The sequence below is a fragment of the Streptomyces sp. NPDC056160 genome, assembly GCF_042268205.1.
GTDB lineage: Bacteria > Actinomycetota > Actinomycetes > Streptomycetales > Streptomycetaceae > Streptomyces.
The window spans coordinates 1-49,374 of record NZ_JBHJUW010000033.1; the positions used below are offsets into that span (position 1 = coordinate 1).

Annotated in this window: 45 protein-coding genes; 26 read left to right on the forward strand and 19 right to left on the reverse strand. The window is 72.5% G+C overall.

The features are described 5' to 3' along the window. The first annotated feature begins 233 nt into the window (after positions 1-233). A complete protein-coding gene (locus tag ACFC02_RS14905; RefSeq protein ID WP_376356535.1) occupies positions 234-1,139 on the forward strand; it encodes a biotin--[acetyl-CoA-carboxylase] ligase in 906 nt (301 codons plus the stop codon). A gap of 481 nt (positions 1,140-1,620) precedes the next feature. Beyond that, complete coding sequence (locus tag ACFC02_RS14910; RefSeq protein WP_376356537.1) at positions 1,621-2,760, forward strand: adenylate/guanylate cyclase domain-containing protein; 1,140 nt, start codon at positions 1,621-1,623, stop codon at positions 2,758-2,760. A gap of 141 nt (positions 2,761-2,901) precedes the next feature. Here ACFC02_RS14910 and ACFC02_RS14915 read toward each other — a convergent pair whose 3' ends face one another. Continuing rightward, positions 2,902-3,672, reverse strand: a complete 771-nt coding sequence (locus ACFC02_RS14915) for a hypothetical protein (RefSeq protein WP_376356539.1) — start codon at positions 3,670-3,672, stop codon at positions 2,902-2,904. A gap of 203 nt (positions 3,673-3,875) precedes the next feature. Between ACFC02_RS14915 and ACFC02_RS14920 the strand changes: the two genes are divergently transcribed. The 3 genes from ACFC02_RS14920 to hutH all read left to right on the forward strand — a co-directional run bounded on the left by ACFC02_RS14920 (position 3,876) and on the right by hutH (position 7,651). Beyond that, positions 3,876-4,670: an enoyl-CoA hydratase/isomerase family protein gene (locus ACFC02_RS14920; RefSeq protein WP_376356541.1), complete on the forward strand. Its 795-nt coding sequence runs from the start codon at positions 3,876-3,878 to the stop codon at positions 4,668-4,670. 124 nt (positions 4,671-4,794) lie between these two features. Then, positions 4,795-5,946 carry a diguanylate cyclase domain-containing protein gene (locus ACFC02_RS14925; protein ID WP_376356543.1) on the forward strand — a complete coding sequence of 384 codons (1,152 nt, stop codon included), beginning with the start codon at positions 4,795-4,797 and terminating at the stop codon, positions 5,944-5,946. Positions 5,947-6,112: 166 nt separating this feature from the next. Next, complete coding sequence (gene hutH, locus ACFC02_RS14930) at positions 6,113-7,651, forward strand: histidine ammonia-lyase (protein ID WP_376356652.1); 1,539 nt, start codon at positions 6,113-6,115, stop codon at positions 7,649-7,651. Positions 7,652-7,718: 67 nt separating this feature from the next. Here the strand turns inward: hutH and ACFC02_RS14935 are convergent, their stop codons facing one another. After that, on the reverse strand, positions 7,719-8,117 hold the full coding sequence (locus tag ACFC02_RS14935; RefSeq protein ID WP_376356546.1) for an LAETG motif-containing sortase-dependent surface protein: 399 nt from the start codon (positions 8,115-8,117) through the stop codon (positions 7,719-7,721). Between the two features lie 533 nt (positions 8,118-8,650). Between ACFC02_RS14935 and ACFC02_RS14940 the strand changes: the two genes are divergently transcribed. Continuing rightward, the gene (locus tag ACFC02_RS14940) at positions 8,651-9,898 is read left to right on the forward strand and encodes an Ig-like domain-containing protein (RefSeq protein WP_376356548.1); all 1,248 of its coding nucleotides are present in this window, start codon (positions 8,651-8,653) and stop codon (positions 9,896-9,898) included. Between the two features lie 73 nt (positions 9,899-9,971). Here the strand turns inward: ACFC02_RS14940 and ACFC02_RS14945 are convergent, their stop codons facing one another. After that, complete coding sequence (locus tag ACFC02_RS14945) at positions 9,972-10,982, reverse strand: helix-turn-helix domain-containing protein (RefSeq protein WP_376356550.1); 1,011 nt, start codon at positions 10,980-10,982, stop codon at positions 9,972-9,974. 169 nt (positions 10,983-11,151) lie between these two features. On the opposite strand from ACFC02_RS14945, the gene ACFC02_RS14950 reads away from it, so the two are divergent. Further along, entirely contained in the window at positions 11,152-12,192 is a 1,041-nt protein-coding gene (locus tag ACFC02_RS14950) for an NAD(P)-dependent alcohol dehydrogenase (protein WP_376356552.1), read from the forward strand. A gap of 195 nt (positions 12,193-12,387) precedes the next feature. Here the strand turns inward: ACFC02_RS14950 and ACFC02_RS14955 are convergent, their stop codons facing one another. Continuing rightward, a complete protein-coding gene (locus tag ACFC02_RS14955) occupies positions 12,388-13,506 on the reverse strand; it encodes a hypothetical protein (RefSeq protein ID WP_376356553.1) in 1,119 nt (372 codons plus the stop codon). Positions 13,507-13,701: 195 nt separating this feature from the next. Here ACFC02_RS14955 and ACFC02_RS14960 point away from each other — a divergent pair, with 195 nt between their 5' ends. Further along, complete coding sequence (locus ACFC02_RS14960) at positions 13,702-14,856, forward strand: cystathionine gamma-synthase (RefSeq protein WP_376356555.1); 1,155 nt, start codon at positions 13,702-13,704, stop codon at positions 14,854-14,856. 38 nt (positions 14,857-14,894) lie between these two features. Here ACFC02_RS14960 and ACFC02_RS14965 read toward each other — a convergent pair whose 3' ends face one another. From ACFC02_RS14965 to ACFC02_RS14975, 3 genes are all read right to left on the reverse strand, one after another. Further along, entirely contained in the window at positions 14,895-15,143 is a 249-nt protein-coding gene (locus tag ACFC02_RS14965) for a hypothetical protein (RefSeq protein WP_376356557.1), read from the reverse strand. A gap of 54 nt (positions 15,144-15,197) precedes the next feature. Then, the gene (locus ACFC02_RS14970; RefSeq protein WP_376356559.1) at positions 15,198-15,701 is read right to left on the reverse strand and encodes a sigma factor-like helix-turn-helix DNA-binding protein; all 504 of its coding nucleotides are present in this window, start codon (positions 15,699-15,701) and stop codon (positions 15,198-15,200) included. A gap of 234 nt (positions 15,702-15,935) precedes the next feature. Then, on the reverse strand, positions 15,936-16,460 hold the full coding sequence (locus tag ACFC02_RS14975) for a MarR family winged helix-turn-helix transcriptional regulator (protein WP_376356561.1): 525 nt from the start codon (positions 16,458-16,460) through the stop codon (positions 15,936-15,938). Positions 16,461-16,603: 143 nt separating this feature from the next. On the opposite strand from ACFC02_RS14975, the gene ilvA reads away from it, so the two are divergent. The 3 genes from ilvA to ACFC02_RS14990 all read left to right on the forward strand — a co-directional run bounded on the left by ilvA (position 16,604) and on the right by ACFC02_RS14990 (position 19,866). After that, on the forward strand, positions 16,604-17,851 hold the full coding sequence (gene ilvA, locus ACFC02_RS14980) for a threonine ammonia-lyase (protein WP_376356563.1): 1,248 nt from the start codon (positions 16,604-16,606) through the stop codon (positions 17,849-17,851). A gap of 138 nt (positions 17,852-17,989) precedes the next feature. Further along, positions 17,990-19,012, forward strand: a complete 1,023-nt coding sequence (locus tag ACFC02_RS14985; protein WP_376356565.1) for an ATP-binding cassette domain-containing protein — start codon at positions 17,990-17,992, stop codon at positions 19,010-19,012. Beyond that, on the forward strand, positions 19,009-19,866 hold the full coding sequence (locus ACFC02_RS14990; protein WP_376356567.1) for an ABC transporter permease: 858 nt from the start codon (positions 19,009-19,011) through the stop codon (positions 19,864-19,866). The genes ACFC02_RS14985 and ACFC02_RS14990 overlap by 4 nt, the downstream gene beginning before the upstream one ends. An 88-nt stretch (positions 19,867-19,954) precedes the next feature. Here ACFC02_RS14990 and greA read toward each other — a convergent pair whose 3' ends face one another. Both greA and ACFC02_RS15000 read right to left on the reverse strand, forming a co-directional pair. Continuing rightward, entirely contained in the window at positions 19,955-20,455 is a 501-nt protein-coding gene (gene greA, locus ACFC02_RS14995) for a transcription elongation factor GreA (RefSeq protein ID WP_360976167.1), read from the reverse strand. 247 nt (positions 20,456-20,702) lie between these two features. Then, entirely contained in the window at positions 20,703-21,101 is a 399-nt protein-coding gene (locus ACFC02_RS15000) for a DUF4307 domain-containing protein (protein WP_376356569.1), read from the reverse strand. Positions 21,102-21,325: 224 nt separating this feature from the next. On the opposite strand from ACFC02_RS15000, the gene mca reads away from it, so the two are divergent. Together mca and ACFC02_RS15010 are read left to right on the forward strand one after the other, a co-directional pair. Then, complete coding sequence (gene mca / locus ACFC02_RS15005) at positions 21,326-22,177, forward strand: mycothiol conjugate amidase Mca (RefSeq protein WP_360976209.1); 852 nt, start codon at positions 21,326-21,328, stop codon at positions 22,175-22,177. 12 nt (positions 22,178-22,189) lie between these two features. Continuing rightward, complete coding sequence (locus tag ACFC02_RS15010; protein WP_376356571.1) at positions 22,190-22,447, forward strand: hypothetical protein; 258 nt, start codon at positions 22,190-22,192, stop codon at positions 22,445-22,447. Between the two features lie 114 nt (positions 22,448-22,561). Here ACFC02_RS15010 and ACFC02_RS15015 read toward each other — a convergent pair whose 3' ends face one another. Continuing rightward, entirely contained in the window at positions 22,562-25,765 is a 3,204-nt protein-coding gene (locus ACFC02_RS15015; protein ID WP_376356573.1) for a tetratricopeptide repeat protein, read from the reverse strand. Between the two features lie 157 nt (positions 25,766-25,922). Between ACFC02_RS15015 and ACFC02_RS15020 the strand changes: the two genes are divergently transcribed. From ACFC02_RS15020 to ACFC02_RS15030, 3 genes are all read left to right on the forward strand, one after another. Next, a complete protein-coding gene (locus ACFC02_RS15020; RefSeq protein ID WP_376356575.1) occupies positions 25,923-26,546 on the forward strand; it encodes a recombinase family protein in 624 nt (207 codons plus the stop codon). Beyond that, complete coding sequence (locus ACFC02_RS15025) at positions 26,543-26,695, forward strand: hypothetical protein (RefSeq protein WP_376356577.1); 153 nt, start codon at positions 26,543-26,545, stop codon at positions 26,693-26,695. The genes ACFC02_RS15020 and ACFC02_RS15025 overlap by 4 nt, the downstream gene beginning before the upstream one ends. 84 nt (positions 26,696-26,779) lie before the next feature. Further along, positions 26,780-28,813: a thioredoxin domain-containing protein gene (locus tag ACFC02_RS15030; protein ID WP_376356579.1), complete on the forward strand. Its 2,034-nt coding sequence runs from the start codon at positions 26,780-26,782 to the stop codon at positions 28,811-28,813. Positions 28,814-28,823: 10 nt separating this feature from the next. Here the strand turns inward: ACFC02_RS15030 and ACFC02_RS15035 are convergent, their stop codons facing one another. Genes ACFC02_RS15035 through ACFC02_RS15050 form a run of 4 tightly spaced genes read right to left on the reverse strand, consistent with a single transcriptional unit; the run spans position 28,824 to position 31,401 of the window. Beyond that, positions 28,824-29,168, reverse strand: a complete 345-nt coding sequence (locus ACFC02_RS15035; RefSeq protein ID WP_376356581.1) for a hypothetical protein — start codon at positions 29,166-29,168, stop codon at positions 28,824-28,826. Between the two features lie 47 nt (positions 29,169-29,215). Continuing rightward, on the reverse strand, positions 29,216-29,947 hold the full coding sequence (locus ACFC02_RS15040) for a Mut7-C RNAse domain-containing protein (RefSeq protein ID WP_376356583.1): 732 nt from the start codon (positions 29,945-29,947) through the stop codon (positions 29,216-29,218). A 33-nt stretch (positions 29,948-29,980) separates the two neighbouring features. Then, a complete protein-coding gene (locus ACFC02_RS15045; RefSeq protein WP_376356585.1) occupies positions 29,981-30,628 on the reverse strand; it encodes a TetR/AcrR family transcriptional regulator in 648 nt (215 codons plus the stop codon). 59 nt (positions 30,629-30,687) lie between these two features. Then, positions 30,688-31,401 carry a hemolysin III family protein gene (locus ACFC02_RS15050; protein ID WP_376356587.1) on the reverse strand — a complete coding sequence of 238 codons (714 nt, stop codon included), beginning with the start codon at positions 31,399-31,401 and terminating at the stop codon, positions 30,688-30,690. A gap of 298 nt (positions 31,402-31,699) precedes the next feature. Here ACFC02_RS15050 and ACFC02_RS15055 point away from each other — a divergent pair, with 298 nt between their 5' ends. From ACFC02_RS15055 to ACFC02_RS15065, 3 genes are all read left to right on the forward strand, one after another. Next, on the forward strand, positions 31,700-33,547 hold the full coding sequence (locus ACFC02_RS15055) for a phosphoenolpyruvate carboxykinase (GTP) (RefSeq protein ID WP_376356589.1): 1,848 nt from the start codon (positions 31,700-31,702) through the stop codon (positions 33,545-33,547). Positions 33,548-33,795: 248 nt separating this feature from the next. Then, complete coding sequence (locus ACFC02_RS15060) at positions 33,796-33,972, forward strand: hypothetical protein (protein WP_376356591.1); 177 nt, start codon at positions 33,796-33,798, stop codon at positions 33,970-33,972. A 1,536-nt stretch (positions 33,973-35,508) separates the two neighbouring features. Then, on the forward strand, positions 35,509-35,700 hold the full coding sequence (locus tag ACFC02_RS15065) for a hypothetical protein (RefSeq protein ID WP_376356593.1): 192 nt from the start codon (positions 35,509-35,511) through the stop codon (positions 35,698-35,700). Between the two features lie 181 nt (positions 35,701-35,881). Here the strand turns inward: ACFC02_RS15065 and ACFC02_RS15070 are convergent, their stop codons facing one another. Then, positions 35,882-36,406, reverse strand: coding sequence for a tetratricopeptide repeat protein (locus tag ACFC02_RS15070; RefSeq protein WP_376356595.1), 525 nt, complete (start codon positions 36,404-36,406; stop codon positions 35,882-35,884). Positions 36,407-36,671: 265 nt separating this feature from the next. On the opposite strand from ACFC02_RS15070, the gene ACFC02_RS15075 reads away from it, so the two are divergent. Continuing rightward, complete coding sequence (locus ACFC02_RS15075) at positions 36,672-37,763, forward strand: glycosyltransferase (protein WP_376356597.1); 1,092 nt, start codon at positions 36,672-36,674, stop codon at positions 37,761-37,763. A gap of 303 nt (positions 37,764-38,066) precedes the next feature. Here the strand turns inward: ACFC02_RS15075 and ACFC02_RS15080 are convergent, their stop codons facing one another. After that, the gene (locus ACFC02_RS15080) at positions 38,067-38,525 is read right to left on the reverse strand and encodes a hypothetical protein (protein WP_376356599.1); all 459 of its coding nucleotides are present in this window, start codon (positions 38,523-38,525) and stop codon (positions 38,067-38,069) included. A gap of 102 nt (positions 38,526-38,627) precedes the next feature. Further along, complete coding sequence (locus tag ACFC02_RS15085) at positions 38,628-39,839, reverse strand: pyridoxal phosphate-dependent aminotransferase (RefSeq protein WP_376356600.1); 1,212 nt, start codon at positions 39,837-39,839, stop codon at positions 38,628-38,630. Between the two features lie 296 nt (positions 39,840-40,135). Between ACFC02_RS15085 and ACFC02_RS15090 the strand changes: the two genes are divergently transcribed. Continuing rightward, positions 40,136-40,993: a serine protease gene (locus tag ACFC02_RS15090; RefSeq protein WP_376356602.1), complete on the forward strand. Its 858-nt coding sequence runs from the start codon at positions 40,136-40,138 to the stop codon at positions 40,991-40,993. 30 nt (positions 40,994-41,023) lie between these two features. On the opposite strand, the gene ACFC02_RS15095 is transcribed toward ACFC02_RS15090, so the two are convergent. Both ACFC02_RS15095 and ACFC02_RS15100 read right to left on the reverse strand, forming a co-directional pair. Beyond that, on the reverse strand, positions 41,024-42,673 hold the full coding sequence (locus tag ACFC02_RS15095; RefSeq protein ID WP_376356604.1) for an amidohydrolase family protein: 1,650 nt from the start codon (positions 42,671-42,673) through the stop codon (positions 41,024-41,026). 52 nt (positions 42,674-42,725) lie between these two features. Beyond that, complete coding sequence (locus ACFC02_RS15100) at positions 42,726-43,997, reverse strand: amino acid deaminase (RefSeq protein WP_376356606.1); 1,272 nt, start codon at positions 43,995-43,997, stop codon at positions 42,726-42,728. Positions 43,998-44,136: 139 nt separating this feature from the next. On the opposite strand from ACFC02_RS15100, the gene ACFC02_RS15105 reads away from it, so the two are divergent. The 5 genes from ACFC02_RS15105 (at position 44,137) to ACFC02_RS15125 (ending at position 48,941) form a co-directional block, all read left to right on the forward strand. Further along, the gene (locus tag ACFC02_RS15105; protein WP_376356608.1) at positions 44,137-45,246 is read left to right on the forward strand and encodes a sugar kinase; all 1,110 of its coding nucleotides are present in this window, start codon (positions 44,137-44,139) and stop codon (positions 45,244-45,246) included. Continuing rightward, positions 45,243-46,028: an IclR family transcriptional regulator gene (locus ACFC02_RS15110; RefSeq protein ID WP_360976109.1), complete on the forward strand. Its 786-nt coding sequence runs from the start codon at positions 45,243-45,245 to the stop codon at positions 46,026-46,028. The genes ACFC02_RS15105 and ACFC02_RS15110 overlap by 4 nt, the downstream gene beginning before the upstream one ends. Further along, a complete protein-coding gene (locus ACFC02_RS15115; protein ID WP_360976107.1) occupies positions 46,025-46,435 on the forward strand; it encodes a RidA family protein in 411 nt (136 codons plus the stop codon). The genes ACFC02_RS15110 and ACFC02_RS15115 overlap by 4 nt, the downstream gene beginning before the upstream one ends. A 124-nt stretch (positions 46,436-46,559) precedes the next feature. Then, positions 46,560-48,035: a GntP family permease gene (locus ACFC02_RS15120; protein ID WP_376356611.1), complete on the forward strand. Its 1,476-nt coding sequence runs from the start codon at positions 46,560-46,562 to the stop codon at positions 48,033-48,035. 213 nt (positions 48,036-48,248) lie between these two features. Further along, positions 48,249-48,941 carry a hypothetical protein gene (locus ACFC02_RS15125; RefSeq protein ID WP_376356613.1) on the forward strand — a complete coding sequence of 231 codons (693 nt, stop codon included), beginning with the start codon at positions 48,249-48,251 and terminating at the stop codon, positions 48,939-48,941. Positions 48,942-49,374 lie beyond the last annotated feature (433 nt).

The following is a 49,374-nucleotide window of genomic DNA, read 5'->3' on the forward strand; positions in this document are numbered from 1 at the left end:
TGCTTGGCGACCGCGCGGTCCGAGCCGGCGTGCGTGGCTTCCTCGATACGCCGTCGCAGATCCGCGAGCTTGCCCGCGGTCGTGTGGATGTCGATCTCTTGGCGCTCTTCCGGCTCGGACATCGGGATCGCGGCTCCCTGCCTGCTCAAAAGGGGGGACGGTTACTGATCCGTAGAGTAGTGGGGGCCCCACTGTTCGGCAGTGCGGCGTTTCCCACACCTAGGGTGGGTTGCATGACGCCGCGAGATGCAGCAGACGACGACAGCCACGGCAGGCCCGGCCGGGGCGCCGGCTCCGAGGGGGCCGGCCGCTGGTCCGACCTCGACCGCCCGCCCCTGAACGCCACGGCGCTGCGGCGCGGACTGGTCCGGGAAGGCGGCCTGTGGTCCGAGCTGGAGGTGGTGCAGTGCACCGGCTCCACCAACGCCGACCTGGTGGCCCGCGCCGAGGCCGGCAAGGCCGCCGAGGGCGCCGTCCTCGTCGCCGAGGAACAGACCGCCGCGCGAGGGCGCCTGGACCGCCGGTGGACCGCCCCGGCCCGCTCCGGGCTCTTCTTCTCGGTGCTGCTGCGGCCGAGCGAGGTGCCCGTGGCCCGCTGGGGCTGGCTGCCCCTGCTCACCGGGGTCGCCGTCGCCACCGGGCTGTCCCGGTCGGCCGGGGTCGACACGGCCCTGAAGTGGCCCAACGACCTGCTGGTCACCGTCGGCGGCGAGGAACGCAAGGCCGGCGGCATCCTGGCGGAGCGGGCCGGGGACGGCGGTGTGGTCCTGGGCGTCGGCATCAACGTCACCCTGCGCCAGGACGAACTCCCGGTGCCGCAGGCGGGCTCCCTGGGCCTGGCCGGGGCGGTGAGCACGGACCGTGACCCGCTGCTGCGCGCGGTGCTGCGCTCGCTGGAGGAGTGGTACGGGCGGTGGCGCGAGGCGGCGGGCGACCCGCTCGCCGCGGGTCTCCAGGAGACGTACGCGGCCGGCTGCGCGACCCTGGGACGTAGGGTGCGCGCCGAGCTGCCGGGCGACCGTTCGGTGGTCGGCGAGGCGGTCGCGGTCGACGGCGACGGCAGGCTCGTCCTCGCCACGGAGAACGGCGTGCAGGAGCCGGTGGGCGCCGGCGACATCGTGCACTTGCGGCCGGCCTGAGCACGGGGCGGCCGGGAGACCGGGGTCCGGGCTTCCGGGAGGCAAGGGTGCGAGCCTTCCGGGAGGCAGGGGTCCGAGGCTTTCGGGGAGCCCCGCGGATTCCGGGGGCGCGTGTCGCCTCCGGGGTGCGTGCCGCTCCCGGGGCGCGTGCCGCCTCCGGGCGTGCGTGCGGTCCCGGGGCGCGTGCCGCCTCCGGGCGTGCGTGCGGTCCCGGGGCGCGTGCCGCCTCCGGGCGTGCGTGCGGTCCCGGGCGTGCGTGCCTCCTCGGGTGCGGGTGCGCGCCGCTTCCGGGTGCGGTGGCGGACTTCGCGCGGCGAGGGGCGTACGGCTTCCGCGGGGCCGTGCGGTTCGGCCGCGCGGCGGGCGACGGCCCAGCTCAGCTCGCTCTGCGGACCGGTCTGACGGAGTGAGCTGGCGCACACCTGCCGTAGAGTTGAGGCCGGTCGATACCTGACCGTGACAGATCGGAAGGGCAGCAGGCGTGACCGTCGACGACACGGGCTCCGGCACGGAGGACGCGGACGGCCGGGTGGACCCCGACGCCGCCGACTCCGGCGAGGACGGCGAGGACCCGCTCGCGCTCCGTCTCGAACAGCTCATCCTGGGCGCCGAGCGGCGCTACACCCCCTTCCAGGCGGCCCGCAGCGCCGGTGTCTCCATGGAGCTGGCCTCCCGCTTCTGGCGCGCCATGGGCTTCGCCGACATCGGCCAGGCCAAGGCGCTGACCGAGGCCGACGTGCTGGCGCTGCGCCGGCTCGCCGGTCTGGTCGAGGCGGGGCTGCTCAGCGAGGCGATGGCGGTGCAGGTGGCCCGCTCCACCGGGCAGACCACCGCCCGCCTGGCCGAGTGGCAGATCGACTCCTTCCTGGAGGGACTGACCGAGCCGCCCGAGCCGGGCATGACGCGCACCGAGGTGACGTACCCGATCGTCGAGCTGCTCCTGCCCGAGCTGGAGGAGTTCCTGGTCTACGTCTGGCGGCGGCAGCTCGCCGCCTCCGCCGGGCGGGTCGTGCAGGTCGCCGACGACGAGGAGATGGTCGACCGGCGCCTGGCCGTCGGTTTCGCCGACCTCGTCGGCTTCACCCGGCTGACCCGCCGGATGGAGGAGGAGGAGCTGGGCGAGCTGGTCGAGGCCTTCGAGACGACCGCCGCCGACCTGGTGGCCGCGCGCGGCGGACGGCTGATCAAGACGCTCGGGGACGAGGTGCTGTACGCCGCCGACGACGCGGGTACGGCGGCGGACATCGCGCTGCGGCTGGTCGAGACCATGGAGAACGACGAGACGATGCCGGAGCTGCGCGTCGGGATGGCGTTCGGCACGGTGACCACCCGGATGGGCGATGTGTTCGGCACGACCGTCAATCTCGCCTCGCGGCTGACGTCCATAGCCCCGCGCGATGCCGTGCTCGTCGACAGCGCCTTCGCCGAGGAGCTGATCCGGACGGGCGACTCCCCGGCCTCCGAGGCGGAGGCGGCCGAGGCCGCCGCCGCGGCGGAGAAGGAGGGCGAGGAACCGCCGGCGTACCGCTTCGCTCTGCAGCCCACCTGGCAGCGGCCGGTGCGCGGGCTCGGCGTGGTCGAACCCTGGCTGCTCACACGGCGGGCCGACCCGGCGCAGTGACCGGGGACGGGCCCGGGGTCTCGTCCGGGTCCGGCGTCTGCTCCAGGGCCCGGCGTGGGGGTGCCGGGCACCGACGTGGGCCGATCGGGCACCGGCGCGGACCGATCGGGTCCGGCGTGGGTCGGCGGGCGCCGAAGCGGATCACTGCGCGCCGACGCAGAGGCCGATGACCGGGACGCACACGTCGCCGTCGCCCCCGCTTCCCCTTCCCTTCCCACCGCCGCCGGACGACGGGGGCGAAGTTGTCGGCGGTGCCTGGGGTGCCGGGGTGTGGGTGCCCGGGGCCGGTGCGTGAGAGGGCGCGTGCGGGGGGCGCGTGGTGGTGGGCGTGCGGGGTGTACCGGCGTGATCGCCGGGCTGGTCCGGGGTCCCGGGGCGGGGTGCCGGGGCTGTGGTGGGGACGCTCTCGGGGCCCGGCGGGCCGGCGGGCGGGAGCAGCCCCGTGCCGTACGGGGACCGGCCGGGCAGTGCCGGCTCGGTGCCCGGCGCCGCCACCGAGCCGGCGCCGCCCATGGGGAGGGGGGAGGAAGGGAGCGCGGAGGGCCCGTTCCCACCGGTCCCGGCCGTCGCGGTGCCGGGGGCGGTGCCGGCGCCGGTGAGGGCGGCACCGTGCGACGCGCCGGCCGCGCCGCCGTCCGGACCGCCGTGCCGGTAGGGCTCCGCCTCCGCGGCCCCGGGGCCGCCGTGCCCGTACTCCGGAGCCAGCCGTACGAGGCTCAGCACACCGGCCGCGAGAGCGAGGCCGCCCGCGGTGAGCAGAGCTTTGCGGGGCCGGGGCCGGGGCCGACGGTGCCGCCCGCGGACGCGCGGGTGCGAGGGGGTGCGGCCACCGGGGCCGCCCGTGCCGCACGGGCTGCCGTCGTCCGTGGCTATCGCGTCCTGCGGCGTCGTGCCGGTCGTGTCCGTCCCCATCGCGCTCCTCCCCGCTGCGCTCGCGCCCCCTGCTGCGCCGTGGCGAACGCACGTTATGCGGCGGCGTAGGGGTTTCGCCGGGGTTGGCCGGGATGTCACTCGAACGGGGTGCCGCTCCTCGACAAGGAACCCCTTTCCCCCCGCGGGCGCGGCTGAGATGATCGGGGCAGGTGTTGTTAACCCGCGTTAACCGGGAGGGTGTCATGAGTGAGGAGCGGTTCGGGGAGTTCGTGCTGGTGCGGCGCCACGACCATGTCGCGGAACTCGTCCTCGACCGGCCCAAGGCCATGAACGCCGTGTCCACGGACATGGCCCGGTCGATCGCCGGGGCGTGCGCCGCGCTCGCCGCCGACCCGGACGTACGCGTGGTCGTCCTGACCTCGTCGCACGAGCGGGCGTTCTGCGTCGGCGCCGATCTGAAGGAGCGCAACTCCTTCAGTGACGCGGACCTGTTGAAGCAGCGGCCGGTCGCGCGCGCGGCGTACACCGGCGTACTGGAGCTGCCGATGCCGACCGTCGCCGCCGTGCACGGGTTCGCGCTCGGCGGGGGGTTCGAGCTGGCACTCTCCTGCGATGTGATCGTGGCCGACCGTACGGCCGTGGTCGGGCTGCCGGAGGTGTCCGTGGGTGTGATCCCCGGCGGCGGCGGTACGCAGCTGCTGCCCCGGCGGGTCGGTGCGGCGCGCGCCGCGGAGCTGATCTTCACCGCACGGCGCCTCGACGCGGCCGAGGCGCGTGAGATCGGGCTGGTGGACCTGCTGGTGGAGGAGGGCCGGGACCGCGCCCAGGCGCTGGAGCTGGGCGGCCGGATGGCGGCGAACTCCCCGGTCGGCCTGCGGGCGGCCAAGCGGGCGCTCCGCTTGGGGCACGGGCTGGACCTGCGGGCCGGCCTGGAGGTCGAGGACGCGGCGTGGCGCTCGACGGCGTTCTCGGCGGACCGCGCGGAGGGCGTCGCGGCCTTCAACGAGAAGCGCGCTCCCCGCTGGCCGGGGGAGTGAGCGTGCCAGGCGGCCGGCGCTCGGCCCGCACCGGCCGTCCCTGTCCCGCTCCGGGACCGTGATCATGGCCACTGACAGCCCCACCAATGTCCCGAAACAGGTAAAACCTCCCTAGCCTGGAGTGATGGGCGAGAACAGGCGGCTGGCCGCCGTCGTGGCGTTGGCGCAGGGGATGGCCGCGGCGCACACCCCGCGGGAGTCGTGGCGGGCGGCGGCGCTCGGTGCGTGCCGGGCGCTGGAGGGGAGCTTCGCCGCGCTGTCGGTGTGGGAGCGCGAGCGCGGGCGGCTGCGGGTGCTGGTGAACGTGGGGGACCGGGCGCCCGAGGAGGAGGAGTTCCCGCAGGGCGAGACGTACCCCGTGCACCAGTTCCCGGAGATCGCCGAGTTCCTGCACGAGCGGTGGGCCTCCGGCGGCGAGCCGGACGCGTGGGTGGAGACGGCCGGGGGCCCGGCCGCGGGCGAGCCCGGCTACTGCCACCAGCGGGTCGCGGCGCTGCGCAGGCGCGGGCGGGGCTGCTGCGTGGTCGCCCCGATCGTGCTGCACGGCCGCGCCTGGGGCGAGCTGTACGTCGCCCGCTCGACCGGGGCCCCCTTGTTCGACCGGGGCGACGCCGACTTCGCCACGGTCCTCGCCGCCGTGGTGGCGGCGGGCCTCGCGCAGACGGAACGCCTGGAGGAGGCCCACCGCCTGGCGTTCACCGATGCGCTCACCGGGCTCGCCAACCGCCGCGCCGTCGACGTACGGCTGGAGGAGGCCATCGAGCGGCACCGGGCGGACGGTGTCGTCGTCAGCCTCGTCGTCTGCGACCTCAACGGCCTCAAGCGGGTCAACGACACCCTCGGTCACGCGGTGGGGGACCGGCTGCTGGAACGGTTCGGCTCGGTGCTGTCCCTGTGCGGCGCGACGGTGCCGGGGGCGCTCGTGGCGCGGCTCGGCGGTGACGAGTTCTGCCTGCTCGCGGTCGGGCCGGCCGCCGACGACGTGGTCAAGGCGGCCGACGAACTGTGCGGGCGCGCGGCCGAGCTGGAGTTGGGGGAGGGCGTCGCCTGCGGGGTGGCGTCGACCGGGGACGCGATCGGGCCGGTGCCCTCGGCCCGCCGGCTCTTCCGGCTCGCCGACGCCGCGCAGTACCGGGCGAAGGCGCTGCGCGCGGACCACCCGGTCGTCGCCGGGCGGGAGGGTCCCCGGGACCCGGTGGTCCGCCTGGCCGACGAGCCCTCGCCCGCCCCCGAGGCACCGGCCGAGCGGCGCCGCTTCCGGGGCCGCCGCCCGTGAGGCGCGCACTGCCGGACGTGAGGTACGAGGGCCACTGTCCGGGACCGGCACGTGGCCCCGCCGTCCATGAGGTACGTGGGCCGCAGGCCAGGGACAGCGTAAGGGGCACCCCCGGCACCCACTAGTGACATCGTCGCATTCACTGCGTACGCTCCTGAATATGGATATGCACACTGTGGTGGTGGGGACGTCCGGTGTCACCGCGTCCGACGTTCTCGCCGTGGCGCGCGACGGCGCCCGCGTCGAACTTTCCGGGGAGGCGGTGGCGGCCCTCGCGGCGGCCCGGGGGATCGTGGACGCGCTCGCGGCCAAGCCCGAACCCGTCTACGGCGTCAGCACCGGCTTCGGCGCCCTGGCGACCCGGCACATCAGCCCGGAACTCCGCGCCCAGCTGCAGCGCAACATCGTCCGCTCGCACGCCGCGGGCATGGGCCCGAGGGTCGAGCGCGAGGTCGTGCGCGCCCTGATGTTCCTGCGCCTGAAGACCGTCTGCTCAGGACACACCGGGGTCCGCCCCGAGGTCGCGCAGACCATGGCCGACGTCCTCAACGCGGGCATCACCCCGGTCGTGCACGAGTACGGCTCCCTCGGCTGCTCCGGCGACCTCGCGCCCCTCTCCCACTGCGCCCTCACCCTCATGGGCGAAGGCGACGCCGAGGGACCCGACGGCGTCGTGCGCCCCGCGGGCGAACTGCTCGCCGAGCACGGCATCCAGCCCGTCGAACTGCGCGAGAAGGAGGGCCTGGCCCTCCTCAACGGCACCGACGGCATGCTCGGCATGCTGGTCATGGCCCTCGCCGACCTCGACACCCTCTACAAGTCCGCCGACATCACCGCCGCCCTGTCGCTGGAGGCGCTGCTCGGCACGGACAAGGTCCTCGCGCCCGAGCTGCACGCCATCCGCCCCCACCCGGGCCAGGGCGCCTCCGCCGCCAACATGCTCGCCGTGCTCAAGGGCTCCCAGCTCACCGGCCACCACCAGGACGACGCGCCGCGCGTGCAGGACGCGTACTCGGTGCGCTGCGCCCCGCAGGTCGCCGGCGCCGGCCGGGACACCCTCGCGCACGCCCGCCTCGTCGCCGAGCGCGAGCTGGCCTCGGCCGTCGACAACCCCGTCGTCCTGCCGGACGGCCGCGTGGAGTCCAACGGCAACTTCCACGGCGCCCCGGTCGCCTACGTCCTGGACTTCCTGGCCATCGCCGCCGCCGACCTCGGCTCCATCGCCGAGCGCCGCACCGACCGGCTGCTCGACAAGAACCGCAGCCACGGCCTGCCGCCGTTCCTCGCCGACGACGCGGGCGTCGACTCCGGCCTGATGATCGCCCAGTACACGCAGGCCGCGCTGGTCAGCGAGATGAAGCGGCTGGCCGTGCCCGCCTCCGCCGACTCCATCCCCTCCTCCGCGATGCAGGAGGACCACGTCTCCATGGGCTGGTCGGCCGCGCGCAAGCTGCGCACGGCCATCGGCAACCTGACCCGGATCATCGCGATCGAGCTGTACGCCGCCGCGCGCGCCGTCGAGTTGCGTGAGGGCCTGGCCCCCGCCCCGGCCAGCCGGGCGGTCATCGACGCCGCGCGCGAGGCGGGGGTCGGCGGTCCCGGCCCGGACCGCTTCCTCGCGCCCGACCTGGCCGCCGCCGACGCCTTCGTGCGCGACGGCCGCCTCCTCGCCGCGGCCGAGACGGTCACCGGCCCGCTGAGCTGAGCCCGGGCGGCCCGCTCTGGTGAGCCGGGCCCTCCGGTGAACCGGGGCGGGCCGGCTCGCGGGCGGATCAGACGCCGAGGCGTTCCCGGCGTACCGAATACACCACGAAGCCCGCGCCCGCGGCGAGGAACAGCGATCCGCCGACGACGTAGGGAGTGGTGTCGACGCTTCCGGTGTCGGCCAGCTCCGTGCCGCCCGTGTCGCCGGCGTCCTCGGTACCCGTGCCCGTACCCGTGTCGGTGCGCGTCGCCGCCGGCCCGTTCGCGGCCCTGTTCGCCGTCGTGTCCGCGGAGCGTCCCTGCTGCGCGGCGCGTCCCTGGTCCGTGGTGTGCGCCGTCGGTACCGCGTCGGCCACCGCTCTCGCCGGCGTGTCCCCCGTCGCGCTCGCGGAGGGGACGAACCACAGGGCGCCCAGCAGGGTGCCCGCGGCGGTGGCGGTCAGGAGCGTACGGCGAGCGGTTGACACGGAATATCGATCCCCTTGTGGCACTGGCGAATTGGCCGTGTGGGGCGATGTTAGTGAACGCCATGGGTCACGGGAAAGTCACGGGAGGTTTGAAGTACGGACTCCTGGAAGGGGTCGCCTGTTCCATGACGTTTTGTGTAGATTCGCGCGCACCCTGTGGGCGAGTGGCGTGCCTGTGACGGAAGACACGGATCCGCTGCCGAAGGGCGGGAGGGTCCGGCGGGTGCCGGTCGGCGGGGTGCCCGGCGGACGCCGGCGCGCGCGGCCGCTTCCGCCCCCCGTCGGGCGCCACCCCGCCCCCACCGGGCCTGACTCCGCCCGACCGGGGCAGGGCCCCGGCGAGGATGGCGGCGAAAGGTCCGGGCGAACCGCTCCGCGCACCCGCCGCGCGCGTCCGCCCGCGGCCACGCCGACGTGGCGAGGCACACACTTGGGCGCCCTGGGGAACGGGACGAAACGGTCGTAGCGTTGATGATTCGGGACGGGGGACACAAGGGGTCTTGGGGAATACGGCAACGATGGAGAAGCGTGTGATGACGAACAGCAAGCGGCACAAGGCCCTGATGGCCTCGTCCGCTCTGCTCGGCGGTGTTCTGGTGCTCTCGGCCTGTTCCGGCAGCAGCAGCGCGGCCGGCGGGACCGGCGACGGCGCCTCGCAGGCCACGACGGACAAGGCCGCGGCCCAGCAGACGTCCGAGGCCCAGATCAAGATCACACCAGGGGACGGCTCCGACAACGCGTCCATCAACAACTCCGCCGCCGTCACCGTGGCCAAGGGCACGCTGACGGACGTCACCATGACCACCGCCGACGGCAAGGCCGTCAAGGGGCAGATATCGGCGGACAGGACGAGCTGGAAGCCGAGCGCCCAGCTCGCCCGCTCCACCACCTACAAGGTCGCCGCCACCGCCACGGACGCCAAGGGCCGGGCCGCCCACGAGAACGCCTCGTTCACCACGGTCGCCCCGGCGCACAGCTTCATCGGTACCTACACGCCGGACAACGGCACCACCGTCGGCGTGGGCATGCCCGTCTCGGTCAACTTCGACAAGGCGATCACCAACAAGGCGGCCGTCCAGAAGGGGATCACCGTCTCCTCCTCCAGCGGCCAGGAGATCGTCGGCCACTGGTTCGGCGCCAACCGCCTCGACTTCCGCCCCGAGCAGTACTGGAAGGAGGGCTCCACCGTCACGCTGAAGCTCGACCTCGACGGCGTGCAGGGCGCCCAGGGCGTCTACGGCGTCCAGCAGAAGACGGTCACCTTCCACATCGGCCGCAACCAGGTCTCCTACGTCGACGCCAAGACCAAGCAGATGAAGGTCAAGCAGGACGGCAAGACCGTCAAGACCATCCCGATCTCCGCCGGCTCCCCCGAGCACACCACCTACGAGGGCGCGATGGTGATCTCGGAGAAGTTCACCCAGACCCGGATGAACGGCGCGTCGGTCGGCTTCAAGGACTCCGACGGCAAGGGCGAGTACGACATCAAGGACGTACCGCACGCCATGCGCCTGACCAACTCCGGCACCTTCATCCACGGCAACTACTGGGGTGGACCGTCCCTCTTCGGCAACGCCAACACCAGCCACGGCTGCGTCGGCCTGCAGGACAAGAAGGGCGCGAACGACCCGAGCATGCCGGCCGCGTGGTTCTACAACCACTCGCTGATCGGTGACGTCGTCGTCGTGCAGCACACCGGCGACAAGACCGTCGCCCCGGACAACGGCCTCAACGGCTGGAACATGAGCTGGTCCCAGTGGAAGGCCGGCTCCGCCGCCTGATCCGCGCGGCCGCCCCTGCCGATGCCGCCCCTTCCCGGGGCGGCATCGGCTTTTTCGCTTCAGGCCCGCGGCGTCACGCCGACGGCGCCGGGCTGCCGCTTGCCGACCGCGCCGCGTCCGCACCCCAACTGGCCAGCAGGCGCAGCGACTGCGCCGACGGGGAGTCGGGTTCGGCGTGGTAGACGACCATGGTCTGCTCGGCGTCGTCGGCGAGTTTGAAGGACTCGTAGCGCAGGGCCAGCTCGCCCACCAGGGGGTGGCGCAGCCGCTTGACGCCGTGGCTCTTCTCCTTGACGTCGTGGGTGGCCCACAGGCGGCGGAAGTCCTCGCTCTTGACGGACAGCTCACCGACGAGCGCCGACAGCCGTGGGTCGTCCGGATAGCAGCCGGCCTCCATGTGCAGCGCGCACACGATGTCGATCGCCTTCTGCTCCCAGTCGACGAACAGGTCCCGGTGGACCGGGTTCAGGAAGGTCATGCGCGCCCAGTTCCGCTCCGCCGCGGGCAGTTCGGACCAGTCGCCGAAGACCGCCGCCGCCATCCGGTTCCACGCCAGCAGCTCGGAGCGCCGCCCCACGACGTACGCCGGGACGCCCTCCATCGTGTCGAGCAGCTGCCGCAGCGAGGGCCGCACGTGCTGGGTCGGTGCCGTCTGCTTCTTCTTGTGCTTGGGCTTGGCCAGATGGGTCAGGTGGGCGTGCTCGGCGTCGGTGAGGCGCAGCGCGCGGGCGATTGAGTCCAGTACCTCGGCGGAGACGTTGCGGCCGTTGCCCTGTTCCAGGCGGGTGTAGTACGCCACCGAGACCCCGGCCAGCTGGGCCAGCTCCTCGCGGCGCAGACCGGGCACCCTGCGGTGGCGTCCGAAGTGCGGCAGGCCCACGTCCTCCGGCTGGAGCCGGGCCCGGCGAGTGCGCAGGAACTCGCTCAGCTCGGCCCGGCGCTCCAGCCCGGCACCGGCGCCCGCACCGGCCTCTGCGCCGGCCCGGGCCCCGGCCTCCACGCCGGGGCCGGCCTCCACGCCGCCGGTCCGGGCACCGGCCTCCGCTCCGTCTCCCGCCGCGACCGTTTCGGGCTTTTCGTCCATACGTCCAGTATCCCTGGTCCTACGCACCGCATCCTGCCCCCGCCAGTAGTAGGCACAGTGGTCGTAGGCAGAGCCGTGACCTGGGCGAACGGGACGCGATGCGGCACGCTGGAAAACGTGCCCGGCCGGAAGGCAGCCGGGCACGGCAACCGCTAGGAGACCCCTCGGCATGACCACTGTCGCCGCATACGCCGCCCCCGCAGCGAAGGCGCCGCTGGAGCGCACCACCATCGAGCGCCGGGCAGTCGGCGAGTTCGATGTGCTGATCGACATCAAGTTCGCCGGCATCTGCCACTCGGACATCCACCAGGCCCGTGAGGGCTGGGGCCAGGCCATCTTCCCGATGGTCCCCGGCCACGAGATCGCGGGCATCGTCTCCGAGGTCGGCCCCGGCGTCACCCGGTACGCCGTCGGCGACCGCGTGGGCGTCGGCTGCATGGTCGACTCCTGCCGTGAGTGCGAGAACTGCGCGGCGGGCCTGGAGCAGTACTGCACCCGCCGCCCCACCTGGACGTACAACGCCGTCGGCCGGGACGGCGAGCCGACCCACGGCGGCTACTCCCAGAAGATCGTGGTCGACGAGAACTACGTCGTCCGCATCCCCGACGGCCTGGCCCTGGACGTGGCCGCACCGCTGCTGTGCGCCGGCATCACCACGTACTCCCCGCTGAAGCACTGGAACACCGGCCCCGGCAAGAAGGTCGCCGTGGTGGGCTTCGGCGGCCTCGGGCACATGGGCGTCAAGATCGCCCACGCGCTCGGCGCGGAGGTCACCGTCCTCTCCCAGTCCCTGCGCAAGCAGGACGACGGCCTGCGCCTGGGCGCCGACCACTACTACGCCACCAGCGACCCGGCGACGTTCGAGAAGCTCGCGGGCACCTTCGACCTGATCCTGAACACGGTCTCGGCCCCGCTCGACTTCCCCGCGTTCCTGTCCCTGCTGCGCACGAACGGCGCGATGGTGAACGTCGGCCTGCCCGAGGAGCCGGTCGAGATCCCGCTCTCCGCGCTCTTCGGCAACCGGCGCAACCTCACCAGCTCCAACATCGGCGGCATCGCCGAGACCCAGGAGATGCTGGACTTCTGCGCCGCTCACGGCCTGGGCGCCGAGATCGAGCTGATCGACGCGGACCGGATCAACGAGGCCTACGAGCGGGTCCAGGCCAGCGACGTGCGCTACCGCTTCGTGATCGACACGGCGACGATCTGACCCGGCCGGGTCCCCGCCCGCGCCCTTGTGGCCCCGCCCCGGCCGCTCGCCGACGTCCTCCCGGACGGGGCGGGCAGCCGGGGCACGGCCGTACCCGCCGGGGCTGGTGGGCGGCCGGGGAGCCGTGGACCCGTTGACGGCGGTGACCGCGGGGCGGGCCGCGGCGGTGCGCCGGTTCACCTGTCAGATGCCAGGTCAGTGGGGCAGTGTGGCCGGGCTGCCGCCGTTGGCCTCGTAGCCCGCCACCGCCAGGGCCCGGTAGACGGCGAACTCCGCCGCCGGATCCTCGGACAGGGTCCAGGGGAGGGCGCCCACATGGCCGTCGACGTGTATGAGCTGGTCCATGGCCTCCGCCCAGCGTTCGGAGCGGACCAGGAAGAACACCAGCAGGTGGCGGACGTGCGCGGCCATCGGGTCACCGGGGCGGGCGGCGTGGATCGCGTGCAGGGCGCCGTGGACGGCCTTGGTGACGACCTCGCTCTGGTAGAAGCCGCGGACGAGGTTCACCTCGGGAAGGTGCTCGAAGACCGCGAACAGCGGCATGGCGGCGAGCAGTGAGCCCTGCGGGGCGCGGGCGGCCGCGGCCTCGGCGAACTCCATCGCCAGCCGGCGCGAGCCGTGCCACTTCTCGCACCAGTAGTGCAGGGCGGCCAGGTGCGCGCCCATGTGGGCCGGGGCACGGTCGAGGATCTTCAGCCACAGCTGCTCGAACTCCGGCTGTGCGTAGGACAGTCCGCGCGCGATCGCCAGCTCGACGATGTACGGGACCGGGTCGCCCGGTGCCAGCAGCGCGGCCTCGCCGCACGACACCCTGGCCTCCTCCATGATGATCCGGAACTCGTCCGTCCCCGGCGTCGACGTCCGCCACGCCTGCTGGACCAGGAACTCGGCGTGCACGGCCGCGCCGCCCGCGTCCTTGGGAGCCTCGGCCCGCCACACCCGCAGCCACTGCCCGCCCGGCGTCTGGCTGACCCCGCCCGGACGCTGCTGGAGCTCCAGCGCGGCGGCGCCGGCGAAGGCCTGCACGCGCTGCCAGCGCAGCTCGCCCTCCGCCTCGGTGCCCGCCAGCAGCTGGGAGGCCGCGCGGTAGTCCTGGGTGCGCTGCACGAGGTCCAGCACGTCCAGCAGGTCCTGGTCGGGGCCGGGCATGCGGACGTCCAGCTCCTCCTGCCGCACGAATCCGTAGTTCGCCGGGTCCGCGGCGTCCGGGTGTCCCGGCGGCACCTGCTCGATGACGCCCCGCCTGCGCCGCAGGAACGGGAGCAGCACGAAGCTCAGCAGCACCAGCGCCGTCAGGGCCCAGAGAATTTCCATGCCTCAAGCGAACCAGACCGCGCCGACAATTGGCCAACCTGCGGCCTGAGCCTGTGGAAAACCGACGACCGGACCGGTGGAGTGCCCGGTGGCGAGCCTGGTGCCGGGCCCGGTGACCGTCCCGGTGGCCCGGCCCCCGGCGGCGGCGCGCCCTGCCTCCCGCGCCGACGCCGTGGGAGCACTACGCTCGGGCCCATGAGCGACGAGCACATCAGTCAGCACTTCGAGACCCTCGCGATCCACGCGGGCAACACCGCCGATCCCCTCACCGGCGCGGTCGTCCCGCCGATCTACCAGGTCTCGACCTACAAGCAGGACGGCGTCGGCGGTCTGCGCGGCGGTTACGAGTACAGCCGCAGCGCCAACCCGACCAGGACCGCCCTGGAGGAGAACCTCGCCGCCCTGGAGGGCGGCCGGCGGGGGCTCGCGTTCGCGTCCGGACTGGCGGCCGAGGACTGCCTGCTGCGCACGCTGCTCGTCCCCGGTGACCACGTCGTGATCCCCGATGACGCCTACGGCGGCACGTTCCGCCTGTTCGCCAAGGTCGTCTCCCGCTGGGGCGTGGAGTGGTCGGTCGCCGACACCAGCGACCCGGCCGCCGTACGGGCCGCCCTCACCCCGAGGACGAAGGTCGTGTGGGTGGAGACCCCCTCCAACCCGCTGCTCGGCATCACCGACATCGCCGCCGTCGCCCAGGTCGCCCGGGACGCCGGGGCCAGGCTCGTCGTGGACAACACCTTCGCCACGCCGTACCTGCAGCAGCCGCTCGCGCTCGGCGCCGACGTCGTCGTGCACTCCCTGACCAAGTACATGGGCGGCCACTCGGACGTCGTCGGCGGTGCGCTGATCGTGAGCGACGCCGGGCTCGGTGACGAGCTGGCGTACCACCAGAACGCCATGGGCGCGGTCGCCGGCCCCTTCGACTCCTGGCTGGTGCTGCGCGGCACCAAGACGCTCGCGGTGCGCATGGACCGCCACAGCGAGAACGCCACGAAGGTCGCCGACATGCTGTCCCGGCACGCGCGCGTGACACGCGTCCTGTACCCGGGACTGCCCGACCACCCCGGCCACGAGGTCGCCGCGAAGCAGATGAAGGCGTTCGGCGGCATGGTCTCCTTCCGGGTCGAGGGCGGCGAGGAGGCCGCTGTGCAGGTCTGCAACCGGGCCAAGGTGTTCACCCTCGGTGAGTCGCTGGGCGGCGTCGAGTCCCTGATCGAGCACCCGGGACGCATGACCCACGCCTCCGCGGCGGGCTCCGCCCTGGAGGTCCCCGCGGACCTGGTCCGTCTCTCCGTCGGCATCGAGAACGTCGACGACCTGCTGGAGGACCTGCAACAGGCCCTCGGCTAGTCAGGCCGGGCAGCCGGACCGGGCAGCCGGGGCCGGCCTCACCAGCCCGTCACGGGCGGGGTCGTCTGCGACGGCGGCACCGCCCACGGACGTACCGTCAGCGCCCACACCGCGAAGGCCACCGCCGCGGCACACAGCAGCAGCAACAGCGCGCGGCGGGCGAGCGTGCGGCGGCGCAGCATGCGGCCCCCGCGGCGTACGGCATCGTCGTACAGCTCGGCGGGCACCTGGGGCGGCGTCTGCTCCAGGATCCGCCGTACGGCCGACTCACGCTCCACTCTGTTCACTTCAGCCCCCGTTGGTCTCCGTCGTGCCCGTGATGCCGACCGACCCCGCGCCGACTACGAAGGAGCCACCTTCGGGCCGTGTCCGGCAGGGGCGCCGCGCGCGGGTGCGTGGGTGAGCGCGGCGATCGACCGGTCGCAGATGACCCTGACCCGTTCGACGGGCAGGCCCAGCAGAGCGGCCGCCTGCTCCTCGGCGACGCCCTCGTACAGCCTGAGGACGACGACCAGCCGCTCCTGCGGCGTCAGGGCGGCCAGGGCGCCGGGCGGCGCGGGGCGGGCGCGGACCCGCACGCCGTGCTGGTGCCACGCCTCGCGGGCGAACCGGACGGCCAGCGTCTGGCGGGCGCGTTCGTAGGGGTCCTCGCCGCGCAACCGGTCCCAGCGCGCGTACGTGTGCGCGAGGGCCAGCGTCAGCAGCCGCCGCGCGCGCGGGTTGTCGTCCGGGGCCTCCGCGGTGAGCAGAGTGGCGGCATGCAGCAGCCGCCCCGCCGCGCCCGCGACGAACGCCTCGAACTCCCGGACCCGGCGCGCGCCGTGCGACGCCTGCCGTTCTCGCACCGCGCCTCCTGCCAAGGGCGATCGTCGGAAGACGGGGCCCGGTGCCCGCGCGACGGGACGCGAAACCGGTGCGACCGGCCCCCGGGTCTCATATCAGGCCAGGGGCGGCCCGCCGGTCAAGAGCCGCGCAGCGGGCATGTGGCGCCGGGCCGGTCCGGGGGGACGGAAGGGGGCTCGGCCACGGCCCGCGCCGGGCGCGGCGGTCGGCACGCCGTGCCGCCCGTGCGCCTGGGGTCAGGACGCCGGTCCCGCCTCCCGGGCCGCGCCGCCCTGCGGCGACTGGCGGCCGGAAAGTGCGCTGTTGAAGCGGGTCAGCAAGGAGCAGAACGTCGCACGCTCCTCGGGCGTCCAGTCCTCGGTCAGCTCGGCCATCAGCCGGCGCCTGGACGTACGCACCTCCTCCAGCCGCGTCAGCCCGCGCGGGGAGAGCTGCAGCACCACGGCCCGCCCGTCCTCGGGGTGCGAGGTGCGCTTGACCAGCCCGGTGTCGACGAGCGGCGCCACCTGCCGGGTGACGGTGGAGGAGTCGATGCCCATGCTGCCTGCGAGCGCCTTGACGCCCATCGGGCCTTCCTTGTCGAGGCGGTTGAGCAGCAGGTAGGCGGCCCGGTCCATGGAGTTGCGCACCTGCCCGACCCCGCCGAGCCGGGTCTGCTCCGCACGGCGGGCGAACAGCGCCACCTCGTGCTGGAGGGTTTCGAGGAGACCGGTGTCACCGACGGTCGTCATGTCCATCGACATTTCGGGTGTTGTGGGCATGGCCGGAGGCTCACTTCTGACGGGCTGCTGGGTTGGGGGACAGGGTACGCGGCCGGGCGCCGGGGCGTACCGGCGCTGCGCAAACCGGTCTCGCAGGTTGGTCACACCGGCGTGCCGCGGCCGTGAACTGCGAGACTCGAATCATGAGCTACGGCACGGCTGAGTCCTTCCCGCCCGTCACGCTGGACGACGTGCGGGGTGCCCAGAAGATGCTCTCCGGCGTGGCGCGGGTGACCGCGATGGAGAGCAGCAGGCACCTGTCCGAGCTGGCGGGCGCGCCGGTCTTCCTCAAGTGCGAGAACCTCCAGCGCACGGGTTCGTTCAAGCTGCGCGGCGCCTACGTCCGGATCGCCGGCCTGCTTCCGGAGGAGCGTGCCGCGGGGGTGGTGGCCGCGAGCGCGGGCAACCACGCGCAGGGCGTCGCTCTCGCCTCGGCGCTGCTCGGGGTGCACGCCACCGTGTTCATGCCGAAGGGCGCCCCGCTGCCGAAGATCAGTGCGACCGAGGGGTACGGCGCGGAGGTGCGCCTGCACGGCCAGGTGGTCGACGAGACGCTGGCCGCCGCGCAGGAGTACGCGGCCGAGACCGGCGCGGTCTTCATCCACCCCTTCGATCACCCGGACGTGATCGCGGGCCAGGGCACGGTGGGGCTCGAGATCCTGGAGCAGTGCCCGCAGGTGCGCACGATCGTCGTCGGCATCGGCGGCGGCGGGCTCGCGGCCGGGATCGCGGTGGCGGTGAAGGCGCTGCGGCCGGACGTGCGGATCATCGGGGTGCAGGCGGCGGGCTCGGCCGCCTACCCCCCCTCGCTGGCCGCGGGGCGGCCGGTGGCGATCGGGAACCCGACGACGATGGCCGACGGGATCAAGGTCGGGCGGCCGGGTGACGTGCCGTTCGGGATCGTCTCCGAACTGGTGGACGAGGTGCGCACGGTCGGAGAGGACCAGCTCTCGGCCGCGCTGCTGCTGTGCCTGGAGCGGGCCAAGCTGGTGGTGGAGCCGGCCGGCGCGAGCCCGGTGGCGGCGCTGCTCGGCACGCAGGGGGCCAAGGGGGCCGAGGAGGCCTTGGCGGGGCCGGTCGTGGCGGTGCTCTCCGGTGGCAACGTCGATCCGGTGCTGCTCCAGCGCGTCCTGCGGCACGGCATGGCGGCCCAGGGCCGCTACCTGGCCGTCCGGCTGCGCCTGACGGACCGTCCCGGGGCTCTGGCCACGCTGCTCGGGGTGTTGTCAGTGGTGGATGCCAATGTTCTCGATGTGAGTCACGTACGGACCGACCCGCGGCTCGGGCTCACGGAGGCGGAGGTCGAGCTCCACCTGGAGACGAAGGGGCCGGCGCACTGCGCCGAGGTCGGCCAGGCCCTGCGCGAGGCCGGTTACACGGTCATCGCCTGAGCCGTCCCGACGGAACACGCGGCTCCGATTCCTCTCCGCCACTCGTTCGGTGAAATGCGTTGAGGGACGCGATACATCGCGTTATGGTGTGAACGTCTCGGACCACTCCTGACCACCGCTGATGACGTGGAGACTCACATGCCAGGCGCCATCTACGCCGAAGGCCTGGTGAAGACCTTCGGTGACGTAAGGGCTCTGGACGGCGTCGACCTCGACGTCCCCGAGGGCACCGTGCTCGGCCTGCTCGGACCGAACGGCGCGGGCAAGACCACCACCGTCCGCTGTCTGACCACGCTGCTGCGGCCCGACAGCGGCAAGGCCGTCGTCGCGGGTATCGACGTACTCCGGCAGCCCGACGAGGTGCGCCGCTCGATCGGCCTGTCCGGCCAGTTCGCCGCGGTCGACGAGTACCTGACCGGCCGCGAGAACCTCCAGATGGTCGGCCGGCTCTACCAGATGCGGGCCAGGGCCGCGAAGGCCCGCGCCCAGGAGCTGCTGGAGCAGTTCCGCCTCGCCGAGGCGGCCGACCGGCCCGCGAAGACCTACTCCGGCGGCATGCGCCGCAGACTCGACCTCGCGGCGGCGCTCGTGGTCGCCCCGCCGGTGATGTTCATGGACGAGCCGACCACCGGCCTCGACCCCCGCAACCGCCAGCAGCTGTGGGAGGTCATCAAACAACTGGTCTCCGGCGGCACGACCCTGCTGCTGACCACGCAGTACCTGGAGGAGGCCGACCACCTCGCGCACGAGATAGCCGTGGTCGACCACGGCCGGGTCATCGCCCGCGGCACCTCCGACCAGCTCAAGGCCCGCACCGGCGGCGAGCGCGTCGAGGTCGTGGTGCGCGAGCGCGAGCACATCGCCACCGCCGCCGAGGTGCTGGGCGGCTTCGGCAAGGGCGAGACCACCGTCGAGGAACACACACGCAAGCTCACCGTGTCCGTCTCGGGCGGCGCCAGGCTGCTGGCCGAGGTCATCCGCGAACTGGACTCCCGCGGGATCGAGATCGACGACGTCGGTCTGCGCCGCCCCACCCTGGACGACGTCTTCCTCTCCCTGACGGGCCACGCCGCGAAGGAGAAGGAGGGCTCGACGGGAGAGTCCGGGGCGAGCGGCGCCGCGGCGAAGGACAGCAGGCGCAAGAAGGAGGCCGTCAAGTGAGTGCCGTCACCGACCCGGCGCGGACCCTCGCGCCGGGCAACGCCCTGGCCCGGTCCGTCCGCGACTCCCTCGTGGTCGCCCAGCGGAACCTGATCCGGATGTCCAGGATTCCCGAGGTGGTGATCTTCGGGCTCATCCAGCCGATCATGTTCGTGGTGCTGTTCACCTACGTGTTCGGCGGCTCCATGACGATAGGCGGGACCACCGACCCCGGCACCTACAAGAACTTCCTGATGGCCGGCATCTTCGCGCAGACCGTCACGTTCGCCACCGCCAGTTCCGGCGCGGGCATCGCCGACGACATGCACAAGGGCCTCATCGACCGCTTCCGCTCGCTGCCCATGGCGCGGGGTGCGGTGCTGACCGGGCGCACCCTGGCCGACCTGGTGCAGACGGCGCTCACCCTGCTCGTCCTCGCCGTCGTCGCCCTGCTGGTCGGCTGGCGCGTCGGCTCGGAGCACGGCACGAACGCCGGCCGGATGCTCGCCGCCTTCGGTCTGCTGCTCCTGCTCGGGTACGCCTTCACCTGGATAGGTGCCCTGATCGGCCTGTCGGTGCGCACGCCCGAGGCGGCCACCTCCGGTGGACTGGTGTGGCTCTTCCCGGTGACGTTCATCTCGAACGCGTTCGTGGATTCCGGCCGGATGACACCGTGGCTGCGGCACATAGCCGAGTGGAACCCGTTCAGCGCGACCGTCCAGGCGTGCCGCGTGCTCTTCGGCAACCCGGGGCAGTCGCACTCGACGGCCTGGCCCATGGAGCACCCGGTGTGGGCCTCGCTGATCTGCTCGGCCCTGATCATCCTCGTCTTCCGGACCTGGGCGGTGCGCAAGTACCGCTCGGCCACGGCCTGAGTCCGGCCACCCCGGGACGTGACGGAGCCCCCGGCGCCCGGTGAGGGGCGGCGGGGGCTCAGGCCCTGCCCGTGAGGCAGGGCGGGGTTCAGGCGTTGTACGGGTCGGCCTTGAGGATCGTCACCGAAGCCTTCTTGCCGTTCGGCAGCTCGTACTCCGCGTCCTCGCCGACCTTGTGGCCGATCACACCGGAGCCGAGGGGCGACTGGGGCGAGTAGGTCTCGATGTCGGCACTCGCGTATTCGCGGGAGGCCAGCAGGAAGGTCAGCGTGTCGTCCTCGTCCCCGTCGAAGGCGATCGTGACGACCATGCCCGGCGCGACCGCGCCGTCCGCGGAGGCCGGAGCCTCGCCGACCTGGGCGTTCTCAAGGAGCTGGGTCAGCTGGCGCACACGGAGCTCCTGCTTGCCCTGCTCCTCCTTGGCCGCGTGGTACCCACCGTTCTCGCGCAGGTCGCCCTCCTCACGCGCGGCCGCGATCTTGGCGGCGATCTCGGTGCGCGCAGGACCAGTAAGGTACTCAAGCTCGTCCTTGAGCTTGTTGTACGCCTCCTGGGTCAGCCAGGTGACGTTCTCGCTGGTCTGGGTCACAGGTGCTCCTCGTCGGTACTGGGGATACAAAGCATCGCCCTACCCAGAAGAATGGTCCCTCATGGATGGGCGAAACCACGAGCCTAACAATTCAGCGGCGAAAGGGGGAGGACATAAGCCATCTAATGTGCGTCAACGCAGGTCAGCGCCTGCGTATTCCACCTGGCGCGATGGCGTCGCCGGGCGTGGCCCCGCCGACCGGCGTGTCAGACGCCCAGCCGGCCGGCGCACCGCACGCCGCGCGGCGTCAGCCGGCGTGGCAGCCCAGCAGCTCGCCGGTCGTCCCCCGGGCCGTCGTGCGCAGGGTGAGGACCTTGTCGACCTGCTTGGCGTGCTGGTCGAAGCGGAAGTCGGCCCGGCCCACCTCGGTGCCGTCGGCCGCCTGGGAGCGCAGCGTGCAGTAGCCGCGCGCGTCGGCGTCCTTGTGCACCTCCAGGTGGATCTGCACCGCGTCGTCCGACGCCTCGAACGAGACGACCTGCGCGCTGATCTTGTTCTGCCCGACGTAGTGGTAGGCGAAGTAGCCGATCAGGACGAGGAGGAAGGCGCCCAGGACGGCACCGGCGATCTTGAGTTTGTGGTCTGCGCGTTCGTCCGGGGAGCGGCCGTAGCGGCCCTCGGGCAGCCGGGTGCTCGCCGTACTCATGATCGTCCTCTCGGCAGGGGGGCGGGACGGACGTCCCGTGAGGGGCCCCGGAGCGGACTCCGGAATTATTCGCCCCCCGATTCGGTCACTATAGAAGCCCGGGACCGCGGCTCGGCCGCCACCCCGGAACGACGAGGCACCGTGGCGGCGGCCATGGAACGCCCGGCGACACAGGGCACCGACTTGACCTTGAGGATTGAGCCTTGACTGACCAGCTGCGACTGATGGCCGTGCACGCGCACCCCGACGACGAGTCGAGCAAGGGCGCGGCCACCATGGCCAAGTACGTGTCCGAGGGGGTGGACGTGCTGGTGGTGACCTGCACGGGCGGAGAGCGCGGCTCCATCCTCAACCCCAAGCTCCAGGGCGACACGTACATCGAGGAGCACATCCACGAAGTGCGCAAGAAGGAGATGGACGAGGCCCGCGAGATCCTCGGCGTCAAGCAGGAGTGGCTCGGCTTCGTCGACTCCGGCCTGCCCGAGGGCGACCCGCTGCCGCCGCTGCCCGAGGGCTGTTTCGCCCTGGAGGACGTCGACAAGGCGGCCGGCGAGCTGGTGCGCCAGATCCGTTCCTTCCGTCCGCAGGTGATCACCACCTACGACGAGAACGGCGGCTACCCGCACCCCGACCACATCATGACCCACAAGATCTCGATGGTGGCCTTCGAGGGCGCGACGGACACCGAGAAGTACCCGGAGGAGGAGTACGGCCCGGCGTACCGGCCGGTGAAGCTGTACTACAACCAGGGCTTCAACCGCGCGCGCACCGAGGCACTGCACAAGGCCCTGCTCGACCGGGGCCTGGAGTCCCCCTACGGCGAGTGGCTGGAGCGCTGGGAGAAGTCCGGTCACAAGGACCGCACGCTGACCACGCACGTTCCCTGCGCGGACTTCTTCGAGACCCGCGACAAGGCGCTGATCGCCCACGCCACGCAGATCGACCCCGACGGCGGCTGGTTCCGGGTGCCGATGGACATCCAGAAGGAGGTCTGGCCGACCGAGGAGTACGAGCTGGCGAAGTCGCTCGTCGACACCTCGCTGCCCGAGGACGACCTCTTTGCGGGCGTCCGGTAGCCCTGAGGGAGAATGCCTGACATGAGCGCAAGCGCGAGCCTGGCAACGACGCATCTGGTCACCCTGGCCGAGTTCGACAAGAACAAGGTCACCCCCGGCGTCCTCGGTTTCATCGTCTTCGCGGTGATGGCCCTGGCGGTGTGGTTCCTGATGAAGTCCATGAACCGCCACATGGGCAAGGTGGACTTCAAGGAGTCCGCGGAGGCCGACGGCAACCAGCCCGGCAAGGGCACCGGCGGCCCGGGCCGGGCCCACCCCTCCAAGGGCTGAGGACCCGCGCGTCGGCGTCACGGCCGTGCGCCCGTCCCCAGGGTGATCGCACCCACCGCTCCCGGTGGGCGCGATCACCCTGAGGCATGCCCGCGCACCCGCCGCCCGCTTCCCTCACCCCGGCGCCGGGGCCGCCTCCACCCCCATCACCTCGCGGGCATGCCGGTCCGGGACCATGCCCAGGCGCCACGCCTGCCAGCCCGCCTCCAGGCTCACACCGCGTTCCAGGACGAGCCGGTACGCCTCGACGTAGCCCTCCAGCTTCCGGTCCCGCAGCGGGTGCCCGGCGCGGGCCAGGGCGGCCAGGTCCTCCTGGGCGACCGCCGTGCCGACCTCCACGCCGCCGGGCGCCGCGTACGGCAGCAGCGTGCAGCGCAGGAAGCGCGCCCAGTCCTCGCCGCGCCGGTCACCGTAGGAGGCGAACAGGGCCAGCGCCTCGTCGCACAGGGCGAGGGCCTGCGGCGTGCGGGCGTTGCCCGCGTCGACCACGGCCAGCTCCAGGCAGGTCCAGGCCTCGCCGTGCGCCACACCGATGCGCTGGAAGTCGGCGCGGGCGTCGACCAGGAGCTGGCGGGCGAAACCCGAGTTGCGCAGCGAGCCGGTCTGCGCCGCCCGCTGGTCGCGGGTCACCCGGGCCGAGTGGTGGCGGGCGCAGGCCAGGCCGTAGACGTCGCGCATCCGGGAGAACATCGTGCGGGCCCGCTCCAGCTCACGCACCGCATGGTCCAGGCCGCCGGTCTCCTCCAGCGCCTGCCCCAGGTAGTACAGCGTCCACGCCTCGCCGCGGGCGTCCTCGTTGTCGCGGTGCCGGGCGGCCGCCCCGCGCAGCGCCTCCACCGCCTCCGCCCTCTCCCCGGCCAGCAGCCGGGCGCGGGCCAGCTGGGTCAGGGCCCAGGCCTCACCGCGGGCGTCGCGGGTGCGGCCGTAGCGCTCCAGGGCCTCGCGCAGGTTCGTCTCGGCGCGCTCCACGTCGCCCTGGCGCAGCGCGAGCTGGCCCAGCTGGAAGTGGGCCCACGCCTCGCCGTGCACCGAGCCGCCCTCGCGGTGCAGCACCAGGGAACCCGTCAACAGGTCCAGCGCCTCGGCGAGATTGCCCCGGTCGCGCTCCACCGCCGCCAGTGCGTGCATCGTCCACGCCCGGTCGGTGGCCAGCTGCGGCACGTCCTGCAGCGCCATGGCCTCGCGCAGCCGGGCCGCGGCCTCGCCCAGGTTGCCCTGGTGGTGCAGCGTGATGCCGAGCGAGTTCAGCGCGCGGGCCGCACCCGCCTCGTGGTGCGCCTCCCGGTACAGGTCGACGACCGAGGCGAGCGTGGCGCGGGCCTGGTCCAGTTCGCCCAGCTGCCGGGCCGCGATACCGGTGCGCCACTGCACCGAGCGGACGAGCAGCCCCTGGTCGACGGCCTGGGTCAGCTCGCTGATCTCGCCCAGCCGGTACAGGTCGCCGCGCAGCAGGCAGTAGTCGCACAGCGCGCCCAGCAGGTTGAGGACTGCGGCCTGGTTCACGTCCTCGGCGTGCCGCAGCGCCGCCGTGATGAAGCTGGACTCGTCGTCCAGCCAGCGCAGCGCTTCGTCGAGGGAGGTGAAGCCGTGCGGGCTGAAGCGGTCCGAGCGGGTCGAGTTGTTGCCGTCGACCAGGCGCAGCACGGAGTCGGCCAGCTCGGCGTAGTTCCCGATCAGCCGCTCCTGCGCGGCCGTGCGCTCGGCGGGGTCCTCCTCGTCCAGCAACCGTGCGTGGGCGAAGGCCCGTACCAGGTCGTGCAGCCGGTAGCGGCTGCCCCGCACGTGGTCGATCAGACCGGCGCGGGCGAGGGCCGTCAGGTGCCGGGTCGCCTCGGCCTCGTCCGTGGCCAGCAGAGCTGCCGCCGCCGCGGCGCCCAGTGAGGCGCGTCCCGCCAGGGCGAGCCGGCGCAGCAGCCGGCGGGCGGGTTCCGCCTGGTCGGTGTAGCGCAGCCACAGGGCCCGCTCGACCGGGTCGACCGGGCCGTACGCCGCGAGGTCGGTGGCCAGCCGGCGCGGCGAGCGCGGGCCGAGGGCGGAGCCCGCGATCCGCAGCGCCAGCGGCAGCCCGCCGCACAGCGCGTGGATCCGCTCGGCCGACTCCGCGTCGTAGGGCCCGGAGGTGTCCTCGGCGGCGGCGCCCAGCAGTTCCTCGGCGCCCGCCTCGTCCAGGGCCTCGACCGGCAGCTGGTACACCCAGGCCGGCAGGTCGGCGGGCAGTTCCAGCGGGGTACGGGCGGTGACCAGGACCAGGCTGTCGGAGCGCTCGGGCACCAGGGCCCGCACCTGTCCGGCGTCCGGGGCGTCGTCCAGCACGATGGTCACCGGCAGGCCCGTCAGATGCTGGTCGTACAGCTCGCCCAGCCGTTTGACCTGCTGGTCGGGGGAGGAACGGTCACGGAACAGGAGCTGCTCGCGGGGCGCGCCGAGCCGGTTCAGCAGGTGCAGCAGCGCGTCGCGGGTCGACAGCGGCGGTTCGTCCACGCTGTCGCCGCGCAGGTCGACGACGACCGCGCCGCGGAACTGGTCGCGCAGCTCGTGCGCCGCGCGCACGGCGAGGGTGGAGCGGCCGGAGCCGGGCGCACCGTGCAGCACGACGACCGTCGGCCGGGTCTCGGTGTGGGCCCGGGCCGCCTGCACCCACTGCCGGATGCGCGCCAGCTCCTGCCGACGCCCGGCGAACAGGCCGTTCGGCTGCGGCAGTTGGCCGAAGGACTGCTCCAGCACGCTGCGCCGGCGGGCCGCCGCGCTCTTGTCCGTGCCGCGCAGCCGGGGCGCCGCCTTCTTCGGCGCGACGGAGGCGGTGAGCACGCGCTGCTGGTCCAGGAACGGCCGGATGCCGCGCACCTCCAGGGCGGTGAGCCACTGCAGTCGCAGCTGCTCGGGGCCGCCGGGCTGACCGGCCGCGCCCGCCCGCCGGTGGGCGGCGGGCAGATGGGCGGCGCTCACCTTGACGACGGTGGTGGCGGCGCCCGCCACGCCGGCGACGGCACCCGCGCCGAGGGCGGTGCCCGCCCCGGTGCCGAGCGCCAGGTCGCCCGCGGCGGCGGCGAGCGCGGCAACGACCGCCACCAGCAGGGGAGTTCCGGACCCTTCGCGCGCGTAGCGCTGCGCGAAGGTCAGCTGCCCGGCCGCCGCCTCGTCCAGCGCCCTGGTGTACGCCTCGTACTCCTCCTGGGCGGGCCGGGCGAGGGAGTCCAGCGCGGCCTTGGCGCGCGAGAGCAGGACGCCGCCGTCCACACGCCCGCCCGACCGGCGCACCTCCTCCTCCACGGCCCGGCCCAGCAGCCGTTCGGCCTCCGCCCGATGAGCGTCCCGCATGTCCCGTCCCCCTCCGGCGGCAACTCCTTCGCCTACAAGTGTCCTTCGAGCGGCGCGCCGGCGCGAGGGGGTGGCGATCACTGGCGCCGTTGTCGTGACTTTCACAAGACTCGCTTGTTTTTGTGAACGTCGATCTGATGGCCGGAAAGGTGGGGACATGAACGACGTTCATACGCACGGGCAAAGCGAACTCCTCCATGTCGCGTCCTACGCCCGGACATCCGGGGATTTCCGGCAAAGGGACGGTCACGGAGTCCGCCGTCAGCTGCGGATCAACGAGCGCACCGCGCACGAGTACGGCTGCCGGGTGGTGGCCACCTACGTCGACAACGGGCGCACCGCGTCCAAGGAAGGCGTGGTGCGGCCCGGGTTCGATCGGTTGCTCGAGGACCTGGTGCGGGGGCGCACGGCCGAGGGTGGGAACGTACACGGAGTCGTCTGCGTTGCCGAGCGATCGCCCGGGACTGGTGCGACCTCGGCGTCACAGGAACCCGGGGCGGCAGGCCCGATGCGCAGACCGTCACGCAGTGGACTCCCCGATGCAAAGGCGGGGGGCGCCCCGCTCCACGGCACCTGGCCACTGGCCTCCTGCGCTGCGGTGCGCAACGGACCGATGGCACGCTGTGCCGCGGCGCCCTGTGTGCGCAGAAGGGCAGGAGCCGCAGGAGCCCGTACGTCTACACGTGCCGGTCCTGTCAGCGGTGCAGCATCAGTGGTCCACTGGCGGATGAGGCCCTTGAGCGACTCCTGCTCTCCGGCTCACCGGCAGGGCCGAGCTTGACGCAGGAGATGCGTGGGCGCTGGAAGTCCGGCGAGCTGACGGAGAGGCGGCAGATCGCCGGACCAGTCCTGGTGCACTGCATCGTCCGGCCCGGCGTGAAGGGAAAGCAGGCCTGGGACTTTTCCCGGCTCGCCCCCGTCTGGCGCTGAGCGGGCCGGGCGGCGACGGGGTCTCCGGGGGACGACGCGCAGGTCGTTCTGCGATCTGTCGCCCCCGTCGGGCAGGATGGGACCATGCCGAATCGCCTGGCTCAGGAAACCTCCCCCTATCTCCTCCAGCACGCCGACAACCCCGTCGACTGGTGGCCCTGGTCGTCGGAAGCGTTCGAGGAGGCGCGGCGGCGTGGTGTGCCCGTGCACCTGAGCGTCGGCTATTCGAGCTGCCATTGGTGCCATGTCCTCGCAGCGGAAAGCTTCCAGGACGAAGCAGTCGCCGACTACCTCAACGAGCACTTCGTCAGCGTCAAGGTCGACCGGGAGGAGCGGCCCGACGTCGACGCCGTCTACATGGAGGCGGTGCAGGCGGCCACCGGGCAGGGCGGCTGGCCGATGACCGTGTTCCTGACGCCCGAGGCCGAACCGTTCTACTTCGGCACCTACTTCCCGCCCGCGCCCCGGCAGGGCATGCCCTCCTTCCGGCAGGTGCTCCAGGGTGTCCAGCAGGCCTGGGAGACCCGCCGCGAGGAGGTCACCGACGTCGCCGGGAAGATCGTCCGGGACCTGGCCCAGCGGGAGATCGACTACGGCGGTACGCGGACACCGGGCGGCGAGGAACTGGGGCAGGCGCTGCTCGCGCTGACCCGTGAGTACGATCCGCAGCGCGGCGGGTTCGGCGGGGCGCCCAAGTTCCCGCCGTCGATGGTGCTGGAGTTCCTGCTGCGCCACCACGCCCGCACCGGCTCCGAGGGCGCCTTGCAGATGGCCCGGGACACCTGCGAGCGGATGGCCCGCGGCGGCATCTACGACCAGCTCGGCGGGGGCTTCGCCCGCTACTCCGTGGACCGCGACTGGGTCGTGCCGCACTTCGAGAAGATGCTGTACGACAACGCGCTGCTCTGCCGGGTCTACGCCCACCTGTGGCGCACCACCGGCTCGGAGCTGGCCCGCCGCGTGGCCCTGGAGACCGCCGACTTCATGGTCCGTGAACTGCGCACGGAGCAGGGCGGGTTCGCCTCCGCGCTGGACGCCGACAGTGACGACGGCACCGGCGGGCACGTGGAGGGCGCCTACTACGTCTGGACGCCCGGGCAGTTGCGCGAGGTGCTCGGCGCCGAGGACGCCGAACTCGCCGCGCAGTACTTCGGCGTCACCGAGGAGGGCACCTTCGAGCAGGGGGCCTCCGTCCTCCAGCTGCCCGTGCGCGAGGGCGTCCACGACGCGGCGCGCATCGACGCGATCCGCCGCCGGCTGTTCGAGGCGCGCGCCGCCCGGCCCGCCCCCGGCCGGGACGACAAGGTCGTTGCCGCCTGGAACGGTCTGGCGATCGCCGCCCTCGCCGAGACCGGCGCCTACTTCGACCGCCCCGACCTGGTGGAGGCCGCGCTCGGCGCCGCCGACCTGCTCGTACGGCTGCACATGGACGAGCACGCCGCGCTGGGGCGTACCAGCAGGGACGGGCGGGCCGGGGCCAACGCCGGGGTGCTGGAGGACTACGCGGACGTCGCCGAGGGCTTCCTCGCGCTCGCCGCGGTCACCGGCGAGGGCGTCTGGCTCGACTTCGCGGGTCTGCTCCTCGACCACGTCCTGACCCGCTTCACCGACCGGGAGTCCGGCTCCCTCTACGACACCGCCGTCGACGCCGAGAAGCTGATCCGCCGCCCCCAGGACCCGACCGACAACGCCGCCCCGTCCGGCTGGACGGCCGCGGCGGGCGCCCTGCTCGCCTACGCCGCCCACACCGGCTCAGAGCCCCACCGCACCGCGGCGGAACGGGCGCTGGGCGTGGTCCGGGCGCTCGGCCCGCGCGTGCCGCGCTTCATCGGCTGGGGGCTGGCCGTCGCCGAGGCCGCGTTCGACGGCCCGCGCGAGGTCGCCGTCGTCGGCCCCGCCCTGGCCGACGAGCGGGCACGGGCCCTGCACCGCACGGCACTTCTGGCCCCCGCCCCCGGCGCCGTCGTCGCCTACGGCACCGCGGGCAGCGACGAGTTCCCGCTGCTCGCCGACCGCCCCCTGGTGAACGGCGAGCCCGCCGCCTACGTCTGCCGCAACTTCACCTGCGACGCCCCGACCACCGACCCGGACCGGCTGCGCGCCGCGCTGAGCGAGTGAGGGGCGCGCGTCAGGAGTTGAGGGCGAGGATGAGGAACGCCAGCAGCACCTGGGCGGCCCACTGGAGTGCGGCGGCCCCGGTGCGGGCGGACGCCCACCGGCGGGGGAGCACCAGCGCGCTCACCCCGGCGGCCACGGAGGCGAAGAAGAAGCCGTAGAGAACCTCTCCCGAACCCTGGTGGCAGTCCTCGTAGTAGTCGCCGTACATCACGCACTGCGTGCCGTGCCGGGTGGACAGGGCGAGCAGCCAGCAGCCGATGACCATGGGCAGGAGCAGGCCCAGTCCCACGGCGGCCCACACCGTGCTGTTGTGTCCGGGCTCCCTGGCTGCCGCGTTCCGCGTCGTCGCTGTCATGGCTCCAGCCAACCGGGCCGGGCCGCCCCGCTGATCGGTCCGCGTACTCAACTTCCCTGCGTGCGCATACTCATCGCCTGTTCCACGATCGCCTCCAGCTGGTCGTGGTGGGCGCCCTTCCAGTAGGCGCGGCCGCAGGCGCGGCACCGGGCGAAGACGTCGTACGTGCGCTGGGTGCCGTGCTCCAGCTGGTCGGCCACCTCGTCCTTGGTGGCCTGCCTCAGTAGGCCGTTGCAGGCGGTGCAGCGGGTCCAGGGCCGCAGCTCGGGGTGGAAGCGGCCGAGGACGTCGCGGAGCTGGTCGTCGGGGCGGGTGCTGTAGACGAACGCGCCGGCCCACAGTTCGCGGCGGCGCAGCAGGCCCCGGTCGCGGCTGAGCAGGACCCGCTTCTCGGCCGCCGAGCGCGCGGCGAGGGCCGGGTCGCCGATGTCCGTCGATTCGTACGCCGTGTCGACGCCGAGCAGGCGCAGGCGGCGGGCGAGGGTGCCCAGGTGCACGTCGAGGAGGAAGCGCAGGGGCGCGCCGGGGACCCGCTGGGGGCGCTGGACGGCGCGTACCTGTACGGTCTCGTCCGCCCGTGGGACGTGGGACACGGGTACCTCGCGGCCGTCCACGACCAGCGTGCCGACCTCGGTCAGCGGGACGCCGAGGGACTCCACGACGTGGCCGAGCGACGAGACGCCGTCGGTGACGACGGCGGTGGCGCCCCGGCGGCGGGTGTGGGGGACGAAGACCTGCAGGCCGGGCGCGAATTCGACGTGGATCTCGGGACCGTTCACCCGGTCAGGATGGCACGGCCGGGCGCGTGCGCCTCAGGTGTTCTCGGCGGGCAGGCCGTGTTCGAGGACGGTGAGGGTGCGGTCGACGAGGCCGGCGAGGTCGTCGCGGTGGCCCCTCTCGGCCCAGAACACGGTGGTCTCCATCAGCGCTCCGAGGAGGGACATGGCCCAGGCCCGCACTTCGAGGCTCTCCGGGTCGCGGCCGGTGCGCTCGGCGACGGCGGCGCGGAGCAGCCGGCCGGTGACCGACATGTTCTCCGTCATCCGGGCGCGCACCGCGGGCACCTCGGCCATCAGCCGGGTGCGCAGCCGCGACGCCTCCGGGTCGCAGGCCATGCCCCGGTCCACGGCCTGGCGCAGCACCTCGCGGACGGAGCGCGTCCACGGTTCGCCGGCGGGCCGGGCGCGCAGGGCTTCCGCGAGGAGCGGGTCCCACTCGTCGGTGAGGACGATGTCCTCCTTGGTGGGGAAGTACCGGCAGACGGTGGAGGGCGAGACCTCCGCCCGCTCGGCGATCTGCTCGGTCGTGGTGGCGTTGTACCCCTGCTCGCGGACGAGCGCGTACGTGGCCGCGCGGATCGTCTCGCGGGTCTTGATCTTCTTCCGTTCCCGCAGGCCGGGCGGGGGGCCGGCGGGGGAGCCGGGGGCGGCGGAAGGGGAGGGGGACTGTGCGGCCGTCATGGGGCCATTGTCCGGCCCCGGGGCGGCCGCGGCCGCCCCGGGGCAGCGGCTCAGGCGGCTTACGCGTGCTGGTAGGCGACGAGGGAGATGCAGACGTAGTGCACGGCGAAGGCGGCCAGCGTGAAGGAGTGGAAGACCTCGTGGAAGCCGAACCAGCGGGGGGAGGGGTTGGGGCGTTTGATGCCGTAGACGATGGCGCCCGCGCTGTAGAGCAGTCCGCCGGCGATGACCAGGACCATGACCGCGATGCCGCCGGTGCGCAGGAAGTCCGGCAGGTAGAAGACGGCCGCCCAGCCCATCGCGATGTAGCACGGGGTGTAGAGCCAGCGCGGGGCGCCGACCCAGAAGACGCGGAAGACGATGCCCGCGGCGGCGGCCGCCCAGATGCCCCAGAGCAGCCACTGGCCCTTGGCGCCGGGCAGGAGCAGCAGGGTCAGCGGGGTGTAGGTGCCCGCGATGATCAGGAAGATGTTCGCGTGGTCGAGGCGGCGCAGCAGGCCGCTCAGGCGGGGGCCCCAGTTGCCGCGGTGGTAGAGCGCGCTGACCCCGAAGAGCAGGCAGGCGGTGAGGACGTAGATGCCGCAGGCCATGCGGCCCCGGGGTGAGTCGGCGAGGGCGGTGAGCACGAGCCCCGCTATCAGCACGGCGGGGAACATCCCGAGGTGCAGCCAGCCGCGCAGTTTCGGCTTGACCGGATGCGGCAGGGAGAGCGCGGCCGGACCGCGGCCACCGGCCGGCGTGTCCAGGGGCGCGTCGGAGGCGGACGCAGTCATGCGCCGCATGGTACCCACGTCCCCGTAAGTCAGGCATCAGCGCACGGTGCAGGCACGGCGGTCACCGGAAATCCGGGCGAACGCAAAAAGTCCTTCAGCCGACGACAACGCGGACGCAAAGAACCGCGGTGACCGTGGGATTCCTCACCCTGCTCACCTGTGCGGCCCTCTGGACAGATGGGCGCCTGCGTCGGATGATCAAATGAGTGCGGTCGGCACCGGATGAGCGGCTACGAAGCATCCGGGTCGCAGCCCCCACGGGGCGACAAGACAAAAAACCCCTCATTTAGGAGCAATCGTGGCGCGCGACATCGCGGCTCCCTCCGCCCTTCCGACCAACCACAAGGACCTGATCTCGTGGGTCGACGAGATCGCGGACCTCACGCAGCCGGACAGGGTGGTCTGGTGCGACGGATCCGAGGCCGAGTACGAGCGACTGTGCGGGGAGCTCGTCGAGAAGGGCACCTTCCGGAAACTCGACCCGATCAAGCGCCCCAACTCCTACTACGCGGCCTCCGACCCCTCCGACGTGGCCCGCGTCGAGGACCGTACGTTCATCTGCTCCGCGAAGGAGGAGGACGCCGGCCCCACCAACCACTGGAAGGCCCCCGCCGAGATGCGGGAGATCTTCCGGGGCGAGGACGGCGAGGGCGGCATCTTCCGCGGCTCCATGAAGGGCCGGACGATGTACGTCGTCCCGTTCTGCATGGGCCCCCTCGGCTCCCCGCTCTCCGCGATCGGCGTCGAGATCACCGACTCCGCCTACGTCGCCGTGTCCATGCGCACCATGACCCGCATGGGACAGCCGGTCCTCGACGAACTCGGTGACGACGGCTTCTTCGTCAAGGCCGTCCACACCGTCGGCGCCCCGCTGGAGCAGGGCCGGCAGGACGTCCCCTGGCCGTGCAACTCCACCAAGTACATCTCGCACTTCCCCGAGGACCGCGAGATCTGGTCCTACGGCTCCGGCTACGGCGGCAACGCCCTGCTCGGCAAGAAGTGCTACGCCCTGCGCATCGCCTCCGTCATGGCCCGCGACGAGGGCTGGCTCGCCGAGCACATGCTGATCCTCAAGCTCACCCCGCCCACCGGCGAGGCCAAGTACGTCGCCGCCGCGTTCCCGAGCGCCTGCGGCAAGACCAACCTCGCCATGCTGGAGCCGACGATCTCCGGCTGGAGCGTGGAGACCATCGGCGACGACATCGCGTGGATGCGGTTCGGCGAGGACGGCCGCCTGTACGCGATCAACCCCGAGGCCGGCTTCTTCGGCGTCGCGCCCGGCACCGGTGAGCACACCAACGCCAACGCGATGAAGACGCTGTGGGGCAACTCCGTCTTCACCAACGTCGCCCTCACCGACGACAACGACGTGTGGTGGGAGGGCATGACGGAGGAGACCCCGGCCCACCTGACCGACTGGAAGGGCAACGACTGGACGCCCGCCTCGGGCACCCCGGCCGCCCACCCCAACGCGCGCTTCACCACCCCCGCCGCCCAGTGCCCGATCATCGCGCCGGAGTGGGAGGACCCCAGGGGCGTGCCGATCTCGGCGATCCTCTTCGGCGGCCGCCGCGCCAGCGCCGTGCCGCTGGTGACGGAGTCCTTCGACTGGAACCACGGCGTCTTCCTCGGCGCGAACGTCGCCTCCGAGAAGACCGCCGCCGCCGAGGGCAAGGTCGGCGAGCTGCGCCGCGACCCGTTCGCCATGCTGCCGTTCTGCGGCTACAACATGGGCGACTACATGGGCCACTGGATCGAGGTCGGCAAGGCTGCAGTCTCCAAAGAGGGGGACCAGTCCAAGCTGCCGAAGATCTACTACGTGAACTGGTTCCGCAAGGACGACCAGGGCAAGTTCGTCTGGCCGGGCTTCGGCGAGAACAGCCGCGTGCTGAAGTGGATCGTCGAGCGCCTGGAAGGCAGGGCGGAGGGCGTCGAGACGCCGATCGGCATCCTGCCGACCGAGGCCGCGCTGGACACCGACGGCCTGGACCTGTCCGCCTCCGACCTGCGCTTCCTGCTCACGGTCGACAAGGAGGTGTGGCGCGAGGAGGCCGCCCTGGTCCCCGACCACCTGAACACCTTCGGTGACCACACGCCCGAGGAGCTGTGGGAGCAGTACCGCGCGCTCGTCGAGCGCCTGGGCTGAGCCGCCCGCGCCCCCAGCGCTCCGCGGCCGACCGCGACCTGCCCTGACCTGCACTGTCGCTCCGGTCGGCCGCGGCAGGACGGTCAGGGGCCGGTTCCGCACAACGGCGTGCGGGACCGGCCCCGTCCGCTGTCGTGCCGCACATGCCCGCTGACCGGGTGCACGCACCCGGTCGGCGTAGCCGAGCGTATGGCCGGGGCGGCTGCGGGTACTCGGGAACCCTCCCGGTGAAGGAGGGTGATGTGGGCATGGCTGGAGACGGTGACTTCTACAAGCACGACCGTCCCGAGAACCCGGACCTCGCGGAGGACCGTCCGCGCGGCGGCGGCCCGGAGGAGCCGCAGGGCGGCGGCAACTGGCCTGTGTGGTGGATCGTCCTGGCGATCCTGGTCGCGTTCGTGCTGTTCGTCGTGATCTTCGGATGAGATCTTGGTTGACGCGAACGCGTCACCGCGCCCGCCGGTGAGGCACGGCGCATGTCCGCGCGGATGCACGTCGCGCGGGGTGACAGCGGCCACCGGCCGTTCGAGCACCCGTGAACCTCAGCCCGTACGGGCTGGAATCCCCCTCTTTCAAAAGGGGGAGCATGTTGGAGAAGACGACCGGCTGGAAGTACGGCATCACCGCCACCCCGGAAAGCTGGATCCGCACCGCCGACCTCGCGGCTGATCTCGACGCCTGGCCGGTACGGAGAACGGTCGCACCACCCCGGGAGACGTCCAACCCACGTGGCACCCCCCCGGCGCACCCCGCAGCGACACGCGACGGTCCCGTACCGCACCACAGGGGAAAACCGGAAACCGGGGTGGACCAATCACCCCACCGAGGCGACCTCAGCGCTGACGGATCGAGGTCCCTAGGGGAAAGCCGCGTCCGTCTGCGATTCTCCTGTCGCGTCGCCCTGCAACGGAATCCAGTTTGCCGAAGGTGCCGGCTCGTGATTGTGGCCGTTGACCCCGCCGGTTCTGAAGCGGCCGCTTCCCGGCTTCGATGAATCGGTGATCTTCGCCTCGCTGTCGATGTTGGAAACGGCCGGAATCAGGGTTGTTCCAGGCCGCGGAGTTCGCCCGGTTGTTCGAGGACCGCTGTTACCCCATCTGTGCCGAATTGGACATCGGCCGGAAGAGGCGCCGAGGGTGACCGCTCAATGGGGCCGCATGGGATATTGAGACCGCTCGGGTGATTTCCGAGGAGGACATACTCCGATTTGGCGGCGTGGGATCGCGGCAACGTTAACAATGTGCTCGTCGGTCGCCGAGGGCGACACGACCCGCAGGCGAAAAGGGTCTTCGGTGCCCCGCTTGCGGCTTGATCCCCCACGGAATTCAGGGAAGGTTCTGTTGAACCGTAGAACGATCCGAATGGCACGCGTGAAATCCGCCACGATGATGACGGCGGGCGCGCTTGCCGTGGCGCTCAACGTGGTGCCCAGCGGCGTGGCTGTCGCCGCCGAACTGCAGCAATTCAGCCCCGACGGAATCAGGTCGGCTGTCGACGATGCTCTGCGCGGGGCCAGTTCTGATAGCGACGACGGCTCTGGCAGTTACGGCGACAACGACGGCGACAACGGCTACGGGCACGGACACGGTGAAGACTGCAAGTGCCGTGGTCCGCAGGGTCCGCAGGGCCCGCAGGGTCCGCAGGGTCCGCCCGGAGCGACGGGTGCCACGGGTGCTTCGGGCCCGGCCGGTGCAACCGGCGCGACCGGTGCGACTGGTGCGACCGGAGCGACGGGTGCCACGGGTGCTTCGGGTCCGGCCGGTGCAACCGGTGCAACCGGTGCGACTGGTGCGACCGGAGCGACGGGTGCCACGGGTGCTTCGGGTCCGGCCGGTGCGACCGGCGCGACCGGTGCGACTGGTGCGACCGGAGCGACGGGTGCCACCGGCGCGACCGGTGCTACGGGTGCCACCGGTCACGTCGGCGGCACCTACGTCATCACCGCCATGGGCCAGCGGAGCGTGACCGCCACATGCAACGCCGGTGACTTCGCCACCGGTGGCGGGGCCCTGGCCACGAACGGCGACCTGGTCGAGACCTACCCGGCGAACGGCGGTCCTTCGACCTCCCCCACTGCGTGGACTGCCACCACCACAGCCAACAACCCGAACAACATCACCGCCTACGTCGTCTGCGTCGACACGACGCCGTAGGTTGCACCTGAAGGACGCGGTGCCCTCGAGGCTTCGGCCTCGGGGGCACTTTTGCTCATCGGGCGCGGCGAACGCCGGGGGAGCGGGCGGGCCTGGGGCTGCCGCCGGACACCGACGGGCGTCTACCAGGGCACGGGCGCCGGCCACACGACGTGGTGCGGCCGGGACATGGCCGTCGGTTTCACTTGGCGCCGCGCCCTGCCCTCGAAGAAGGTGCGGGGCTGGGGAGGGAACCCCGGAGTCGTTCGGGAACCCGGGAATACAGCGAGGAATCGACGGCGACGGCATGCCTCAGGAGCTTCATGGCCAGTTCGGGCTCGTCCGGGCTGAGCAGAATCCCCTCGTTCAAGAGCGCCGGCGTGAACGAGGGATCGATCTTCAGCGCACGGTCGTAATTCGTGCGGGCATCCGTCTTCTTGCCGTCCTGCTGGGCGATGACGCCCAGGTTGTACCAGGCGAACTTGTTGTGCGGGTCCAGCTTGAGCACGCGCTGGTAGGTGGTCGCTGCGCCCTTGGAGTCCTGGAGCTTTTGTTGCAGAAGACCGCCCTGTAGCAACGCGTTGGCTTGCTGGATGCGTGGGGACGTCGAAGGGACCTTGGCCTCTGGGAGTGCCGCTGGATCGGGCTGGAGTGCCCAGATGGTCACCCCGGTGGCGCCCGCCGCGGTCGCCGCGGCGAGCCCCATCCACAATTTTCCGGATTTCACTTGGCCACTTCTCGTACATGGTGAGCGACAGTTCAAAGCGGCGGATCTCGCGCTACCGCCGTGAGTGCCGAGGCTACGAGGCCGTTCGAATGAGTCGCCCGTATCACCGTCGAGCATGTTGCGCGGTCCACCCGAATGTACGTATCGGGCAGACGGTTCGTGGGAGCCTCTTTGCGTGTAGGTGGGGGACTGTCTACTGTCGCCTCTCGGTTGTTCGCCGCTGCAGAGTTGGATGGGACCAGTGAAGCCGACGATCTGCCTCAACATGATTGTCAAGAATGAGGCCCCGGTGATCCGGCGGTGCCTCGAATCGGTAAGGCCCTTGATCGACACCTGGGTCATCGTGGACACGGGCTCGACCGACGGCACCCAGGACGTCATTCGCGAGTTCTACCGAGATGTGCCCGGCGAACTGCACGAGCGCCCCTGGAAGGGATACGACGGCAGCCGTACGGAGGCGATCGAACTCGCCCGCCCGCACGCGGACTACCTGCTCTTCATCGATGGCGACGACGCGATGCGGCTGGAACCCGGGTTCCGGATGCCGGAGCTGACCTGTGATGCCTACCGGGTCGCACTGCATGACGGGCCCGTTGTCCACTGGCGTCCCGCGCTGGTGTCCACGCGGCTGCCGTGGCGTTACGTCGGTGTCCTGCACGAGTACCTCGAGTGCGATACGGCGTACACCCTCGCAACGCTCGAAGGCGCCGGTATCCGCAGTCTGCACGGTGGTGCGCGCGACAGGGAGCAGAGCGTCCGGGAGAAGTTCCTGCGCGACGCGGAGCTCCTCCAGCAGGGACTGATCAAGGAGCCCGGCAACGCCCGGTACGTCTTCTACCTGGCCCAGAGCTGGCGGGATGCCGAGGAGCCGGAGAAGGCCCTCGCAGCCTATGACCGCCGGGCAGCGATGGGAGGCTGGGCCGAAGAGGTCTTCTGTGCGCGTTTGTACGCGGCCCGGCTCGCGGAACAACTGCGACGGCCCTCGGCGGAGGTGATGGACCGCTACCTGAGGGCGTACGAGAGCCGGCCGTCACGGGCGGAGGGTCTCGGTGAGCTGGCCCGCCTGTGCCGCGTCGACGGCGGACGCTGGCCGCTCGCCTACGCGTTCGCCCGGCAGGCGGTCCGGATCCCGCGTCCGGACGACATCCTGTTCGTCGAGCCGGGCTGGTACGACTGGCAGGCGCTGGACGAACTCGCGGTCTCCGCCTACTGGGTCGGGGAGTACGAGGAGGCGAAGCGCTGCTGCGAACGCCTGCTCGAAGAGGGCAGACTTCCCGACGAGCATCAGGACCGAGTACGGCAGAACCTGGGGTTCGCACAGCTCAAGCTGGGCTCGAAGGAGCTCGTCGGAGTCTGATGCGGGGTGCGCCTGACGGGCGCGGGTCCGTGCAGTGCTCCGTCGGCGCGGCAGGGCCGGCTCCTTCAGGACCGGGCCGGACGGCAGTGGCGGGTTACGGTCCCACCGTCATCCTCTTGGGCAGGGCCCTCCCCGTCGCGCCGGCCGCCACCGGCAAACGTCAGGGCGCCCGGTCCGCGCGTCGCTGCGGGTGCGCGCGGACCGGGGCCGTCGGTGAGCCCTCGGCGAGGGCAAGGGGCCTCCGTACGGAGCGTCCTCCGTACGCAGTGCCTGCTGCACGAGGTTTCCTCGGTGCGGAGGGTTCTAATGGGCGGCGCCACTCAGCTTCTGCGGGTTCTCCCGCGCCGTCTGCGGCTTTCCCCGTACCGCTGCCGCCTGCGCGGCGGCGTGCGCGTCCATCCGCTCGGCCGCGAGGATGGCCGCCGCCGTGTCCGCCCGGGAGGCGGCGACGACGAGGGCCCGCCCGGCCAGTGCGTGGGCCCGCCGGTGCAGGGTCACCGGCTCGGCGACCGCGGCCACCGAGGTGCGGACGGGCGCGTGCCCGCCCCGCAGCCGGGACACCTGGGCGGCGAGCCGTTCGGCCGCCGCGTCCAGGCCGGCCTCCGGGGCCAGGGTGCGCAGCTCGTCCGTGACGGCGAGCAGCGCCGCGAGATGGCCCGCGAGCTGGATGTCCAGCTCCTCCTCGCGGGAGCGGTGGGGGAAGTCGGAGGTGGTGCCGGCCATCGTGGTGTGGACCGACTTGCTGCGGATCGGTTCGTACATGGGACGGCCTCCTGTGCTCTGACAGAAAGCATCCTACATTAGAACCCGTCTAAAGTTGAGTCGGCTCGCGGAACCGGTCCGTAAGGGAACCCAGCGTGAGCGTCAGGGCTGGCTGTAGCCGTCCAGGAAGGTGCCGATCCGGGTCACCGCGTCGCGCAGGTCGCCGGCCGTGGGCAGGGTGACGACGCGGAAGTGGTCGGGCTCGGGCCAGTTGAAGCCGGTGCCGTGGACGACCATGATCTTCTCGCGGCGCAGCAGGTCGAGCACCATCCGCCGGTCGTCCTTGATCTTGAAGACCTTGGGGTCCAGGCGCGGGAAGAGGTACAGCGCGCCCTTGGGGCGTACGCAGGTCACGCCGGGGATCTGCGTCAGCAGCTCGTGGGCGACGTCCATCTGCTCCTTGAGCCGCCCGCCGGGCAGGACCAGGTCGGTGATCGTCTGCCGCCCGCTGAGGGCCGCGACCACGCCGTGCTGCCCCGGCATGTTCGCGCACAGGCGCATGTTCGCCAGGATGGTCAGGCCCTCGATGTAGGAGTCGGCGTGGGCGCGCGGACCGGAGATCGCCATCCAGCCGACCCGGTAGCCCGCCACCCGGTACGCCTTGGACATCCCGTTGAAGGTGAGGGTCAGCAGGTCCGGGGCGACCGAGGCCGTCGGCGTGTGGGTGGCGCCGTCGTAGAGGATCTTGTCGTAGATCTCGTCGGAGCAGACGAGCAGGTTGTGCCGGCGGGCGATGTCGGTCAGGCCCTTGAGCAGGGCCGGGTCGTAGACCGCGCCGGTGGGGTTGTTCGGGTTGATGACGACGATCGCCTTGGTGCGGTCGGTGACCTTGCGTTCGATGTCGGCGAGGTCGGGCATCCAGTCGGACTGCTCGTCGCAGCGGTAGTGCACGGCGGTGCCGCCGGACAGCGAGACGGCGGCGGTCCACAGCGGGTAGTCCGGCGCCGGCACGAGGACCTCGTCGCCGTCGTCGAGCAGGGCCTGCATGGCCATCACGATCAGCTCGGAGACGCCGTTGCCGATGAAGACGTGCTCGACGTCGGTCTCGATGCCGAGCGTCTGGTTGTGCATGACGACCGCGCGCCGCGCCGCCAGCAGGCCCTTGGCGTCGCCGTAGCCGTGGGCGGTGGAGACGTTGCGGAGGATGTCCTCCAGGATCTCCGGCGGGCACTCGAAGCCGAACGCGGCCGGGTTGCCGGTGTTCAGCTTCAGGATGCGGTGACCGGCCGCCTCCAGCCGCATCGCCTCCTCGAGCACCGGTCCCCGGATCTCGTAACAGACGTTGGCGAGCTTGGTCGACTGGATCACCTGCATGTATGGGAGCTTACGGCCGGGTAACGGCCGGTGGCTCGTGTTTTCCGCCACTTGAGACACGCGGGCGGGCCGTCCGGGGGGTCCCGGCGCGGCCGCGGGCAGGGATTGCGGCCGGGTCGCGGCGGGACCGGGGCCGGGCGCCGTGCCGGGGTTCCGGCCGGGTGACGATCGCACGGCAGGGTGACGGCTTCTCGTCCGCTTCTTGTCCGCACCCCCGCCCGCCCATCACAATGCGCATGACAAGACAGGCGGCCGGAAGATCTCCGGTCGCTCACGTCTGAAGAGGGGACCCCCACATGAACAAGCCTCTCCTTGCCGCGCTCACGACCCTGGTGATCACCGGGGCGGGCGTGGCACCCGCGGCCGCCGCCACGGCCGGGAGCGCCGCGCCCGGCCGTGCGCGGACCGCGCACGCCGCGAAGGCCGTCGACTTCGCCGGCACCGTGGCGCTGAGCAACTGCTCCGGTTCGGTCATCCGCTTCCCCGCCTCCGCGGACAGCGACCCGGCGCTCGTGCTCAGCAACGGCCACTGCCTGGAGACCGGCTTCCCGTCGCCCGGCGAGGTCGTCGTCGGCCAGAGCTCCAGCCGCTCCTTCGGGCTGCTCAACTCCGCCGGCTCCCAGGTCGCGACCCTGCGCGCCAACCAGGTCGTCTACTCGACGATGACCGACACCGACGTCACGATCTACCAGCTCACCCGCACCTACGCGCAGATCAAGAGCTCCTACGGGATCAGCCCGCTCACCGTCAGCGACACCCACCCGGTCGCCGGCACCGCCATCAAGGTGGTCTCCGGCTACTGGAAGCGCACCTACAGCTGCAACGTCGACGGGTTCGTCTACCGGCTCAAGGAGGGCGGCTGGACCTGGAAGGACTCCGTCCGCTACACCTCCGCCTGCAACACCATCGGCGGCACGTCCGGCTCGCCCGTCGTCGACACCGCCACCGGCAAGGTCGTCGCCGTCAACAACACCGGCAACGAGGACGGTCAGCGCTGCACCGAGAACAACCCCTGCGAGGTCGACCAGAACGGCAACGTCACCGTCCGCCAGGGCATCAACTACGCCGAGGAGACCTACCAGATCCCGGCCTGCTTCACGACCGGCAACCGGCTTGACCTGAACGCGGCCGGCTGCGTCCTGCCCAAGCCGTAGCCCCCCTCGGGCGGTGGCGCGGCCGGGCGGTCACACCGCGGTGCGGCGGACCGCCCGGCCCGCCAGGACGTCCGTGCGCCGCCCGTCCTCGATCACGAACCGGCCGTCGATCAGGACGTACGGGATCCCGGTGGGCAGCGCGCGCGGCTGCTCGAAGGTCGACCCGGCCGCGACCGTGGCCGGGTCGAACAGGACCAGGTCGGCGCGGTACCCCTCGCGGACGAGCCCGCGGTCCGGCAGCCGCAGCCGGGCCGCCGGGCGGGAGGTGAGGTGCGCGACGCACTCCTCCAGGGGCAGCACCCCCAGCTCCCGCACGTACCGGCCGAGGTACTGCGGGAAGGTGCCGTAGGCGCGCGGGTGCGGCTTGGTGCCCTGGAGGATGCCGTCGGAACCGCCGGTGTGCACCCGGTGGCGCATGATCGCCCGTACGTTCTCCTCGTGGCCGACGTGCTGGAGGATCGTCGAGCCGAGCCGGTCACCGACCAGCAGGCGGCGCGCGACCGTCCAGGGGCTCTCGCCGCGCAGAGCCGCCGACCGGGCGACCGTCCGCCCGACGTACCCGGCGAACGCGGGATCGGCCACTCCGGAGATCTCGATGGTGTCCCACTCCACCGGCACCCCGTGGCAGCCGTCCGCGCCGGTGACCTCCAGGTGGTGGCGGATCCGCTCGGCGGTGTCCTCGTCGGCGAGCCGGTCGAGGATCTTCTCCGGGCCGCCCGCGCTCGCCCAGCTCGGCAGCAGCGCGACCAGGGTGGTGCAGCCCGGCGTGTAGGGATAGGTGTCGAGGGTGATGTCGGCGCCCGCCGCGAGCGCGTCGTCCAGCAGCGCCAGCAGCTCGGGCGCCCGGCCCTTGTTCGGGCCGAAGTTCATGGTGGCGTGCGCCAGGTGCAGCGGGCAGCCGGCCGCCCGGGTCAGGGCCACCATCTCCTCGTACGCCTGGAGCGCCCCGGCGCCGTAACTGCGGTGGTGGGGGCAGTAGTAGCCGCCGTGCGCGGCCACCACCCGGCACAGCTCGGTCAGTTCGGCGTCCTCGGCGTACATCCCGGGTGTGTAGGTGAGCCCGGAGGACATGCCGACCGCGCCCTGCTCCAGGCCCTCGGCGACCAGGCGGCGCATCAGGTCCAGCTCGTCCGGCGTGGCCGGGCGGTCCTCCCAGCCGACCGCGAGGGCGCGCACGGTGCCCTGCGGGATCAGGTAGGCCGCGTTGACGGCGATGCCCTGACCGCCGAAACCGTGGTCGAGCCGGTCCAGGTACCCGCCCACCGAGCGCCAGGTGAAGTCGATGTCGTCGCCGTGGCCGTTCCAGCCGGTGATCGCCCGGCGCACCTCGGCGAGCGTACGGTCGTCGACCGGCGCGTACGACAGCCCGTCCTGCCCGATCACCTCCAGGGTCACCCCCTGGGCGGCCTTCGCGCTGTGGTCGGGGTCGCGCAGCAGGGCCAGGTCGCTGTGCGCGTGCATGTCGATGAAGCCGGGGGAGAGGACCAGCCCCTCCGCGTCCAGCTCGCGCCGGGCCCGGGGCCGCGCGCAGCCGGCCGCCGCGGCCTCCTTGACGATCGACACGATCCGGCCGCCCTTGACCGCGACGTCCGCGCGGTAGGAGGGTGCGCCGGAGCCGTCCACGACGTCCGCGTCACGGATGACGAGGTCGGTGAGATCGGCCAGCTCGACCGGATCCATGGGTGACTCCCCTTCTCGGCGTCTGGGTTCCCGGCCCGCGGGGGCCCGGCCTCTAGAAGAACGTACGGATGTAGTCGACGACCGTGCCGTCCGCCCCGGCCACCGGGATCAGCTGCCACTTGTCGAAGGAGGTGCACGGATGGGACAGGCCGAGACCGATCCAGTCGCCGACCGCCAGGTCCGCCTCCGGGTCCGTGCCCAGCCAGGTGTGCTGGTCGGACAGGCCGGTCACGGTGATGCCGGTCGCGGGGCGTTCGGCGCCGTCGCGGCGGACCACCTGGGCGAAGGGCAGGTCGAGGTCGTAGGCCGCGTCCCGCTTGCCCGCGTTGGCGAAGGCCTGCCCGTCGGCGGGCCGGGAGACGACCTGCGCCCACAGGCGGAAGGCGGGCTCCAGGGCACCCTCCTGCGGGACCCGGTTGAACGGGGTGATCTCCCGGTAGTGGCCGTCGTCGTGCGAGACGTACGCGCCCGAGCGCAGCAGCTTCAGCACCGGCCCGGACAGCTCCGGGATCTCGCCGAACACGTCGGCGACCGCGTCGAACCAGGCGCTGCCGCCCGCGCTCACCACGATCTCCTCCGCCCCCGCGAACCGGCCCGCCTTGTCGAACTCCACGGCCAGACCGACCAGCCGGCGCAGCCACGCCGTCACCCGCTCCGGATCCGCCCGCGGCACCTCGCCCTCGTACCCGGCGACCCCGGCCAGCCGCAGGGTGTCCGTGGCCGCGACCGCGTCGGCGACCGCCGCGCACTCCGCCTCGGTACGGACCCCGGTGCGCGCGCCCTCGCCCGCGCCCAGCTCCACGACCACGTCGAGCGGGCGCCCGGCACCGGCCTCGCGCAGCACCGCGTCCATCAGCCGCACACCGTGTACGGAGTCGACGTAGCAGACGAGCCGGAAGGCGGGATCGGCGGCGAGTTCGGCGGCGACCCAGCGCAGCGCGGCCGGGTCCACCAGCTCGTTGGCCAGGAAGACGCGCCGGAAGCCGAACGCCCGCGCCACGCGCACCTGGTGCGGCACCGCGAGGGTGATGCCCCAGGCGCCGTGCTCCAGCTGGCGCTGGAAGAGCTGGGGGGCCATGGACGTCTTGCCGTGCGGGGCGAAGGCGAGGCCGTGCCGGGCCGCGTAGGTCTCCATCAGCTTCAGGTTGTGCTCCAGGCGCTCGGCCGACAGCGCGAGCACGGGCGTGGTGAAGCCGCCGGTGAACAGGTTGCGGCGCTCGGCCGTCAGCTCGCCGACGGTCAGCCCGTCCGCGTCCGGCGGGAGCCCCTTGAACCGGTGGTCGACGCGTTCCTCGGCCAGGCGTGCGAGCGCCTCGGTACCCATGGAGCCTCCCTGATCGGTCGCGTTGCATATTTTGCAACGCTCATTGCACAGACCGCTTGATGCTGTCTAACATCTCGGCCACGCGAGGTCAACGAAACGCCCCGCGCCCCGCATCCCCCACCGAGGAGCTACGAGCATCGTGACCGCCACCGGACCCCGCAATGGCACCGGCGACGTGGACGTCGTCGCGCTCGGCGAGTCCATGGTCACCTTCCTGCCCTCCCGCCCCGGCCGCCTCGCCGACGTCCCCGCCTTCACCCGCGCCATCGGCGGCGCCGAGTCCAACGTGGCCTGCATGCTCGCCGCCGCCGGACACTCCGCGCGCTGGGTGAGCCGGGTCGGCGCCGACGGCTTCGGCGACCACCTGCTGGAGACCATCGGGGCGTACGGCGTCGACGTGACGTCCGTACGGCGCGATCCGCACCGCCCGACCGGCATCTACTTCCGCACCGCGGGGGACCGGGCCACCGACGCCCACGAGGTGGCCTACTACCGGGCCGGGTCCGCGGCCTCCGCGATGGCCGCCGGCACCGTGGACGAGTCGGCCCTGCGCGCCTGCCGAGTGCTGCACCTGTCCGGCATCACGGCGGCCCTGTCCACCGGCTGCCTCGAACTGCTGCGCGAGCTGACCGCGCCCCGCCCCGGCCGCCCCCTCGTCTCCTTCGACGTCAACCACCGGCCCGGCCTGTGGCGCACCGGCGCGGGCGCGTCCGGGGACGAGAGCGGCGGCGGTGGCCAAGGCAGCGGTGGCGACGGTGGCAGCGGTGGCGCCCGCGTCCTGCTGGAACTGGCCCGCGGCGCCGACCTCGTCTTCGTCGGCGAGGACGAGGCCGAGGCGGCCTGGGGCACCACCGGCGGCCCCGGCGCCATCCGCGACCTGCTGCCCGAACCCGCCGTCCTGGTGGTCAAGCAGGGCGCCGAGGGAGCCACCGCCTTCCACCCCGGCGGCAGCACCTCCGTCCCCTCCCTCCGCGTCGACGTCGTCGCGCCCGTCGGCGCCGGGGACGCCTTCGCCGCCGGGTTCCTCTCCGCGACCCTGCGCGGCCTGCCCGTACGCGACCGCCTCCGGCACGGCCACCTCATGGCCGCCGCCGCGCTCACCGTCCCCGGCGACCTCGCCGTGCCCGCCCCCCGCGGCCACGCCGACCGGCTGGCCGCCCTCGACGAGGCCGCTTGGGGGAGACTGCGTCTGGGCCCCGGCTGGACGCGCACCGCTGAAGGGGCCGAGGAGGAGGTACGTACGCCATGAGCCAGACCGTCGACCGCGCGCTGAGCATCCTGCCGCTGCTCGCCGAGGGGCCCGCCGACCTCGGACGGGTAGCCGACCGCCTCGGCGTCCACAAGTCCACCGCGCTCAGGCTGTTGCGCACCCTGCACGAACACGGCCTGGTCTACCGCCAGTCCGACCAGCGCTACCGGCTCGGCGCCCGCCTCTTCTCCCTCGCCCAGGAGGCGATGGAGAACCTCGACATCCGCGAGATCGCCCACCCCCACCTGGTGCGCCTCAACGAGACCTGCGGCCACACCGTGCACCTCGCCGTCTACGAGGAGAACGAGGTGCTGTACATCGACAAGGTGGAGAGCCGCTACCCGGTGCGCATGTACTCGCGGATCGGCAAACCGGTCGCGATCACCGTCGCCGCCGTCGCCAAGCTGCTCCTCGCCGACCTGCCCGAGGCCGAGCGGCGCGCGATCGCCGAGAAGCTCGACTACCCCCTGTACACGGCCCGTTCGACCCCCCACGCCGCCGCCTTCCTCAAGGAACTGGCGACGGTGCGCGAACAGGGCTGGGCCACCGACCTCGGCGGCCACGAGGAGTCCATCAACTGCGTCGGCGCCCCCATCCGCGGCGCCGACGGCCGGGTGGTGGCCGCGATGTCGGTCTCCGCGCCGAACGTCGTCGTCACCGCCGACGAACTCCTCACCCTGCTCCCGCTGGTGCGCCGTACCGCGGACGCCGTCAGCGGCGAGTACTCCGGGAGAACCCCCGTACCCACCCCCGCAACCACACCGGACAGGGACACCGCATGACCGACAAGACCGCGCTCACCCCGAAGACCCACACCGTGCCGCCCGCCAAGTTCTCCCACGGGGTGAAGAAGGGCAACATCCTCCAGGTCGCCGGCCAGGTCGGCTTCCTGCCCCACGAGGAGGGCAAGGCCCCCACGCCGGCCGGCCCCACCCTGCGCGAGCAGACCCTCCAGACCCTCGCCAACGTCAAGGCGATCCTCGAAGAGGGCGGCGCGGGCTGGGACGACGTGATGATGCTCCGCGTCTACCTCACCGACGTGGACCACTTCGCCGAGATGAACGACATCTACAACGCCTACTTCGAGGAGCAGGGCCTCACCCAGCCGCCCGCCGCGCGCACCACGGTCTACGTCGGCCTGCCCGCGGGTCTCCTCATCGAGATCGACGCGCTCGCCGTCCTCGGCTGACGCCTCTTCCCGACCCCCGCACCACCGCACACCCCTTCACGGCGCGGCGCCCCCTCCCCTTCGGGCGCCGCGCCGCGATCCTCCCTGCCCGAAAGCTGTATGTACTTACCCAGAGGACCCCCGTATGTCCCACCCGCTCGCCGCGGCAGCCCCGCAGTCACCCCCGCACACCGGCGGTCTGCTCCTCCTCGTCGACGGCACGACCGGCCTGCTGCTCGTGGCCGGGATCGGCATCGCACTGCTGCTGTTCCTGATCATCAAGACGCGGCTCCAGCCGTTCGTCGCGCTGCTGGCCGTCTCCATAGCCGTCGGCCTGCTGGCCGGCCTGTCGGTCACCGAGCTCTTCGGCACCGTGCAGCGCTCCGACGCCGTCTCCACCATCGAGTCCGGCATGGGCGGCATCCTCGGCCACGTCGCCATCATCATCGGCCTGGGCACCATGCTCGGCGCCATCCTGGAGGTCAGCGGCGGAGCGGAGGTCCTGGCCTCCCGGCTCCTGGGTCTCTTCGGGGAGAAGCGCGCCCCGCTCGCCATGGGCCTGACCGGCCTCATCTTCGGCATCCCGGTCTTCTTCGACGTGGGCATCTTCGTCCTGGCGCCCCTCGTCTACGCCGCCGCCAAGCGGGGCGGCAAGTCGGTCGTCCTGTACTGCATGCCGCTGCTGGCGGGCCTGTCCATGACCCACGCCTTCCTGCCGCCCCACCCCGGCCCGGTGGCCGCCGCCGGACTGCTGCACGTGCAGCTCGGCTGGATCATCCTCATGGGCGTCGTCTGCGGCATCCCGGCGGTGCTGGCCGCCTGGGCGTACTCGGCGTGGATCGGCAAGCGCGTCTTCGTCGAGGTGCCGCAGGACATGGTCGAGGCGGCCGAGGAGGCCAAGCGGGCGGTCCTGGCCGAGCAGCGGGCCTCCGGGGTGGAGCCGCGGGAGGCGCCGGTGCCGCTCGGCGCGGTCCTCGGCATCATCGGCACCCCGCTCGTCCTGATCCTCGCGGCCACCTTCTCCTCCATCGCCCTCGACCCGTCCACCGGGCGGTCGGTGATCGAGTTCTTCGGCCACCCGTTCGTGGCGCTCAGCATCGCCCTGCTGCTGGCCTACTACCTGCTGGGCATCCGCCGCGGCTGGTCGCGCAAGTCGCTGGAGACCGTCTCGACGGCGTCGCTGAAGCCGGTCGGCAACATCCTGCTGGTCGTCGGCGCGGGCGGGGTCTTCGGCGCCGTCCTCAAGGCGAGCGGCGTCGCCCAGGCCCTCTCGGACACCTTCAACGGCGTCGGCCTGCCGGTGATCGTGCTGTCCTACCTGATCTCTGTGGTGCTGCGGGTGGCGCAGGGCTCGGCGACCGTCGCCATCGTGACGACGGCGGGCATCGTCGCCCCGCTGCTGTCCGAGGGGCACCACTCGCAGGCCTTCGTGGCCCTGGTCATCATGGCGATCTCCGCCGGTTCGATCTTCGCCTCGCACGTCAACGACGGCGGCTTCTGGATGGTGGCGAAGTACTTCGGCATCAGTGAGCGGGACACGCTGAAGACGTGGACGGTCCTGGAGAGCGTCCTTTCGCTCGCGGGCTTCGCGGTGGCGGCGGTGCTGAGCCTGTTCGTATGAGCGGTGCCGGTGTGTCCGAGCGGTGCCGGGCGTGTGAGCAGTGCCGGTGTCTCTGAACGGCGCCTGTTCGTGTGAGCGGCGCCTGTTCGTGTGAGCGGTCGCCGGACGGACGTACGCCCGTCCGGCCCGCGTCGGCGGGCCGGTTGTAGGAGTCTGATAACGAAGTAGGGGCTGGCTGTCCCCGGCACAGGATCGTCGACCATACTGCCCGCTGTGGAGCAGCGCATAGGTTCGAGCAGCCAGCCCCTGAAGAGCGAGCCCGTGAAGGGCGCCGGATTCGATCCGGCGTTCGTCCCCGGCCTCACCTCACCCGTGCCCGCCCAGGACGCGGCACCGGAGGAGCCCGGGACGACACCTCCGGCGGACGGGACGGCCCCGGCCGGGCCGGCGGGCGGGGCCCGGGGAGCGGCCCCGGACGAGTCCGGCGATCCCGCGGAGTCCGCCGAGTCGGCCGAGTCGCCCGGGGGCGGGACGTCCTCGCAGGAGGCGGAGGCTCCCGACGGCCCGGTCTTCGAGGCCGCCGACCGCCGGGCCCGGATCGTCGCCGACCACCGGGGCGTGCGCCTCGCCCTGGACGACCAGGACTGCGAGTTCCGCTGGGACGAGATCGGCGCCGTCGAGACGGCGACCTCCCGCTTCGGCAAGCGGTTCACCGTCGTCGTCCACACTCCCGACCGCCGCTGGTACCCCATCGAGATCGAGGCCCCGGCGCGGTCCCGCTTCGGTGTGTGGGAGGCGGAGCTGGACGCGGTGCTGGACGCCTACTTCGAGGACGGAGAGGCGGACGGCGAGGAGACCGGGGTGGCGGAGAAGGCCGAACCCGAAGAGGCCGAGGCCGAGTCCAAGACCGAGTCCGAGGCCGAGTCCGAGGCCGAGTCCAAGCCCGGCTCGCAGCACGAGGACTGACGGGCGGTCGAGGGCGCGTACGGCCCCGGCGACCCGCCCGGGGGCCGTACGCCCTCGACCGGATCGCCGGGACCGCCCTCACCGCGACCGGTGTCAGGGCGCCGCCCAGTCCGACGAGCGCCACCCCGGCGGCCCCGCCCGCGACGGCGGCCCGCCGCCGTGACCTGAGCCGCCGCCCCCGCCTCTCGCCGCCGCCCCGCCCCATGCGCCCTCCTGCGGCGTCCGCGCCCTCCTGTGGCGCCCTCACCTCCTTGATGCGGTGAGCCCCCCGCAATGTTTCACCGGGCGGACAACGGGCCGTGCGGCCGGGACACGAAGAAGTGGGGGGGCGGGGGGGGGGGGGCCGCCCCGCGGGGGGGGGGGGGGGCTTTTTAAAAAAAAAAAAACCCCCCACACCCCCGGAATAGAGGATAGGGGGGGGATCTGGTAATTT

Coding starts and splice junctions, on each gene's coding strand:
- ACFC02_RS14905 (WP_376356535.1), top strand. CDS start 234: ATGACGCCGCGAGATGCAGCAGACGACGACAGCCACGGCAGGCCCGGC.
- ACFC02_RS14915 (WP_376356539.1), bottom strand. CDS start 3,672: ATGGGGACGGACACGACCGGCACGACGCCGCAGGACGCGATAGCCACG.
- ACFC02_RS14920 (WP_376356541.1), top strand. CDS start 3,876: ATGAGTGAGGAGCGGTTCGGGGAGTTCGTGCTGGTGCGGCGCCACGAC.
- ACFC02_RS14925 (WP_376356543.1), top strand. CDS start 4,795: ATGGGCGAGAACAGGCGGCTGGCCGCCGTCGTGGCGTTGGCGCAGGGG.
- hutH (WP_376356652.1), top strand. CDS start 6,113: ATGCACACTGTGGTGGTGGGGACGTCCGGTGTCACCGCGTCCGACGTT.
- ACFC02_RS14940 (WP_376356548.1), top strand. CDS start 8,651: ATGACGAACAGCAAGCGGCACAAGGCCCTGATGGCCTCGTCCGCTCTG.
- ACFC02_RS14945 (WP_376356550.1), bottom strand. CDS start 10,982: ATGGACGAAAAGCCCGAAACGGTCGCGGCGGGAGACGGAGCGGAGGCC.
- ACFC02_RS14950 (WP_376356552.1), top strand. CDS start 11,152: ATGACCACTGTCGCCGCATACGCCGCCCCCGCAGCGAAGGCGCCGCTG.
- ACFC02_RS14955 (WP_376356553.1), bottom strand. CDS start 13,506: ATGGAAATTCTCTGGGCCCTGACGGCGCTGGTGCTGCTGAGCTTCGTG.
- ACFC02_RS14960 (WP_376356555.1), top strand. CDS start 13,702: ATGAGCGACGAGCACATCAGTCAGCACTTCGAGACCCTCGCGATCCAC.
- ACFC02_RS14975 (WP_376356561.1), bottom strand. CDS start 16,460: ATGCCCACAACACCCGAAATGTCGATGGACATGACGACCGTCGGTGAC.
- ilvA (WP_376356563.1), top strand. CDS start 16,604: ATGAGCTACGGCACGGCTGAGTCCTTCCCGCCCGTCACGCTGGACGAC.
- ACFC02_RS14985 (WP_376356565.1), top strand. CDS start 17,990: ATGCCAGGCGCCATCTACGCCGAAGGCCTGGTGAAGACCTTCGGTGAC.
- ACFC02_RS15000 (WP_376356569.1), bottom strand. CDS start 21,101: ATGAGTACGGCGAGCACCCGGCTGCCCGAGGGCCGCTACGGCCGCTCC.
- mca (WP_360976209.1), top strand. CDS start 21,326: ATGGCCGTGCACGCGCACCCCGACGACGAGTCGAGCAAGGGCGCGGCC.
- ACFC02_RS15010 (WP_376356571.1), top strand. CDS start 22,190: ATGCCTGACATGAGCGCAAGCGCGAGCCTGGCAACGACGCATCTGGTC.
- ACFC02_RS15015 (WP_376356573.1), bottom strand. CDS start 25,765: ATGCGGGACGCTCATCGGGCGGAGGCCGAACGGCTGCTGGGCCGGGCC.
- ACFC02_RS15020 (WP_376356575.1), top strand. CDS start 25,923: ATGAACGACGTTCATACGCACGGGCAAAGCGAACTCCTCCATGTCGCG.
- ACFC02_RS15030 (WP_376356579.1), top strand. CDS start 26,780: ATGCCGAATCGCCTGGCTCAGGAAACCTCCCCCTATCTCCTCCAGCAC.
- ACFC02_RS15035 (WP_376356581.1), bottom strand. CDS start 29,168: ATGACAGCGACGACGCGGAACGCGGCAGCCAGGGAGCCCGGACACAAC.
- ACFC02_RS15045 (WP_376356585.1), bottom strand. CDS start 30,628: ATGACGGCCGCACAGTCCCCCTCCCCTTCCGCCGCCCCCGGCTCCCCC.
- ACFC02_RS15050 (WP_376356587.1), bottom strand. CDS start 31,401: ATGACTGCGTCCGCCTCCGACGCGCCCCTGGACACGCCGGCCGGTGGC.
- ACFC02_RS15060 (WP_376356591.1), top strand. CDS start 33,796: ATGGCTGGAGACGGTGACTTCTACAAGCACGACCGTCCCGAGAACCCG.
- ACFC02_RS15075 (WP_376356597.1), top strand. CDS start 36,672: ATGATTGTCAAGAATGAGGCCCCGGTGATCCGGCGGTGCCTCGAATCG.
- ACFC02_RS15080 (WP_376356599.1), bottom strand. CDS start 38,525: ATGTACGAACCGATCCGCAGCAAGTCGGTCCACACCACGATGGCCGGC.
- ACFC02_RS15085 (WP_376356600.1), bottom strand. CDS start 39,839: ATGCAGGTGATCCAGTCGACCAAGCTCGCCAACGTCTGTTACGAGATC.
- ACFC02_RS15090 (WP_376356602.1), top strand. CDS start 40,136: ATGAACAAGCCTCTCCTTGCCGCGCTCACGACCCTGGTGATCACCGGG.
- ACFC02_RS15095 (WP_376356604.1), bottom strand. CDS start 42,673: ATGGATCCGGTCGAGCTGGCCGATCTCACCGACCTCGTCATCCGTGAC.
- ACFC02_RS15100 (WP_376356606.1), bottom strand. CDS start 43,997: ATGGGTACCGAGGCGCTCGCACGCCTGGCCGAGGAACGCGTCGACCAC.
- ACFC02_RS15110 (WP_360976109.1), top strand. CDS start 45,243: ATGAGCCAGACCGTCGACCGCGCGCTGAGCATCCTGCCGCTGCTCGCC.
- ACFC02_RS15115 (WP_360976107.1), top strand. CDS start 46,025: ATGACCGACAAGACCGCGCTCACCCCGAAGACCCACACCGTGCCGCCC.
- ACFC02_RS15120 (WP_376356611.1), top strand. CDS start 46,560: ATGTCCCACCCGCTCGCCGCGGCAGCCCCGCAGTCACCCCCGCACACC.